The following is a 55,303-nucleotide window of genomic DNA, read 5'->3' as shown; positions in this document are numbered from 1 at the left end:
AGGATAAGAATAGTTGCTGTAAAGAGCGTACCTAAATAGGATGGGGAAAGGACCCTATTTGTATTCAGCATATGTAATAACGATTCAAATGGTGAAAATTCAGTCGGTTAAATGAACAGTACATCAAAGTGGAAGTCGAATTTTAAACAAGAAAACAGCCAGATTAATACCTGACTGTAAAAGAGTTGAAAAATGACAAAATAGGGTTGGGGTATGACGGAAAACCGTCGTACAAAAACAGTATGCCTGTCCAGGAAAAGTTTATACAAAAAAACCGAGGAAAGTCCTCGGTACAAATAGTAATAGGGGTTTACTTTGACATAATACCAGTTTAACCAATCTAGAGAAATATATACGATAATCAAAATTAAATCCAATTGAAATTCAAAATGGGTTAGGTTAAAAATAAGATCGATTCTCCCATTTGGTTGCAAAGGTTAGGAGTGCAATGACAGTTAGGGAAAACCGACTTATAACTATAGTATACACATTTCGACAAAATGTATGCAAAAAAGCCAAGGGAAGTCCCTGGCTACAATTATTATCTATTTTGAAGTTGAAATTGAAAAATGAGCTCATCTAATTCTTCGCTGTACCGTAACGTTTCAGGACTGTTAAGACCGTGTTGCTGGGCGGCAGTAATCATGAGATGTCGAAGGCTGTTAATGAGAGAAAGCAAGTCGCAAAAAGTACCCTCACTGTTATCCATGATAGTCCTCCTAGGTTCTTGATAACCTTCCTAGATAAATTATAGCGTGAAACTAGGTAAAAGAAAACAGTTTTTTGTAAAAGAATGTCATCTTTAAAATAAAAAAAACCGAGGGATCCCCAGCTTGTTAAAACATTATTCGCAATTCTATTTTAACAGAATGGGGGCGTCCTGTAATATGAAGATTGACCATGAAAAAATGACAGCTGAAATTAACTTGATGGAGAATGCCACTTAGTACGTAGTCGATGGGGTACTAAAAAAAGTGGATGATCTGCCGACTGGTTTTGGTTCACAGACTATCGCTTGGCAGCAAGGGAAGCCGGTTGGATTCGACATACATTACATGAAAAGAGACAGATGATTGATCAACAGCAAACACATAAAGGAAGGGATGGCCAATTAGGTATCCCATTCCAATCAAAACTATTCAATTTTAGTGGGGTGACACATCCCCTCGTTTACATTATGGACAACTAAAGTCTGATTTATACATGGATTGTTAATTTACCAATCTTTCTATCACAATTGCTGCTTCATCTACAGTTTCATACTGTTCAACAGATTGAGTTTGAATCGTTGTTACTTCAATTGTAGAAGTGTTTTTTAAGCAACAAACTGATGCTATAGATTGTCCGTCTTTTTCAAAGGTATGAGTGATGTCGATCGTGTTGTAAGAACATAACGTTCCTAACAGATCTTTTAGGCTATCTAAAGACATATTCATCTCTCCTCTCTAGCCAGTGGCTAGCATAGTAGAAATTCGGGAACAGATAAAAATCAGCCGGGATAACAGAGTCTGGATGGAAAAAGCCAGCTTGCCCCCGTTTTAAATATTCGAAATTACCATAGCAAAATGTTCCGGACAGTAATAATATTTCCGATTAATAAAAGTTTATGCAAGAATCAACAGGCGGAAATAGATGCTTTAAAAGACACACTTAAAAAAGTAAAAGTAATCATTTTTGGTGAATCTGATTTTGATGAATACATGTTTGAAGAGCTTGAAAAAGTGTTGAAACCTTAATGAACAGCACGATAAAAAGCAACTATTCGAGGATAAGAATAGTTGCTTCAAAGAGCGAGGCTTCTAAAATAGGAGGGAGAATGAACTCCTATCTGTTCTTAGCATATGCAGTGACGATTCAAGCAGTAAAAATGTAATCAGTTAAATGAACAATCCATCGATATTACAGCACAAAAAGCCGGGTTGCCCCGACTTTAAAAACCGGACACTAACACAGCAAAATGTTCCGGTTAACAACATTATTTCCATTTAATGAAAGTTTATGCAAAAAGGCCGAGGGGAGCCAAGACCCTCGGCCGAGAGGAATGAAACTGTCATATGCAAGAGGGAACTCTCATGCAGTAACATTTTAACCAGTTAAGATAAATATATGCAAAAAAGCCAAGGAAAGTCCCCAGCTCTTTAAATAGTGCTCGCAACTCTATTTTAACAGACTGGGGGCGTCCTGTGATATGAAGATTGACCATGAAAAAAATGACAGCTGAAACAGATCCAATGAATGATAAAACAATATTACAATGGGTGGAAAGGTGGACCGATTCGAGACCAAAGAGAAAAGGAAAGTGTAGCAATGGAACTCTTTTTCGAACATCCGTGGTGGACGAGGCTATGGATAATCCTTATTTTTGATCTTTTGGGAGAAATGAAGATCGGTACGAGCAAAGATGGCTGATCAACAGTAGAAATAAACTTTTGAATCAGGCTCGGGGACATGGTATTCTGTTTCACAAGAGAGGCCAACTTGTGAATGTTTGGTCGCTTTACAATTTATTGTTCATTTAGGAAATATTACTTATCATTAACACATACAATTAAATATTAACTCTTTATAGAAACAGGAGAACATAAGTGGGATTAAAAGTTGATAACGTATTGAGCTATAGGGGTAGGATTATAAGTGTAGTATTTATTGCCGTCATTTATTTGTTCATTAGGGGAATAGCGATAATGTACTTTGGACGAGCACTTTATCCATTTCCAATACCAGTGCTTATTCCATTAGTTATAGCCTGGTATTTTGGAAAGCAGTATGATAAATATGTGCATTTATCTATGAGAGATACTCTCACAGGATTATATAACAGACGCTATGTATTGGATAAGTTCCCTCGAGTAATGACATATGTTAATAGAAGAAAGTTAAATATCGCTATATTGCTGTTAGATGTTAATGAATTTAAAGCAATAAACGATAATTATGGACATGACTACGGAGATCAAGTGCTTGAGCATCTATCAAAAATTTTATGCAAATCTTTTGGACAAAAAGATATTATCGCTAGATGGGGTGGGGATGAATTCCTCATACTTTCCACATTTTCCGATGAAAAATTAGTAATAAATAAAATAAATCAATTTAAAAATGAGATAAAAAGGGAGGACTGGCAGCATAAAAGCGACATATCCGTTTCCATAGGTAAAGCGACATATCCTTTAGATGCTGATAGTTTAAAAGATTTAATGGCTAAAGCTGATTCTAATATGTATGAATTAAAAATGAGTGGTAAACAAATGAATGCAACAAAAAGTGAAGAATCCATGTTGCACTAATTTGAAGATGCGTGCTATTGTTAAGTAAGCTAATTACCAATAATTATGAACACTGAAAGCCCTTTACAATCCTTTTAAGGTTCTGGTGCGAAAATAATTTGATAAAAATAGAACCTATATTACCTACTAACTTGCCCGTTATGATGCTATTCCGAACAACTGATGTATGAATTCAACTTCATTTTGGTCAGACTTCACCCCTTGGTGAACTTGCCTCTTTTTTATCATATGCATCGCTTCAATGCCATTCAATATATAAGTGGCTGTTTCATACGACTTGAATCCCAACATAGAGCGCACACGTTTTTTAATGAAACGGTGATCCTGTTCTACTATATTATTGAGATATCTTACTTGCCTTATTTGTATGCCTTCAGGCATACGTTTCTCTTTTTTTAACTTTTGAATCGCTACAGGATAGGTTGGATTTTTGTCTACTGTTATGACACGGGGTTTAGAAACATGAAAAGACCGCAAAGCTTTCTTGAAGAAGCATTTTGCAGCCTGTTTGTCTCTGGCTTTACCGAGATAAAAATCAATCGTGTTTCCTTTGGAGTCCACTGCACGATACAGGTACATCCATTGCCCTTTTACTTTGATAGACGTTTCGTCGACTCTCCAAGAGTTATTTGTTGGTCTAAGATGATGCCGTACTCTATCATCTAACTCCGGACTATATTGATGAACCCAACGTATAATCATTGTGTGGGCCATTGATAAGCCGCGTTCCTCCATCATCTCCACTATGTTATGAAAGCTCAAATTGTACCGCAGGTACCATCTTACAGTTAACAAAATAATGTCGGGTTGATAATGTTGACATAAGATACAATATCTTCTGCCGTGTAATGAGCCGGCACCACTTTCTCAAGAGCGATTTGCGTTGTTGTCGATGACGTAATTGTGACACTTTCTGCAAACGGATAATAGAAAGTATCCAAGATGAATAGAAAAGTCCCATATAATAAATTCGCAAATTCGCCACGTGTCAATGTTTGCTGCGCTCCAAACTTTGTCGCAGAAATACCCTTGACTACCCTATCATCATATAAAAGACTAACTGCTTCATCATATCGTTCTCCTACGTCCATAAAAGGGTGGCTGGATGCTGCGCTGGAGTAGCTAAACTGGATATTGCTACTGTGGCTGCCGTTGCTGCTGTAAACAAAGAATACTTATTCAATCGATTGTCTCCCGTCTTCAATGTATTGAAGCGATTCTATCATTCCCCAAAACATCCGTAAACAGGTATCTAGGTAGGAAAAACTTTTTAATACTAAGATCCACCCGAACCTTGCATAAAATCCTGTATATAAAACTAGCTCAAACACAGCGCACTGGGGCGTAACACCCCGGACATACTGGCGTAACGCCAGCACTTGCAAAACCCGTCTTTAAGAAGGATCGTTCTTCTTTTGCTGAACAGGAACCGGGATTTTTAACGGTACAAATCCCGGGCTGTACTTACTGTGTACCACCTTTTTAACGTCAATATCCCACACATATAAGGTTGGTTCCGGCTCTTGCATCGGCTGTTTTACTAATTTTAAACGGTGTCTTTTTTTCAATTGGCTCTGTTAAAGTTTACTGTTGATATTTGGTGCTTACGAGAATATTGCGCAACAGTTGACCGAAACTGTTTACTAAATGACTTTAGGGCTTTAGTGATAATTAACTAAAAAGAAAAAGAACCTAAGACGGCTCCTTTTCAATCTACAACTTCAAATGGAGCAGCAAGCCCGCTGATGGTAGCTCGATATTCACCTGGTGCTAGTTCATACTTCAGGTCCTTTACATCAAACCCCATTGATGACAATTCACCTGGAGGATGACCAGTTGCCATCTCAGTGAAAGAATCAGCTTTCATTGGCACTCTGTACCATGTATCTTCTACTTTTTTTCAAGAAACACATGCTCACCTGTCTCGTATTGTGTATTGCTGTCATTTTGGATTTCAACAATGATATTCTCAACTGTTGTTGGGTATTGGGCTTTTTCAGTTTCGATAGTAACATTATTCTCCGAGTTCGGAAGTTCTTGAGCATAATATGTGCGCAAATTACTGTCAAAAGTGACATGTAGTCAAAAATTTCCGGTGAATAAGTAATCATAACTTAATATTTATGGGACTCTTTATCTTTAACTAATGGGGTATTTATTTGTAGGAGGTTACAAAACTGCACAACCTCCGATTCTTGTCACTAGTTCAAAACGACAAAGGTTTGTTAAGTCGATGCGAAGTTACAAAGAAATATTGATAAAATGAAATGTCAACACTAAATCATACAACCTTTTTAAGGGACATTTCTCTAAACTCCACCGGGCTTACGTAGCCTAAGGTTCCGTGGATGCGCAGCTTATTGAACCAGTTGACGTAGTCACTGAATTCAACTGTAAGATGTTCTAAATGATCAAACGTCATCTGGCTCACAAACTCTGTTTTGATGATTTTAAATGTGGCTTCCGCCACGACATTGTCATATGGACAGCCTTTCGTGCTGAGTGACCGGCCAATGTTAAAAGCTGATAATGTTTGATCGATCAGCTGGTTTTTAAACTCGCTGCCACGGTCTGTGTGGCAGAAGCATTTCTCCGCTTTCTACGGACCGTACTGGCACATTATCCATCTGGCCGGATCGTGATGATTTTGGACAAAGCTCGTATGCATCCAGCCGTTTCTTGAAACAAACCGCAGCCGCCTGGAACTGATCTTCCTTCTGTCGTACAGCCCGCAGCTTAACTGATGGAAGGCGTGTGGAAATGGCTGAAGAAACCGTCATCTACACCAGCAACATCCAGAAAATTGTGTTGGCTGTCCGTACGTTTCTATGATATGCCAGTGAGCGTTCGGAAGAAGCTATCGGCCGGCTCTATCTTAGAATGTAAAGTCAAACGATCAACTTATGTAAAAGGAGAATAACCGATGCTTTTTCAAAAGAAGCGAATAAGAATCATTATATGTATGGTCATCCTTTACTCATTAACATACTATGCATGGCTTTTTTATTTTTGGAATGATAAAGAATTAAGATATTTCGGAGGAAGCTTTTTTGCGTTGATGGCCCCTTTAATGTCGTTTATCTTTATGTACGTGAACATTAAAAGAATTAGAAGAGAACAAAAGAAGTATTGGTTTCTATTAATGACGAGCTGTTTGAGCTTTCTTCTCGGGCAATTAATATGGACTTACGATCTCAGGACAGAAGCGATCTACACCTTTCCAGGGTGGGCCGATTTGTTTTGGGCTATCAATGTATTGTTGTATTTATCCGCCTTGCTTTATAAAGTATACACGGACAAACATAAATACCGCATATGGCAGTTATGGTTTGAAGCGTGCATCGTGATCACTGTTTTGTTTACGGTCAGCTGGTTGTACTTGTTTAAAGAAATTTTATTTGATTCCCAGTTTTCTTTGTTCTATATAACAGTTTCTTTCAGCTTCTCCACTATTTATTTATGTACCTTGATGGTGATCATTTTTGTTTATTTATCTTATCAAAAATTTTTTCCTTTCAAAGTATTTACACTACAATTAAGCGCCATGATGCTATACATCATTGCTGATTCTATTTGGCTGTATCTATCTATATTTAATAGACTAGAACCATTTACACTAATAGAACCGTTATGGAGTATAGCTTTATTAATCATCGGATTATCCAGCTTTTTTGAAAAAGGAGCAGCGAATAACTACAGAGAGAACACCATTAAAGAACAGAGCATTTTGAAAATGAGTCGACTGATTATCCCTTATATAAGTGTCATTGTTTTGATTGTCATCGCTTTTTTTCAAAAAAATGAATTACTGACTATATTTATTGGTGTGATCGTCATATTGATCTTTAATATGATCAGACATGCCATTATTCTTCATGAAAATGATACGATATTACGAAACATTAAAAATATAAATGAAACATTGGAAGATAAAGTGAAGGAAAGAACGGCTCAATTATCTTTAAAGAATGAAGAACTCTCTTATTTAAATAGTCATTTGGAAGAAATCGTAGGAAATCGAACGCGCCAATTAGAAAAAACAAAAAAGATGCTCATAGAAAGTGAACAGCGGTATCGTTCTCTTTTTGAAAACCATCCGGATACGATTGTTTTATTTGATGTAGAGGGAAATAGTTTGCAGGTAAACCGTGCTAAAACAAATCGTACAGATGAGTGGGAAGAACGGCTGCTGACTCAATTGAAAAAATCGTACCCAACCCACTATTTTGAAAAAGCGCTTCAAGGGAAGCCTCAAAGTTTTGAAACGACGATTGAAGTAGAGGCACACTCTTCTTTCGACTATACGGTTACGTTTGTACCAGTTTGGGCTGCTGAAGATGTGATTGGTGTTTTTGGCATTTACGAGGAGATCACCGAAAGAAAAAGAACAGAAGAGCTCTTACGAAAATCTGAAAAATTAGAGATTGTCAGCCATCTCGCAGCTAGCATGTCTCATGAAGTAAGGAACCCGTTAACGGCAGCGAGGGGGTTTATGCAGCTGCTACATGAAGATCCATCGTTGGAAAATGGAGGACATTTCCTAGATATCGCTCTAAAAGAGATTGACCGGGCAACAGAAATTATCAATGATTATTTAACGTTTGCTAAACCGGCACCTATAACAGTGGAGAAAGTAAACGTGTTGGAAGAAATCCAGTCTACGATCCAAATCATTACTCCGTTGGCTAACATGAATGCCGTTCACATTAGCTTCACGTTTAACAAACAGGCCAATTATTTCATCTTAGGTGAAAGAAGTAAATTACAACAAGGTTTAATTAACATACTGAAAAATGGAATAGAAGCAATGCCGAATGGTGGGAAACTGCAGCTGAACTTACTCTCAAATGAGTTCAATGTCCAAATTGACATACAGGATACAGGTATAGGAATGACACCACAACAATTAAGCCGTCTTGGCGAGCCTTATTTTTCAACAAAGGGAAATGAAAAAGGAACGGGACTCGGAATGATGGTTTCCTTTAGTCTTATAAAAGGCATGAATGGACAGATCCGAGTAACAAGTGAAGTAAATAAAGGAGCATGCTTCTCCATCCTATTCCCTGTCTATCAGTAACAATTAAATAAGGTAGAAGGGTTCTAGTATAAATAATTGGGGAAGGTATAAAGAAACGAAAAGTTTCCTAAGTGGAATCTGTATGAATCTTTCAATATCATACTATAACTGAACTGTCTATACTTATCTGGGCACAAAAATTAAGGTCAAGTGTTCATGACCCTCTTTTCCTATCTAGAATAAGTATATATGTAGCAATTGAATTTTTTGCACCAGAACCAGATATTTTACGCTCTCAATGGAAACCATTTTGATCAATCTTTATTCAAAATGGTTTCTTTTCATTTGTTGCAAAATAAGGCTTCGTACGATACTTTAAATCAAACTGTATTCCAAACCTACAGAAATTCGCTAAAGAGCCAAAAAGCAAACTGGAGGACGCGGCTAAAAAGAAAAACACAAAATAAATAGAAGCAATCGGTGATTCACCGATTGCTTCTATTTTTAAGCGCCTCTTTACTTCTTACATAAATGAAGCGTCAGCCGGACGGTGTGCTGTGTAGATCGCTTCTCCATCACTTTCACCATCAAAAATAACGGGTACATTAGGTGTGAAAAGGACGACATCTCCTGCTTCTGCTTCATATCTGTTGCCTTGTAGGTCACGCAAAACAAATTTACCTTTTGTAACAACTTTATATTCTACAACTTCATATAAGAATTCAAATGATTCGCCAGGCTGCATAGAAAAGAAGCCGAGTGTAAGTGGATTTGGTGTTTCTGCTACCGGTACGTCAACAATTTGGCTGTTCACTCCTGGTTGGCTAATAATGGTAGATACATCTAGTTTTGGAAACGTTTTTTCTAAATCTGCTGCTTTAAATACTTGAATTCCTGGTGTTTCGCTCAATACTTTAGTCATGTGTGACACTCCTATTTATGTAGTTTTTGATTAAATTGATACTATGCTCATTATATAATCTAATGTTCCAAAAACAAAGTATGCACTTTATTAACATATAGTGTTAAAAATTATACTATGTTTGCACCAGAACCGATATGCGGATACTTATTTACGAATACAAACAATCTTTACGGTCATTGAGAGCGATGAAAGCAGTATTAGTAAATTGAATTTAGAACAAGCAAAAATAGCTGGAAGAGTATCTTTGGCATATATCTCTCTCATAAATTGAGTAGCGTCTGGTGGATTCTTCGTTAAATGAACCGACCGACCTCCTGTGAAATGAAGCAAATCGATTTTGTTGACGCGACATTATTCGACATGATTTAATGTATATAAATTCTTAATGAAAAAGGCAAACTTATCGAAAGGTAAGGACGCAAAACTACGGGTCTAACATTCTTATGGACTATGACAGCCAGGTTGCCAAATAGGGCTTTAACTCCGTATTTGGACCAATAACTGTTTAAGGTGGGTGAAAAATGCGGGGAGAAACAAATGAATTAAAAATGAACGTTGAAAAGTTTTTTTTATTATTGCAAAACTATCCCGATGACTTTGATTCGACATCAGTATTTGTGCGGTTTTTGCGCTCTTTTTTAAGGATAAATGTTCAAGAAAGAGTGTTACCTACTATTGAAGTAATAACATTAATAAAAGAGCAGAAACCCAATATCTTCCGTTCGATAAGAAAACTTTCAGAAGAAGATAACATGTTAGCATTTTTGACTGGTTTATCGATGGATTCTCAAGAAGCAGAAAGCCGACTCCAATCCATTTACGAAGGTAGAAGGGGAGAACAATAAAAATGGGACGCTAATAGTAAAGTTTTGAGCGTGTAGAAAAGAGTGAATATTCCGTGAGTACCCTTTTTTGTCGTACAGATGCCGTATATATTGAGCAAGTAAAAAATAAAAGGATACAGGTGCTATTTTTAAGGCAGTGTATTGTTTTGAAGGAACAGGATTCCCTTTGTTGAAATACATGATTAAGGGAAGAGAAAATGGTGAAGAGGATAGCTAAAGTAGTGATAGAAAAGAATAAAGAGAAGGTTAGTACCTCCTTTTATCGAAGGGTGATTAAAAAAGAATCAAGGGGATGGATGGGTCACTATAGAGTACGATGATAACCTTTTATTTCCTGCAACAATGGACGAAGTAGTACCAGATAGAAGAAAAAATTTTTAGTAAATAAAAAACGGCGGGTTCCCCCGCCATTTCCCTGCCCGTTTTTTGACGGGTTTTTATTTATTTTGAGGAGTGCTTTTTCAGAAACATTGATATACCAGTGTTTTCAGATTAATCTTACCTAAGATTATTCCTCATCCATTATGATATTTATACATCCATAATACACCAGACTTCAAGAATCGTGCGACACGCCCTGTAATGGCGCGATCCGCTACAAACCCAAAGCCTTGCTTTTTGCCGAGTGAACCAAGTACGCCTTTTAGTTTCATTTCTGGCATTTTTTCAGGAAGCGGTTCACCTTTCCAACGTTTCTGTAAAACGTCGACGATTTGCTCAGCTTGTTCCTCAGCCAGCTGTGCGCTTGGTGCATGCGGCAAGCTTGCACAGTCACCTACAACATAAACGTGTTCATTGCCCGGCACATTATGATGGGAAGTCAATATAACACGGTCGGATCGGTCTTTTTCAACATTCATTTCACGTACGACATGGCTAGGTTGAATACCCGCTGTCCAGACGATCGCATCCATCGGGTATACATCTTCATGATTGTAAAGGCGATTCGGCTCCACACGCGTAATATTTGCATCGCTAATGACATCAACACCGTGATCGGTAAACCATTTTTCAATGTAGCGGCTCAGTCTTTGCGGGAAGTCTTTCAAAATGCGCGGTCCACGGTCAAAGAGTTTAATGTCAAGATCTGGGCGGCTTTCACGCAGCTCACTTGCCAGTTCGATACCGGAAAGGCCAGCGCCGACAATGCCGACTTTGGAGCCTGCAGGCATGTTATTGAGTGTTTGGTACGTTTGACGCGATTTATGAATGGTTTGAATGCTGTGTGTATGCTCGGCAGCACCTGGCACGTTATGAAATTTATCTTCACAGCCTAGACCAACAATAAGATCATCGTAGGCAAGTGCACCGTTCGTTTCTAATACAATTTCTTTTTTGTCGACATCAATTGCTGCAATTTCATCATAAATAAGCTTTAATTTTTCGTGTTCTGGAAATGACACACGCACTTCATGATCAGATGCAGTTCCAGCCGCAAGCGCATAATATTCCGTTTTTAAACAGTGGTATGGCACTCTGTCCACGAGTGTAATTGTGACATCGTCGGGCAAATGGTTCGGAAGCAGCCTGAGAAGCACACGCATGTTTCCATAGCCTCCCCCTAGCAAAACTAAATTTCTCATAGGTACGACCCCTTTATTCAATATTATATGTATATAAGCCTGTTCGTTTATTCACACCAAGTATAACCAAAACAGCATTATTATACAACCGGCACAGAGGAAACTTGTGGCTTTTTTCAAAATGAATTTGGTAGTACAATGAAACAGAAGAGGTGAACTTATAGTATGAAACCAATCATCGAATTTTGCGTCAGCAATTTGGCAAACGGATCGCAAAAAGCGTTTGAACAATTAGAGCGTGATTCTAATCTTGATGTGATCGAATACGGCTGTCTCAGCTACTGTACACGATGTTCGGAATCGCCATTCGCACTCGTCAACGGGGAAGTTGTCGGCGGAGAGACGCCGGACGAACTCGTTGCTAATATATATACATTTATAGACGAAACATGGCTGTTTTAAACGTCAAAAAACCGGGGTATATGCGGCACCCCGGTTTTTCTTAGGCTGATTGTCCCTGTGCTTTCATATGCTTGCGAAGCTCGTGCCAACGTTCACGCGCCATTTCAATAACTTGCTTTTCATTCGAATTGCGTTGCCGCTCAATGACTTTTGAGAAAAAGGACACGGCTTTGTCGAATTTGCCGAGCTTGTGATTTAACTCCCCGAGTAAATACAACACTTTGATTTCTGACATTTTCGCAGAAACATCTTCTTTAGAAAATGCTTCTTCATATTCACGAGCAGCAATGGACATAAATCGTTTTTCTTCTTTATTTCGTCCGAGATCGCGGTAAATCCATGCGATTCGAAGTGCAAGCCCTGCAAGCGTCAGATGCTTTTCCTTTTTCAAAACGCCTGAGTATAAAGCGAGTTTAAAGCTTTTAATCGCTTTTGAAGAGGTTCGTTCTCCGCTGTAATCTTGTTCCACCCAATGGTCGGATATAGAGGCACGTAGCACGTCAGCCGTTCCAGGCGCAAAATAAGGCGCAAAGTCTTCGGTAAAGGAATAGCCACAATGATGACAAACAGACACGTTGTAAAAGGAGGGGTTAATTTGGCCATCTTCATAGATCGGTTTTAAATCTGTGTCATGTCCGGCAACTTTAATGGTGCTTTTACGTACTTTCGTCGTATTAAATGTTTGTTGACACAATGGGCATTTTGTTTCTTTATGATAAAACGGGTGGATATTTGTCATTGTTTAAGCCTCCTGACGATTAATACAAGGTCTTTGTGCTTATTTTATTATACATACGAATAAGGTAAAAGGGATTACTTTTCTAAAAAAATCAGCAAACAGTTCAGTTGAGGATTCGGCTGATACACCGTATACTAGAGGAAAAGGAAAGGGGAGATTTCGTTTGTCTGAACAACAAATTGTAACCATTACGGAAGCGGCGGCTTTTCAAATAAAAGATATGATGAAACAAAATGAAGAAGAAGGTGCAAACTTGCGTGTTGCGGTGCATGGCGGCGGGTGCAGCGGTCTTTCATACGGAATGGGCTTTACGCCTGATGTGGAAGAAACGGATCTCGAACTTGACCAGTACGGCATTCACATTGTCGTTGCGAAAGAAAGTGTACCGATTTTAAACGGTACGATCGTTGATTATAAAGAATCGCTCATGGGTGGCGGCTTTACAATTGAAAATCCGAACGCCATCGCATCATGCGGCTGCGGTTCTTCATTCCGTACAGCGACCAACACTGGCACGCCGGAGGAATGTTAACGTTAAGCAATCCGCTAAGTTAATCGGTGGGGCTTACGTATTCAATTTGCGGGGCTTTCGTTGTAAGGCCAGCACCTTGACTATATCGAGCTATTTATTTTTACGCTTCTTGACGTATTTAACGATACGTTGGGAGGCGTTTTTTTTATGTCGGAAGAACGATCAATCAAGCGAAGACGTACGAAGGTGGAAAAGAGAGCGAATCAGTCAACTAACGGCTGAAACGGTAAAGTGGTTACTCGAATTGATAGACGAGAATAAGGTGCATTTTCCGCATGCCCAAAAGGTATTTTTGTCTTGCTACGGTGAAGAAGTGAAAGATTCACAAATGAACAAGCGTTTAAAGTATTACGGAGATATAACCGGAGTAGGCAAGGAGATTCGCTCGACTGCGCATACATGGCGCCATACAGCTGCACGCAATTACATTCTAAATGGCGGCGACCCTTATACATTAATGCGTTTGCTCGGCCATAGTTCGCTACAAATGACCCGCCGTTACGTTCAAATGATTACCGATGATGTGAGAATCAACCACGAACAGTTTTCGCCGGTAAAGAAGTTTCGTACAAGATTACGTTAAAACAAAAAAAGGGCCATTGCAAGCACAATTAGCCCTTTAAAATTACTTACAGATACGGAGGAGCCCGCATTTGATTCGTCTTATATGGCAGATAAAATGCCTGAAAACCTACACCGCGCAATGGCTCCGTTCTTCAATGCGGCTGAATTATACGATATGTATGGCGTGCTGCTGCGTGCAAAAGCGCCTGTCGATCGGTCTATCTGCGTTGAGGACGACGAGGATGCCTATATTAAGGCGTTTAAATCCGCGATCTATTCATATAAGCTCGGTAAAGTCCGCAGTCTTAAAAGTGTGCTGTATGTCGTATGGAAGGCCGTCACACATGGCGTTAAGTTCCGTCAGAGTGGCTTATTGAGTGCGATGTTAGAAGCGATGGAATGACGGAATTACAGAAAAGTGGTGTTCCCATTACGTTTAAATCGATGCCTATAAACGTGTATGTCAGCGGTATTAATACGCCATGTGAACGAGGATCAAGTTGCGCCAAACGCAATGTTGGTGCGGGCTATGAGGCGCTGAGAGCCCTTGTAATGGCTACGAAGACTAAACGTGTCAAGAAGAGCCTGCTGGGCTTCTATAATGGCGTGCTAGATCGTATACTGGATAATCTTTATCTTAAACAGCTGCAAAGTAATTAAACTTTGGAGGTAAGAAAATGAAGTCTATTTTGATTCAGGTACCTTTTAAAAATATAAAGTGCCGTTTAAACCACTCTACAAACAGTGATGTTTATCCGTATTTATGGGAGATAAATATTCCTATTTTGCCTGCCTTTTCTCTTGGATATTTCTCAGTTCAAACTGGTGCTTTGTCAAACGTATCCAATGATGAGGGCAGAATGGAAGGTAACAAAATAATTATTGCAGCAGAATATCAACTAATGAGGCATGTAGATAGTCTGTTAATAGCTTTACATTATCATGGAATAAAGGATTACAGTTTACTCTTCCCTTGGGTAAAAAATAATTCTTTAAGAAAAAGACTGGGTAATTTTTATGAAGAAGCCGAGAAAAACTTTGAACAAGGTGCTTGGCTTTCATTTGCTCTACTATGCGGTGCTGTTTTCGAAGGAATGTTGCATGCCAAATTGAATCCTCCTGAGAACGGAAGGACGTTTGAGGATATGACATCCGATGCATTTGCCAAAGGAATTTTGAATAAGACACAACATGACATAATGAAAAAAGTGAGGAAATCTAGAAATTTGGTTCACCCAAATATGATTAATATTCCTTATGTTACGAGAAGAGACGCGATGGACATAAGAGTAACTTTAGACAAATTAATAAAGAATTTTAGTGGACTAAAGTAAGTTTTAAACGATGCTAATAAAGGATCAAGATTGCGCCAAACGCAACGCTGGTGCGGGTTCAAGACGTGTTTACCTTTTGCGGAATGATACGGTAGCAGTATCAAAATGCGAGAAGGAGCGCGCCGATATGAGTAAGAAAAAGAAGAAGCAAAAAACGGGGAGCAAGAAGACAATATCATACCTAAGACAAATACGGTTATTAATAATACGTATAAGTCTTCGCCGTGCCGACCGTTTTACCGTCGTTTTAAAGAGTTCATTTCGAATACTATCGGCGATAATTAACCGCTCATTAGCCGTCTGTACGGAGTGTATAAGGCGCATTCTAAGCCGTTAACTAAGTACGGATCATTCGAACGGGCAGACGTTGAACGTGCCGGATATGAAGCATTGCGGGCGTCAGTAATGGCGATGAAATCGAAGCGTATAAAGAACCTGGCGGGCTACTACAACGGTACGCTGGACCGTTTAGTCAGCGAGGAAAGCGAGCGTGTTCTTGCGGAAATGTAGGCCGCAAATCGACGCCAAAAACACATGGCTGTATCGGTATTAGTCGGTTTGCTGGCCGCACATTTAACGCGATACCTCTGTACAATATATTGCGCAATACAGACAGGAGCGCCATTTCAGCGATTGAGAACTCCCGGGGGAATCGTTGAAATGGCGCCTGATCGTTTAAATTAGTATTTCATGAATGAAGCACCAACAATGATTAAAAGAATGAACAACACTACAATCAGCACAAAGGTGCCGCCGTAACCACCGCCGCCGCAACAGCCGTAACCGCCTTGGTAACCACCCATATCATTTCAACTCCTTTACAGAGAGGTAGCGAAGCAATTATATAAATCAATATCTCTAATATCTTTTAATTGACCTATAATAATTGGATCTATCTTACAAGATATGAACAGAGAAACGTATTGGATTAAGCATTTGTCCCCACTGATAATCTTTTTTTGTGAAGAGAATAATAAGTTGATTCGTTTCATCGGCACCAAGCCTCTAACGGACAAGCCTCGAAACACTTTGGCGATGCAGTTTAGTTCAGTTTTTACACGCACACGGTTCCAAACGTAGAGTCACCGGGAATTTTTGAACGCCGAAATAATACGTTGTCAGCCTTCCGCTTTCATAATATTTCAGTATGATCCGTTGTGATTTTCATCGGCTGGATGGTCACTGGACAGACGTGCTCCAAAAACTCAGGGGGTGCCGATTACTACAAGTACACTTATATTATTACAAGTATAGTATAAATTTATAAACTAGTTAGATAATGGTAATATTACTTTTTGTTTCGGAGATGAAAAAATATTTTCCATGGAATCAATAGAAAATGAAAGAAAGGAGTAATTTAAATGTCTCTATCTCTATATTTACCACTTGCCCTCGCCGTGTTGTCGTTCGTTTTATACAATGTTTTCCAAAAATCTATAGCTCCTAACGCTGATCCATATCTGTCTCTTATAGTTACATATATGGTCGCCGGGATAACAGCTGCCATTGCTTATTTGGTATCAAAAGGCGGTTCGATAAGTGTTTTTCAGGATTTTCGACAACTAAACTGGGCCACCTTTGCGTTAGGGTTTGCCGTAGTTGGCGTTGAACTCGGCTTCCTGTTTGCTTACCGCAACGGCTGGAATATCGGCGTAGCCAGCCTGCTTGTTAATGTTTCTGTGGCCCTGATATTAATCCCTGTTGGCCTGCTTTTCTTTCGGGAACATATTGCCCCAGCTAATTACATAGGTATTGTTCTTTGTATAGTTGGACTGATTCTGGTCGCAAAAAATTAACAGGTAACCAAATTGGAAAAGAAAAACTGGCTGAGGTGTGGACTATATATGGAAAATAGCATTTACCTCATCTATCATCCATGTGTGTTTGTTTAACAAGAGTATCCTTTTTTTGGATACTTTTTTATTGTCTAAAAAACGAACGATTTATCAACTCCGTCAAAACACCGCAAATCCACGTTTATAAACCCGTACGTTTGTTTATAAAGTCGTTTATAATTCAAAGTTAACTTCTTCATATGTTTAATATACTATTGAGGTGCCAACAACGTTAAAAGAATTAAATAAACGTAATGAGTGATATTAAACAAAATTTCGAATCTATGTTACAGGCATTTGAGTAGACGCAGGATATTTCATCAAGACAGCCAACGCTCGTCGCCAGGACAGTACAAACAATGTACGCCGAGGAAGTGAGCGGCATCAATAACGATCGGACGCTGAGTGAGGTAGGTAAGGAAGCGGCACGTACGGAATTAAAGCAGAAATACGGCCGTGAATTTATAGAAATAGCGAAAAAGCTGCGTGATGATTACGACAAAGCGGTTGTCAAAGCGCAAACACAAGCCGAAGTGGTTCTAAACGCAGAGCCGTCAAAGCCGGACGCAATTACTATCAAGTCGTTTGAACGTGAACTTCAAACGCTGAAAATGAACGTAATGCTCGGCACCAACCCGGAAACATCGATTCAAGCGATCAACGAGTTCGCCGCAAAACAAAAAGAGCCGTACCTGGCGAAACAGATTGCCGGTGAGTTTGCTGACCTTGCAACGAATGTTATCAATGGCTCGGGGAATAGCCCGCAGGTAAAGCAAAAGTTGAGTGGCGTGTACCAAGCTGTTTCGGAAAAGGCGATGATGCCGGAACAACAAAAAGCGCTTGAAATCGCTGGATATGTCAGCGAGGCAGTCGGCCGGCTGTTATTCCGTGATAAATCAATCGAGATTGAAGCGCTTGACCGTATCATCGGACCGGAATTTACGCGCCATGCAAATAAGCCGCATCTGTACGTTGACCCGGAAGCAAAAGCAGAGTAAATAAACATGCGCGATTGAATGGCAGCTGAATGAAAAAAAACAGACGCAAACTGTCGTAGCCTCAACACCGGGCGAATATCTTGTAATGACCGGCATGTCCAGCTCAGACGCAGCATCGGAAGTGGGGCATGTTCAGCCGGAATTCGAAAGTACGGAAGGAGGGCTGAGGCATGAAACAACGGTGGAAAAGCTACGGACTGTGGATCGCAGTGGCGGCGCTTGTCGGTATGGTGCTGCAGGATTTTGGTGTAATGGTCCCATCGGAAAGGTACGATGCTTACGTAGACATCTTGCTAACGATCGCAGTGCTGGCGGGTATCATCAACAACCCTAGAGGATACAAGGGCGAAGAGAAATAACGAGCGGCCTCCGGGCGGCTCTTTTTTTATTTAACTGGGAAGGAATGATAAACGATGAAAATTGATAATAAGGCACTGGCGCGTGCGAATATGCTTGTAAAATTCGGGCTGATTTTAATGAAGACATAATTCACGTTACGTTAAATACGTAAGAACGAAAAAATACATAACTACGATATAGCGGCAAGCATACGGGTAAGTTAGCGCTTGGGGCTTCGTTTACAAAACGACCTTATAGCGCATAATTTACAATTGAAATTCCGAACGCCATCGCATCATGCGGCTGCGGTTCTTCATTCCGTACAGCGAAAGTGGCCGGTACACGAGAGAGCTGTTAATTGAAGAATGCTCTTTAAAAACAGGCAGAAGATACATTCTGCCTGTTTTTTACCTTTAATAGCGTTTTTTTAGTGGAAGCTGAGTAAAGTGAACGGAAGTTGAGTAACGTGGATGAAGAGGGAGTAAAGCAACATGCAAATAGACAAAAACCGGCAGAAGCCGGTTTTCATCACACTTGTTTCAACGCCTCGCTGATTGGCATACTGCCCGCCACTAGTTCAAATACACGGCCTTCTGTTTCAGGTGACAATAGGCATTGGACAATCACTTCTGCGACATCTGCACGGGAGACGGTGCCGGTTCGATCAGGAACTTGGACAGCAGCGGTCACTTTTCCAGTAGGCGGATTATTCGTCAATTCACCAGGCCGGACAATGGTGTAGTTCAATCCACTTTTCATTAAATGAGTGTCAGCAGCTTGTTTCGCTTCCAAATATGGCTGAATAAAGGCAGGGAAGGCGTCAGGCTGATCGGCTCCCATTGAACTGAGCATAATAAACCGTTTAATTCCATGTTTGACAGCGAGATCAACCGCTTTGACAGCTCCATCCAGGTCAACAGCAATCGTTTTGTCATGGCCGGTTGAAGATCCTGAACCGGCTGTGAAAATAACGGCGTTTACATCATTCATAGCATAGCTGAAATCCTGTTCCAAATCAGCGAGTATTGGCTTTGCGTCTAATTTTTCCATATCGCGCATTTGATCTGTTTTTCGCACCATTGCTTTAACATGGTGCTGAATGTTTTCGGCTAAGCTTTTGACGACGAGACGGCCTATGTTGCCGGCCGCACCGATAACGAGTACATTCATAATGGGATCACCCTTTTTAATAAATACTTTACCCGCACCAATGAATTTAAAACAAGGAAGTGCTGTGAAGCGGCTGTACTTTCGCTGACGGATCAATGTAGGATTTGGCATTATTAACGGCGGTCGGTGCTTCTCCAAAACCGGTCGCAATCAATTTGACTTTCCCATCATAGGCGGCGATATCACCTGCTGCATAAACGCCTTCTATATTCGTTTCCATGCGTGTATTGACGGGAATTTGATTTTTGACGATACTTAGACCCCAATTTTTCATCGGGCCAAGAGATGAAACGAATCCATAATTTACAATCAAATCATCAATTTCCAGCGATTCAGTACGGTCGCCTTTCACTTCATCAAGACGAAGCACCGTCCCGTCAAACGAAACGGGTATAAATGGTGTCACAACCCGCACGCTTGAGTTATTCAGCTGTTCGACGCTATGTTCATGTGCACGGAATTTGTCGCGGCGGTGGATAATCGTCACTTCTTTCGCAACAGGTTCAAGCATCATCGCCCAGTCGACCGCTGAATCGCCACCACCCAAAACGGCAACACGACGCCCAGCAAATTTTGTTAAATCCGTCACGAAATAGTGAACATTCGGCAAATGTTTAGTCCCTTCAACCTCAAGAAGACGTGGCTGAAATGCCCCGTTTCCAGCGGTAATAATAACGGCTTTCGTAAAATGTTCCCCTTTATCCGTCATAAGACGTATGCTGCCGTCTGTTTGTTTCTCTAATACTTCAACAGATTCTTCTAGACAAATTTCGACTGGAAACCGGTTCATCTGTTCGACGAGCCGATCAACTAGCTCCTGCGCCCGTACAGTTGGAAAACCGGCCACATCATAAATAAACTTTTCAGGGTAAAGGGCTGAGAGCTGTCCGCCCATGTGCGGCAGACTATCGATAATCTTAACAGATGCCCCGCGCATTCCAGCGTAAAATGCAGCAAACAGTCCAGTAGGACCAGCACCAATAATTGTAATATCTGTCATTGATTTATCCCTCCTTTTTCTCATCATACAAAACTTTTCACCTCCTGTCGCGTCGGAAAATTCTTGATGAAATAGCTTGAAAAAAGGAATGAAAACGTCTATGATTAAAACAGTTATGCAAATATAAACATTTTGTGACAAATGAAAGATGTTTTTACAATCATACGTGAAGAGTATCACATTCTTTGCGCTAATATTTTAAAATAGAGGTGGATAAATAACATGACAGTGAAAAAGCCGAAAATTGTAGTATTAGGCGCCGGTTATGGTGGTCTCGTTACTGTAACACGTCTTCAAAAAGCGTTATCCGTCGACGAAGCAAACATTGTACTCGTAAACAAAAATGATTACCATTATGAAACAACATGGCTTCATGAAGCATCGGCAGGTACATTGCATCACGACCGTGTACGTTACGATGTAGATTCTGTTATTAACCGCAGCAAAGTAGAATTTATCCGTGCAGAAGTACAGGATATTAAACCTGATGAAAAGAAAGTCATTTTAAACACAGGTGAAGTGGAATACGATTACCTCGTTGTAGCACTTGGCGGCGAAGCGGAAACATTTGGAATCGAAGGACTGAAAGAACACGCTTTTACCATCTCGAACGTCAACACGGCGCGTCAGCTGCGGGATCATATTGATTATCAATTCGCTACATATGCACTGGAAGAAGATAAAAAAGACGAGCGCTTAACGATTGTTGTCGGTGGTGCTGGTTTTACAGGCATTGAATTCCTTGGCGAGCTTGCGAACCGCGTTCCTGAGCTTTGCAAAGAATACGACATTGATTATTCAAAAGTTCGCATTTATTGCGTAGAAGCTGCACCGATGGTTCTTCCTGGTTTCGATCCGGAACTTGTGAAATATGCGGTTGCATTGCTTGAGAAAAAAGGCGTTGAGTTCAAAATCGGTACGCCGATTAAAGGCGCAACTCCAGAAGGCATCATTGTTGCCAAAGGTGAAACAGAAACAGAAGAAATTAAAGCCGGTACCGTTGTATGGGCCGCTGGTGTTCGTGGAAGCAGCATTATCGAAAAATCAGGTATCGAAAATATGCGTGCTCGCGTAAAAGTAAATCCTGATCTTCGTGCGCCAAATCAAGAAGACATTTTCGTCATCGGTGATTGCTCACTGATGATTAATGAAGAAATTAACCGTCCATACCCACCAACTGCGCAAATTTCGATGCAGCAAGGTGAAACAGTTGCCCGCAACATTGTGAAATTGCTCAAAGGCGAAGGTGATCTTGAAACATTTACACCAGATATTAAAGGTACTGTATGTTCACTTGGTGATGACGATGCGATCGGCGTTGTATTCGACAAGAAACTGACTGGTACAAAAGCATCATTCATGAAGAAAATGATTGATAACCGTGCGCTCTTCATGATCGGTGGACCATCTCTTGTATTGAAAAAAGGTAAATTTAACGTACTTTAATAAACAGAGGGCTCTGAATTTTAATTCGGGGCCTTTTTTTATTTTTAGAAAGGAAGAGATCACATGAAGAGAGGCAAAGTATGGTTAGCAGCAGCTGGGGCTGTCATTGACAGTCAAGGACGCTGGCTCGTTGTGAAAAAATCATATGGTGGATTAAAAGGGCAGTGGTCATTGCCAGCGGGGTTCGTTGATGCAGGGGAGCGTGCGGACGAAGCGGCTGTGCGTGAAGTGAAAGAAGAGACGAATATTGACGCTACTATATGCGGTGTAGCAGGCATTCGTTCAGGGGTCATTAAAGGCGATGTCAGCGATACGATGATCATTTTTCATATGACACTTAACGAAGAGAAAGAACCGACTGCACATGCGGGAGAGCTGTTTGCTGCGCGCTGGATGACCGTAAAAGAACTGGAAGAAAGTGCGGACACATCGGTTTTGCTTCGAAACATCGTTACTTTATTCGAAACAGCCGGTCTCGGCTGTAAAGAAATTCCCGATCCAGGTCCTCAATTTGGCTATACGTCATACCGGTTTTTCATTTAAAATGGGTATTTTAATGTACAATAATGGAAGTTTTGAATTAATAAAAAAGTAATCATGGAATAAAAAGAGATGAAATTGGATATACTATTTAAGAAGAAGTTTATTTCCGCCTTCGTTCAAAGAAGAAATGGAAATGCTTTTGTAAAGCATCGGCAACGATTCCCCCTCGTTGCCGGTGCTTTTTGTCACAGTTTCGTTGATTGACCTTTTTTGTATTGTTCAGTAAACTAGTAAGGAATGAGTTTAGGGGGAATCGTTTCATGCATATTGCAACCGTACTCGTGTCGTCACTACTCTTTTTTGTACTTTTTTTCGGCATCGGGTTTATTTTAAACATGCTGCTGCGTATGACGTGGGTCATGGCGGTTATTTATCCGCTCGTTACGATCGCGATTGTCGATGGCATTAGCACATTTGACTACATATTTAAGACGAATGAATCATTTGGCATTCTTGGCGAAAGAATCGTTGGACTGCAGCCTGTTGACATTACCATTTTATCAATCGGTTTTCTCGGTGCTGTTACGAGTGGATTTGTCATGCGTCTTTTGCGTGCAAAAGGGTACCAAATGTTTTAAGACGATCCTGCTGGGGTCGTTTTTTTATTTTCCGTTTAAAACGTTGTCCAATTGTTCAAGCCCGACAAGTAGCTGAGGCGACGGGCGGCAAAAGTATTTTTCTTCCATTACATAAATCGGCACACCATCATACCCTGGCCGTTTCTTTACAACATCCGTATTCACTTTGTCTGTCATCACACCAACCCACGCAAGCAACAGGACATCAGGCTTTTTCGACACAACCGTTTCCCAGTCTGTCTGTACACTTGCTTCTTTATGATCTGCAAACACATTTTCAGCTCCGCACAACTCGCTCATTTCTGTCAGCCAGTTAGCGTGTCCAGGTGTAAACACCGGTTTCGGCCACCATTCCCAGTATACGCGCACTAAGCGATTCCAATTACGTGAACGGTACGTGTCAAGCGACTGCTGCCACCGCTGCTTAGCTTCCGATCCATTTACACCGCACGCCTCGCCAATCTGCATGATTGATACACCGATATCATCCAGCGAATTTGGATTCGTCACAATATGAGGAATACCGCGCTGCTTAAGCTCTGCCACATTTTTCTCCATCCCTGGCACGCTAAGTGATGCCAGCACGATATCCGGTTTCAAAGCTTCGAGCTTCTCCATATCAATTGATAAATCCGGCCCGAGCCTCACCCGCTCCAAATCCGAATAATCATCGACTCCGACAATCTGATCTTCAATACTTAAATACTCGCACACTTCCGTATTGCTCGGACAAATAGACACAATCCTCACTCAAAATTCCCCCTTTATTCTCTCCATTGTATAATAATATGGAGGTGATAAACATGTTTACCATTAAAAACGGATCATTCACAGAAACGAAGTCAGATGCACTACTCGTTGGACTATTTGACAAACCTTTGAAATTTGAAGGCGTTTTACAAACGCTTGATGATTCCTTTAAAGGAAACCTTACTGAGCTTGTCAAAAACGGCGATCTTTCTGCCAAAAAAGGACAGGGAGCTGTTGTTCCAACGATGGGTCAAATTCAAACGAAGCGCATCATTTTTGCAGGAATTGGCAAAGAAAAAGAAGCAGATTTTCATACGATTCACGAAGCGGTGACGAATGTGGCTAAGCAGTCAAAGAAATATGGACTCGAATCCATTGCTGTTGCACTTGATTCATTTGTGACAGAAAACGTGACGGCTGTTGAAGCAGCCGAAGCAATTTTTGAAGCATTTTTCATGGCACGGTTTCAGTACACGGGCTACCGGACGCCGGGCAACGAACCGGAGAAAATCTTGAAATCGATTGACGTATGGACAGAAGCAGATGCGGTCGAAGCGATGGCGGCGTGCGTTGTCGGTAAAGCGATGGCAGATGGGACGAATACGGCAAGGCGCCTCACGGCGACACCACCAAATATGATGACGGCTGCCGATCTTGCGGCCCATGCGCAAAAACTTGCCGATCAATATGGGTTTGAGATTGAAATTTTAGAGCGGGCGGACATGGAGAAAATCGGTATGGGGTCATTCCTCGCTGTTGCACAAGGTTCTGTTGCTCCGCCGAAAATGATTACACTTAAGTATAAGCCGAACGAGGAATGGGAAGATGTGCTTACCTTTGTCGGCAAAGGCGTCACGTTTGATACAGGCGGATATTCGATTAAATCGAAAGACGGCATTGTCGGCATGAAAACAGATATGGCGGGTGCAGCAGCTGTTCTTGGCGCAATGGAAATCCTCGGCGAACTGCGGCCAGATCAGCCAGTGATGGCCGTGATTCCGGCAACAGACAATGTCATTAGCGGCCATGCATTTAAGCCGGATGATGTGATCACGTCGCTGTCAGGCAAAACAATTGAAGTGAAAAACACGGATGCAGAAGGACGGCTCGTGCTGGCAGATGCGATCACATATGCGAAACAGCAGCGCGCGGGCCGAATTGTCGATGTCGCCACATTGACCGGCGGTGTGATTATCGCGCTCGGCAAAGACAAGACGGGCGCATTGACAAACAATGAACCGTTTTTTGAACAGGTGCTCGAAGCATCACACGAAGCGGGCGAATTTATTTGGCAGCTGCCGCTCACCGAATTTGATAAAAAACGAATCCGGCGCAGTGACGTTGCCGATTTAAACAATTCGCCGGGACGTGAAGGACACGCGATTATGGGCGGCGGCTTTATCGGTGAATTTGCTGAGAATATCCCGTGGGTTCATCTTGATATTGCCGGAAGTGCAGAAATGTCGCCAGGTGTCATGACACGAACACTGGCAATCCTTGCATTATCGTAAAAAGCATTGACAAGTGAGCGGGCGCTTTGCTATTGTGTAATACGGCTTTTTAGTCTATTAGCACAGTAAAGGAAAAGAGGTACATGTTGATGAATGCAGTAGTTATTGCCGTTCTCATTATGCTCGTTCTCAGCCTGCTCCGCGTCAATGTTGTTTTTTCACTCATTACGGGCGCATTTTTAGGCGGATTGATCGGCGGGCTTGGAATGGATGGCACAATCGCCGCTTTTTCAGACGGTGTGGGCGGCGGCGCGAACGTAGCGCTCAGTTATGCGATGCTCGGTGGGTTTGCGGTCGCGGTTTCAAGTACCGGATTGCCGGAAGCACTCGTTGATTTCATTTTAAAGTATATTGGCAAAAAAGAAGAGACACGGTCGCAAAAACTGCCGAAAGCACTTATTCTCATTGTCATTTTGTTAATGGCTTGTTTTTCTCAAAATGTTGTGCCGGTGCACATTGCGTTTATTCCGCTTTTGATTCCGCCATTGTTAAAAATTATGGATGAACTTCGAATTGACCGGCGATTGACTGCTTGTGTTTTAACGTTTGGTCTTATTACACCGTATATGCTTTTACCGGTCGGATTCGGACAAATATTCCAAGGGATTATTGCAACGAATATGACCGCAAGCGGACTTGAAGTAACACTGGATCAAGTGCCGAAAGCGATGTTATTACCCGCTGTGGGCATGCTGGTCGGATTATTGATCGCGGTGTTTTTCTCGTATCGAAAGCCACGTGATTATGAAGATTCACATTTACCGGTTCTAGTTGAATCAGAAGCACGTGCCGGTTACACAAAACATGGTTTAATTATCGCAGGTATGGCTATTGTTGCTGCGCTCGCCGCGCAACTATGGACTGAATCAATGGTATTTGGTGCACTTGCCGGGATCATTGTGCTGTACGTATTCCGTGCTGTACGCTGGAGTGAAGCGGATCAGCTGCACACGAATGGCATGCGCATGATGGCGTTTATTGGATTTGTCATGATTGCCGCATCTGGTTTTGCGAGCGTCATGGGGGCGACAGGGGACGTTGAGACACTTGTTGAAAATGCAGCGGCGGCAATTGGCGGCAATCGTCCGCTCGGTGCCTTGTTAATGCTCCTAGTAGGCTTACTCGTCACGCTTGGGATCGGTTCTTCGTTTTCAACAGTTCCGATTATCGCAACGATTTTTGTACCGCTTGCGCTCGAACTCGGCTTTAGCCCGATGGCAACTATTACGCTCGTCGGAACAGCCGGTGCGCTCGGGGATGCCGGGTCACCTGCGTCCGACAGCACGCTCGGACCGACGTCCGGTTTAAATGCGGACGGACAGCATGATCATATTTGGGATACCGTTGTTCCGACATTTATACATTACAATATTCCGGTCATTATTTTTGGCTGGATCGCAGCGATGGTGCTGTAATTGAAGTGCCCGCTTCCTAAAAAGAACGGGCGCTTTTTTAATTTTTAGGAGGAATGAACATGAAGTTTCAAAGAGAAGGAACATTGATCGCAGCGCTCGGTATGGAGATTGTTGAGATAATCGAAGGACGAGTGGTGATGACCATGCCGGTAGATGAACGGACGCGTCAGCCGTTTGGCTATTTACATGGTGGCGCATCGGTTGCACTTGCTGAAACGGCGGCAAGTTTAGGTGCAGCGGCACTGATCGACCCTGAAATGGAATTAAGTTTTGGACTAGAAATAAACGCGAATCATATTAAATCAAAGCGTGACGGGATTGTAACAGCGACGGCTGAAATCGAGCATCGAGGCCGGACGACGATGGTGTGGACTATTAAAATTACAGATGAAGAGGGCGCACTGATCTCCTTATCACGCTGTACAATGGCGGTTGTGGAAAAAAGATAGTGTTTACTTGATAGTCAGCAGGGAAAGGTTTGATGAAGGAGGGACTTCTAATGCCATGGAGCAAAAAGGAGTATCCTGATTCGATGAAAAATTTACCAGAAGATGTACGAGACAAAGCGATTGAGATTGCCAATGCACTTCTTGAAGTAAGAAAAAGCTGCCAGGAAAAATCACTTTTCAGGCAGCCTTTTTCTTATTATTTCTTATCTTTTAAATCATCCCGGACACTTTTATCCCACATTTTTACCCCGGAATTGTAGGCAGCGCGGCTAATTAAGTGGCCGGCAACCGGAGCGGTAATGAAGAAAAAGGCGATCCCGAGCAAGAGACGGGAGCTGAAAAAGCCGTCTTCAACAAGAAAATAAAGAAATGTTGCCAGAAGAATACACATAACACCAAGTGTGGCGCTCTTAGAGGCCGCATGGTTGCGTGTATAGACATCAGGGAAACGGATGACACCAAATGCCGCAATGAGACTGAAAAACGCGCCTACGAGCAAAAGAAACGCGATGAACACGTCACTGATCACGGTCATATTCGATAATCTCTCCTTTCTCCAAAAACTTCGCATACGCCACCGTTCCGATAAAGGCCAAAATACCAATGAGCAAAATGACATCTAAAAAGTTGCTTGTATCTAGTATCATAGAAAGAACAGCAGTAATCGATACGAGGATGACACCCAACGCATCCAGCGCTACGATGCGATCGGGCGTCGTCGGTCCTTTAACGAGCCGGTAAATAAATCCAAGCATAGCGATGGCCAGCAGGACAAGCGTTATTTTCAACACGATACCTATCATCCTCGGCTCACCTCCATAATGGCTTTTTCAAATGAATTTTTAATGCTATCAATGGCTTCTGACACTTCGCCGATATCAATCGCATGAATATACAGTGTCTTATTGTCATCCGATACATCAATGACGAGCGTACCGGGAGTCAATGTAATTAAGTTGGACAGCAAAGTTACTTCCCAGTCCGATTTCAATTCCGTCTCCATAGCAAAAATACCTGGACGCATCGTGAGTTTTGGACTGAGTACGAGCTTTAATACGTCAATATTCGCTTTAATCAATTCGATTAAAAACAAGAAAAACAAATACGTAACTGCCCAGACGCGGTGTATGTAAAATCGGTGTATGAAAAATCGGCGCATACAGAACATGACGAGCAGCCCTAGTAAATAGCCAATAATGAACGTTCGTGCACTAAATGAAACTTGCAAAAACATCCAGAGAAACGCTAAAAATACATTTAATAAAATTTGAAATGCCATACCATCTACTCCTTTAACACGGCGTCGATGTAGATTTCCGGATGGATGAGCGTATCAACAGCCTGCATCACATAAGGATATACCGCTTCTGTTCCAACGCCATACAAAACAGACAGCAAGACGAGTACTGCAGCTGGAATGAACAATGAACCTGTCTGCTTTTTCACATCAAGCAAAGGCGTTTCAGGTGTTTTCCAGAAAGCCTCCATAAATAGATTTACAACGGAATATAGGACGGCTAAACTCGACAGCAAGACGACAATTGAACCGACATATTCTCCTTCTGAAAAGCCAGAGCGAACGATTAACAATTTACCGGTGAATCCGGATAACGGGGGAATACCGGCTAGTGCAAACGAAGTGAGTAAAAAGGTCCAGCCAAGTGCTGGATACTGACGGATCAGCCCACCCATTTTCGTTAAATTGGACGTGCCGGCGATGTAAATAATGATTCCGCCGAGCAGGAAGAGTGCTGCTTTAACGATCATATCATGAATGAGATAAAACAACGTTCCAGCAATGGATTCTTCGGTCATCGTGGCAATTCCGAACAACAGCACGCCGACCGCAATAATAATGTTATAAATTAAAATTTGTTTCACATCACGATATGCGAGAGCGCCGATGACACCGGCCACAATCGTTAAGAGCGCAAGAAGTGACATTAAGTCATGCGTAAACGGCTGATCGTGATAAAAGAATAGCGTATAGGTCCGCAAAATCGCGTAAATTCCGACTTTTGTAAGAAGAGATCCAAACAAAGCAAGAATGGGCGCAGGTGGTGCAGCGTAAGAACCAGGCAGCCAGAAATAGAGCGGGAAAATAGCCCCTTTTAAGCCGAAAACGATTAAAAACAAAACAGCGAGTACCGTAATGATCGGCTCCGTACTAATCTCAGAAATTCGTGCTGAAATGTGTGCCATATTCAGTGAACCGGTGACGGAATATAAAAATCCGACGGCAATAACGAAAATGGCAGATGAAATGACATTCACAAGAATGTATTTAATTGATTCACGCAGCTGTATTTTCGTGCCGCCAATGACGATTAACACATAGGACGACATGAGCATAATTTCAAAGAATACGAACAAGTTAAAAATATCACCTGTCGTAAATGAACCATTCACACCGAGCAGCAAAAACTGGACGATCGGATAGTAGTAAAATCGTTCACGCCCGTTTCCAATTGAACGGAATGAATAGAGAACGACACATAAGGTAATGATCGATGCCGTTAAGACGAGTAAAATGCTCAGCATGTCCGATACGAGTGTAATACCGAACGGTGCCGGCCAACTGCCCATATCGACGGTTTGAATGCCGTCAGATTTTACTTTCGCCATTAGGATCAGCGCAGACACGACAGTCGAAGCAGAAGCAATAACGGACACGACTCGCTGAGCAAGGACACTTTTAGAGATAAACAGCAAGACAATCGCAGCAATAAGAGGAATGAGAATCGGCAAAACAGGTAAATTAATCATCTGCTTCTGTTCCTTTCAATTGATCCATATTGTCTGTGCCAAGCTCTTGATAGGCGCGATAGGCAATAACAAGGAACAGAGCTGTGACGCCAAAACTGATGACGATTGCGGTTAAAATAAGCGCCTGCGGAACTGGATCTGTGTACGATGCGGCATGTTCACCTAGAACAGGTGCTGCGCCTGTTTTCAGTCCGCCCATCGTCAGCAGCATTAAATGTGTGCCGTGGCTGAGGAGTCCAGTGCCAACAATAATTCGGAGCAAGCTTTTCGAAAGCATTAAATAGACAGCCGCTGCAAACAGCAGACCGGCGACAATACACATTAAAATTTCCATTATTCACTCTCTCCAATCGTTTGAATAATGGTCATGGTTACACCAATGACAACAAGGTACACACCAAGGTCAAACAGCATTGCGGTGTGCAGCGATGTGACTCCGAAAATTGGAAGCCAAACATCATCGTATACATGAGTGAAAAACGGAACATTAAAAATGAATGATCCAGCGGCTGTACCGGCTGAAAACAATAAGCCGAGACCAATCAGCCATTTATAATCGGAAAGAAATCCTTTTTTGACCGTTTTCATATCAAATGCGAGCATTAATAAAACAATCGCGCCTGAAGTGAGCAGCCCGCCGACAAATCCACCGCCCGGGTAATAGTGCCCGGCGAAGAAAAGATGAACAGCAAAAAAGATAATCATGAAGAAAACAACTTTGGCGACGGTTTGAAAGATGATATCATTCGTTTTCATGTTGCTCGCCGCCTTTCTCCATACGCAGTTTAATCAATCCGTAAATACCAAGTGCTGCAACAGATAGCACTGAAATTTCAAATAATGTGTCAAAGCCGCGGAAGTCGACGAGAATCACATTGACCATATTTTCGCCGCCCGCTTTTGTGTACGTGTTTTTAACGTAATATTCATTGATCGATGGAAATAGTTTTGTGCTGTGCGCTGAAATTCCGATCAATGCCACGATGAGGCCGACACCAGCAGCGATGACCGCATTGCCAATCTGGAAGCGTCTTTTTTCTTCATGACGTGACAATTTTGGCAAATGGTAAAAGCAAAGTAAGAATAACGCTGTCGAAACCGTTTCGATGACGAGTTGTGTCAACGCAAGATCCGGCGCCCGGAAAATAATGAAGAAAAGCGATACGCTATACCCGACTGCACCGAGCGAAATAATTGATGTAAGACGTGATTTGGCCATTAAAATGGTAGCGGTTGCGATCAACAGGACAATAAGCAGTCCGACTTCATAAACACCGATAGGTGCTATATTTGATGCATCAAATCGAAATGCATCTTTCGCCCAGATCGTAAAGCCGAGAATGGTAATAAAAAAGGCGAAAATATAAACGAGATAGCTGCGGATAAACCCAGTCATATATGATTTTGTCAGTGAGTGTGACCCTCGCTCAGCTATATACAAACTGGCGTTATACATTTTATTGAGTGTGACTTTTCCCGGGAAATACTCGTAAATTCCGATCCATTTCGACAAAAATTTGTATAGGATAATCGCAATAACGACAATTCCGATTGTCATCATCAATTCTGTCGTCATTCCGTGCCAGAATGAAATATGTACATCGAGCTGGCTGCCAATTGGAATAATAGATGGCACGATGGCGGCGGCGGCTGGTTGGATTAAGCTGTACGATAGCAAATTCGGAAATAAACCGAATACGATCACAAGCGCCGCGAGCACGAGCGGTGAAATTAGCATCCCAAACGGCGCTTCATGCGGCTTTTTCTCCAGTTTTTCCGGCTGAAATTTCCCAGCGAATACTTTAAAGACGATGATCATGCTGTAAATGAACGTGAATACACTACCGACCCATGCTAGAACAGGGAATAGAAGTCCCCACGTTTCAAGATTGAATATATTCAGTTCGGTTAACTGAACCATCGATAAAAGAAACATTTCTTTACTTAAAAACCCGTTAAATGGCGGCAGACCAGCCATTGAAAAGGCACCGATCACAGATAAAGTGAATGTGATCGGCATCAAGCTCATTAATCCGCCAAGGCGCCGAATATCGCGCGTCCCTGTTTCATGGTCAATAATACCGGTTACCATAAACAGACTGCCTTTGAACGTCGCATGATTAATTAAATGGAACACGGCCGCAATAACGGCTGCTGTGTACAAGTTATCATCCAGGGAGTCAAAGTGAAGCGCTGCTGAACCGGCACCGAGCAGCGACATAATTAAGCCGAGCTGACTGACTGTTGAAAACGCGAGAATCCCTTTTAAATCCGTTTGTTTAATGGCATTGAAGGACGCCCATACCATCGTGAATAACCCAACTGCGCCGACAATCCAGAACCAGTAGCCAGAAAAAGCAAAAATAGGACTGAACCGGGCAACAAGGTAAATCCCTGCTTTCACCATCGTCGCTGAGTGCAAGTACGCACTGACAGGAGTAGGCGCTTCCATTGCATCAGGCAGCCAGATGTAAAAAGGAAACTGTGCCGACTTCGTAAACGCACCGAGCAAAATGAGGATCATCGCCAGTAAAAAGAGCGGATGATTGTTTAGTTCTGGTGCCTGAGCAGCGAGCTCACGAATACTGAATGTATCGCCCATAATCGATAGAATGAGAAAACCACCGAGCATCATCAATCCACCGAATACCGTAATAAGCATTGATTTCAATGCGCCATAACGGGAGCGGTCGCGGTCAAACCAGTACGCAATTAAGAGGAAGGATGAAATAGATGTCAATTCCCAGAACATGTACAGCGTAATTACGTTGTCCGATAAAACGACGCCGAGCATCGCCCCCATAAACATAAGCAAATACACATAAAAATGCTGTAGACTTTCTCTTGTTTTGGACAAATAGTAAATAGAGTACAGCACAACGAGTGCCCCGATTCCAGTAATGAGAAGAACAAATAGTAAACTGAGGCCATCTACATACGCCGTGAAATCAATACCGAGCGATGGGATCCAGGCAGCTGTTTGCATAATGGAGTCATTATTCATCGTTACAGGAAGATATTGAAGAAATGAAACAAACAGAACGACCGGCAAGATCAAAACGAACCAGCCTGTATGTATAGCTGCTGCTTTTTTTCGCACGAAAGGAACGAATGAGGCCATAATAAAAGGAGCGAGTATGGCCCAGTGAAGCAAAGACAATGAAATCCCTCCTAAAGTATAGTATATGTTTAAAAGTATAGCGTAAAAAAAATGATTGTGCATCGCATAATTTAGGATATGTGTGAAAACGCAATCATTATAATAAATATGAAGGAGATCGGTGATTTCAATTAAATAAAAAAATTTAAATATAGTGAAACTATGCAAAATTTGCTAGAGTTTGTGCCTATTATCCAAAAAATATCGAAAATTGCTTGTCATAGCAACCATCCTCTTGCATAATGAACAGTGACTGACTGTGACAGGGGAGAATCAATTTAATGAAAAATACGTATTTAACCGGCTATATGCCGCTTCTTGCTATTTTACTTTTTAGCTTGTCGCTCGCTATGTATGGACAAGCTCTCGTTGTTGAAGTGCTTCAAAAAGCGAACTTATATAGCGGAATGCTCGATTTCTTTACAAAAACGGAAATGAATCTTGTGGTGATCGGCGGCCTTATGCTTGTATTCACAATGCTTTTCTCCACGCTTAAGCTGCTGGCGAATACAGCGAATGAACTCGCCCTTTTATTTTTTTCAAAAGATACAGAAGGCGAATTGTTGAAAAAAGCACGGTTTGGTGCTGTTATTTTTTTCATCGGTGGGCTTGTCTCTCTAATTAGCTTTTCGTCTGCTGCTGGTATTCTTATTATTTTTCTCGTAACGGCAATGGCTTACACCGTTTATTTCGTTTACAAATTAAGCGCCCACATTACGACACCGCAAATGATCGGTATTATCGTTTTTGAAGCACTGTTCTGGATTTTCTTCGGCTTGTTGCTTGCTTTAATTATCATGAAACTATACAACGGCATTTTAGCGTCTCTGCCATTGTGAAAAAGAACGGTCTCTGGAAAATTCCAGAGACTTTTTTTATGATTGTGATGAAGTGCAGGTACGTGTAAACAAACGTGTCCCGCCTGGCCATTTAGCCGGGCGGGACACGTTTGAAATTAGGCAAATAATGCGGCAATCGATGCTTTATCCGGTTTAATAATCCCTTTTTCCGTCACGATACCTGTGATCAAGTCAGCAGGTGCAACGTCAAACGCAGGATTGAACACATTCACGCCGTCTGGTGCGATATTTACTCCGTTCACATGCGTAATCTCACTCGGGTCGCGTTCTTCAATCGGAATCGCGTCGCCGTTTGGCGTATCAAGATCAAAGGTTGACAGTGGAGCCGCGATGTAAAATGGAATGCCGAATGACTTTGCTAGAACCGCCAGACCGAATGTGCCGATTTTGTTGGCAGAGTCACCGTTAGCTGCAATCCGGTCTGCACCGGTAATGACGGCTGAAATCTGTTTCATTTTCATCGTGTGTGCGGCCATGCTATCCGTAATGAGTGTTACGTCGATATCTGCCTGCATTAATTCCCACGTTGTCAGACGAGCACCTTGAAATACAGGACGCGTTTCACATGCGAAAACAGACAGATCGATGCCACGCTCTTTCGCTAAAAAGAAGGGAGCAAGCGCTGTGCCGTATTTTGCCGTCGCAATTGAACCCGCATTGCAAATTGTCATGACCCGGTCGCCGTTTTGAAACAATGTAAGCGCATGTTCGCCGATCGAGCGGCACACTTCTGCATCTTCTTTTTGAATCGTCAGCGCTTCCGCCAATACGTTTTCACGCAATGACTGAGCGGTATTTGATCGTACGACCACTTCATTCATCCGATTCAGCGCCCAAAATAAGTTGACGGCCGTCGGACGTGACTGCGACAAATAGCCGCTGTCCATAAATACTTGCTCTTTCAGTTCATGAACATCCTCTGTCTTACATGTGAGTGCTGATAAGGCAACACCGAACGCTGCTGCAATGCCAATCGCCGGAGCACCTCGTACAGCAAGCGATTTAATCGCTTCAAATACAGATTCTACTGTTCCAAGCGTCAAGTATTCCGTTACATGCGGCAATTTGCGCTGATCTAACAGCCGAATCGTATGATTTTCCCAACTAACAGATTGTGGGATAGTCATTAAAGCCCCTCCTTAAACGCCGCGACGAGCTGATCCGCAGACGTATAACGGGCCCGTTCTTTTACAAAATGCGCACCCATCGACAAGGATTGGCGTTTTGCTTCTAAACGCGTCGCCTCATCTTCTATGCTATCGAGATCTTTCACATGGGCAAGACCAATCGTCCGACGTATCATTTCAAGCCCCATAAAACCGGTCGCTTGCTCAAAAATATCAGCCAAAAGCCATTCCAGATAGCCATCTGTTTGGGCAAAAGCTTCTGTATTGTTTTCATTCCACAAACGTGTAAACTCACCGGTAAACACATCCCACACCGTCACAACATGCGCATATACTTGCGCGCGGCGTGACTCTTCGCGAGAAAAGGCATTCATAAATAAGTTTGCTGTAAAATGGGCAATATCAAACCCGAACGGTCCGTAAAACGCAAACTCTGGATCAATCACTTTCGTTTCCGTCTTGCTTGCAAAAATACTGCCTGTATGAAGGTCACCATGCAAAAGCGCATCACCGGACGTTAAAAATAATCGTTTTAACTGTGCGGCATGGAGCTTCAAATTTGAATCTTGCCATAGTTTTTCTACATCCGGCCGAAGCCCTTCTTCAAAATCATTTGTGTCGGCATCAAAAAACGGATCTGTAAACACAAGTCCTTCAGTAATATCACACAGCTCGGGATTGCAAAACGTATTTTGTAACTTTTTCTTTTCCTGCGGCCCGAGCGCAAAGTCGGATGTGCCGTAAAGCGTGCGGGCGATGAATTCACCAGTATGCTGCGCGATGAGCGGATAATCTTCACCATTAATAAGGCCTGTACGGGCAATTTCTAAATAGGATAAATCTTCCATAATTGTAATGGCCAAATTCTTATCAGAATAGTAGATTTTAGGGGTGTAATCAGGCGCGAATTGACCTTGCAAACGGAGTGCCCGATTTTCGATATCAGCTCGTTCAAGTGTAAGCGGCCAGCTTTCGCCAACAACTTTTGCATATGGAAGTGCCTGTTTGACGATGACGCTTTTTTCTGTTCCTTTTATATGGAACACGTAATTTAAATTCCCGTCGCCAATTTCTTGACAAGAAAGGGTTTCAGATTCAGCAAATAAGCCAAGTTTTTTCACAAGGGAAACAGCTGATTCGGTCGTTAATGCTTCATATAAAGACATGTTTATCCCTCCGAATATATTTACAATTCGACAAATAGCATATATATTAATGACTGAAATTGCAAGAACAATTTAAGTAGGTGTATAAATGACTCAATTTGATCAATCGACATTGTTAAATACGCTGCCGAAACAGTTTTTTGCGGCGTTGACGAAAAAAGCAGCACAGTATGTGAACGCAGGACACGACGTCATTAATCTCGGACAGGGAAACCCGGATCAGCCGACCCCTCAGCATATTGTAGACTCGCTGAAAACCGCGGCGGATCGCTCTGATTTTCATAAGTATCCCCCGTTTCAAGGACAGCTGTTTTTAAAAGAAGCAGCTGCCGAATTTTACAAGCGAGAATATGACGTAGACCTCGATCCAGAAAAGGAAGTCGCTATTTTGTTTGGCGGAAAAGCCGGACTCGTCGAATTGCCGATATGTTTATTGAACCCAGGTGATTACATGCTCGTGCCGGACCCCGGCTATCCGGATTACTGGTCAGGGGCAGCGCTGGCCGGAGCGAAGATGGATTACATGCCGCTTACAGCCGAAAATGGCTTTTTGCCAGATTACAGTGTGATGGACAGTGAACAGCTGGAGCGGGCAAAGCTTTTGCTACTAAACTATCCGAACAACCCGACCGGTGCCCAGGCAAATCCGGCCTTTTTTGATGAGACAGTTCATCTTGCTAGGCAGCATAACATATGTGTTGTGCACGATTTCGCTTATGGCGGTGTTGGATTTGATGGTGTTAAGCCACCGAGCTTTTTACAAGCAGAGGGGGCAAAAGACATCGGTGTAGAAGTGTATACATTATCGAAAACATACAACATGGCTGGATGGCGTGTTGGCTTTGTCGCAGGAAATAAAAGTGTCATTTCAGCGATTAATTTATTGCAGGATCACATGTATGTGAGCTTGTTCAGTGCGATTCAAAAAGCAGCGGCGGATGCATTAACCGGTCCGCAAGACTGTGTCCGTGGACTTACAGACATGTACGAACGCCGCCGCAACGTGTTCATTCAGGCGTGCAAGAAAATTGGCTGGGATGTCACTGCACCAGCGGGTTCCTTTTTCGTCTGGCTTCCAGTGCCAGCACCCTATACATCAGTTGAATTTGCCGATGTACTTTTGGAAAAAGCACATGTCGTCACGGCACCAGGAATTGGATTTGGCACATATGGGGAAGGCTACGTGCGTGTGGGGTTATTGACGGATGAGAATAGACTGTTAGAAGCTGTTGAACGAATCGGAAAGCAGGAGCTCTTTGTTGACAAAATGAGAAAAAAATGACATAATCCTAGTAAACTAGTTGGTATTCAGAATGGAGAACGAGTGATGAGTGAAGTGATCGCAACGTACCGGCTGTTTGATAAAGGCGGCCAATTTGAAAAAAAAGCAGAAGGTATCGCACTCGGATTGACAATCGGTTCATGGACTGACTTGCCGCATCTTGAGCAGGAGCAGTTAAAGAAGCATAAAGGGCGAGTCATATCGATTAAAGAAACGGGACGTGAAACGACAGAAGGACGGGAAGCAGATGTTACAATTGCGTATCCTGCGGCAAACTTCAGCACCGATTTGCCGGCTATTTTGGTAACGGTATTTGGTAAATTATCATTAGATGGTGTCATCCGGTTAATGGATCTTGATTTTTCAAGTGATTTGGCAAGATGGTTTCCGGGCCCGAAGTTTGGTGTACAAGGTATTCGTGAATTAACAGGTGCCTATGACCGTCCGCTCGTTATGAGCATATTTAAAGGCGTCATTGGCCGTGATCTGTCGTATATGGAAAGACAGCTAAAAGCGCAGCTTAATGGCGGCATTGACATTATTAAAGACGATGAAATTTTATTTGAAAATAAGCTGACGCCATTTGAAGAGCGATTGAAGCTTGGCAAACAGGTTATCGTGGAAAGCGGTAAAAAAGCGTTGTATGCGGTGAATTTAACTGGACGCACGTGTGACCTAAAAGAAAAAGCACGCCGCGGCATTGAACTCGGTGCAACCGCCTATTTATTTAACGTATTCGCATATGGGCTGGATGTGTTACAGGAACTCGCAGAAGACCGCGATATTCCGGTGCCGATTATGGCGCATCCGGCTATATCCGGCGCATTTACATCTTCACCGCATCACGGTATATCGACAGAATTGATGCTCGGCAAGCTCGTCCGTATGGCAGGCGCTGATTTTACATTGTTCCCGTCGCCATATGGATCGGTGGCACTGGAGCGGACCGCAGCTTTGAAAACAGCGGAAATGGCGCTTGAAGACAGCATTTATAAACAGACGTTTCCGGTGCCATCTGCTGGTATTCATCCGGGGCTTGTGCCCGTACTGTATGAGGATTTCGGAATGAATTCAATCATTAATGCAGGCGGCGGCGTTCACGGCCATCCGAATGGTGCAGCAGGCGGCGGACGTGCATTCCGTCAAGCGGTAGATGCGGTCGTATCTGGCCGAACGATTGAAGAAGCAGCAAAGCAACACGAAGACTTACGTGTCGCACTTGAATTGTGGGGAACAGGTAAGTGATGGAGAATACTGTACTCATTTGTGATTTTGACGGCACGGTTACGAAAAATGATAACATTATCGCCATCATGAAACAGTTTGCACCAGCCGGTTGGGAAGAGTTAAAAGATGGTGTACTCACGCAGCAGATTTCGATTAAAGAAGGCGTCGGGAAAATGTTTGCGCTCCTTCCATCATCGCAAAAAGAAGAAATCATTGACTTCATTTTACATGATGCGAAAATTCGTGAAGGCTTTGCGGATTTTGTGGCGTATGCGAAAGAGGCTGGAATTCCGCTTTATATCGTAAGTGGGGGGATGGACTTTTTTGTGAAGCCGATATTAAATGGCCTTGTCCCAGATGACTATATCTATTGCAATGCGGCTGATTTTTCGGGTGAATACATTCATATTGACTGGCCTCATTCGTGCGATGAGCATTGTCATAACGAGTGCGGATGCTGCAAGCCTTCGATCGTTCGTGATATTGCAAAAGGGAAAGATATTATCGTGATTGGCGATTCGATTACGGACCTGGAAGCAGCTAAACTTGCCGACTTTGTGATTGCACGTGATTTATTGCTCGAAAAAAGCCGTGCACTTGGTTTGACCCACAAGCCGTTTGATACATTTTATGAAGTCATTGATCATGTGAAAGAGGTAGTCAAATGAATACAATGCAATTACGTTGGAATGATCTAGCGGATGTGAAGCGGGAGCTTGCGGTGCGTGACTGGTTCCCGGGGACGAGCGGCAATTTATCGATTAAAGTGGATGATGCGTCGTTCCTTGTCACGGCAAGCGGAAAAGATAAGCGAAAAGAAACGAAGGAAGACTTTTTGCTTGTAGACTCACAAGGTGCAGCGATTGAAGGCTTTGCCGGCAAGCCATCCGCTGAAACGCTTTTGCATGTAGAAGTGTACGGTAAAACGGACGCCGGGTGCAGCCTGCATGTGCATACGATTGACAACAATGTGATTTCGGAATTGTATGGTGACAAGGGCGAAGTGACGTTTACCGGACAGGAAATTATTAAAGCGTTCGGCATATGGGAAGAGCATGCGTCGGTGACTGTGCCGATTATTCCAAACTATGCGAACATTCCGAAGCTTGCTGAAGAGTTTGGCAAGTACGTGTCAGCTGACGCCGGTGCCGTATTAATTCGCAACCATGGCATTACCGTTTGGGGCCGCGATGCGTTTGAAGCGAAAAAGTTTTTAGAAGCGTATGAATTTTTATTTTCATGGCATATTAAATTACTTATCCTGAAAGGAAGATGAACAAATGGCATCTATTTATTTTCAAGAAACTGGTGAACGTGTAACGGATCGAAATGCAGTCAGTGCTTTTTTGACAGGACAGGAAGTTATTTATGAAAACTGGGATATTACGAAGCTTCCCGAAAATTTGCGTGAAAATTATTCGTTGACAGATGAAGAGAAGCAACAAGTACTTGATGTATTCAAGCCAGAACTTGACGATATTTCTGAACGCCGCGGCTATCAGGCGCGTGATATCATTTCTTTATCAGATAGTACACCGAACCTCGATGAATTGTTGAAAAAATTTGAAAATATTCACATTCATACAGATGATGAAGTACGCTTTATTGTGAGCGGACATGGCATTTTCGCGATCCAAGCGAAAGATGGCCAATTTTTCAATGTAGAGCTTGAGCCGGGCGATTTAATTTCAGTTCCGGTCAACACACGTCATTACTTCACATTAATGGAAGACCGTAAAGTAGTGGCCGTCCGTGTCTTCGTTACTCAAGAAGGCTGGGTGCCGATTTACGACGACGAGCAGAAAAAAGCATAAATATAAACGGGAAGAACCGGAACAGCTGACAAAGTGTTCCGGTTTTTTTTGAAAAAAATACCCCGCAGCCAGATTTCGGTGCGGGGGTGATTCTAGCAATCTATTACCTCATGATACGTTTCCAGATGAGCTGCTGAGGGCCATAGGATTCCATGTAGTGGATGTTATCGTATTGATTGTCATATTTGTCCTTCCCAACCCATACACCAGCTGTATAGCCTTCAGTCAGTCCGACGAACCAGAGATCGTGGTAATTATTCGTCGTCCCTGTTTTCCCGCCAATATAAGTGGTCGCAAAGTTTGCTTTTTTACCGGTCCCATTTTTTACAACGTTTGTAAGCATGTCGCGCATTTTATATGCTGTAGCGGATGACCAGACACGAACAGGTTCGACTTTCCAAGCGTAAAGCGTGTTTCCTTCAAAATCGGTTACACGTTTAATCGCATGCGGCTTCGTAAATGTACCATCGATAAATGAGGTGTAGGCACCAGCCATTTCAAGAGATGTTACACCAGGATCGATTCCACCGAGTGAGGCGGCGCGCACGTGATCGTCTTCATCGACACGGTTAAAGTCAAATTTATCAAGATAAGAAAATGAACGCTCGATGCCTGTCCGCATGTACGCACGGACAGCGGATGTATTGTGTGATTTCGTTAATGCTTCTTTAATCGTGACCATTCCGTATTCTCTACCACTGTAGTTGTTTGGACACCAATCTCCAACACAGTATTTATCAGCGGAAATAAGATCATTCACACCAGCGCCAAACGTTTCCATGTAAGGTGCGTAATCAAGCAGTGGCTTAATCGTTGATCCGGGCTGACGGTACCCTTGGTGTGCCCGGTTAAATTGCGTCACATCAAAGTCTCTCCCGCCCGACAATGCGACAATGTCACGTGACTGATTTCCGACGACAGCAGCAGATCCTTGCACGGATGAACCAGCGAGTACGTTGTTCACCGCACTGACCGTTTTTTCTTGCATAGAAGGATCAAGCGCCGTATGAATAATAACACCAGAGGCCAGCACTTCTGCTACACGTGCGTTCAACTTTTCTTGAATCGCTTTGCGCGCATCGCCATCTGCATTAATAAGCTGCTGATCAAATCCTTCTGTTTCAGAGATTAAATCACTGAATTCATCTCTAACATATGTGGAGTAGTCGGGATATTTATCGAGACGATTGCGTACATTCAGCGTGATTTTTTCGTTTTTAATCTGTTCCGCCTCATCTGCTGTAATAAATTCTTCCCGCGCCATAATGTCAATGAGGCGTTCTTGGCGCGTTTTCGTATTATCAAAGCGCTCCAATGGATCATAGAGTGACGGATTGTTTGGAATCGCTGCTATAAACGCCATTTGTGCTTTTGACAGCTTGTCCACCGGCTTTTGGAAATAATACTGCGCCGCGGCTTCCACGCCGTACACGTTATGGTTGAAGTAAATAACATTTAAATATAAATTCAAAATGTCATCTTTTTTGAGCTTTTTCTCAATTTGATACGAGTAAAGTACTTCTGATATTTTCCGTGCCAGTGTCCGGTCCTGCGTTAAATAAATGTTGCGGGCAACTTGCTGAGTAATCGTACTTGCACCTTGCTCGATCTCATCTGACTGGGAATTGACTAAAAACGCCCGCATGACAGCAGCCGCATCGATACCGGAATGTTCATAAAAATGTTTGTCTTCCGATTGTAAAAATAATTCCTTTAAAAAGGCAGGAACTTTTTCACCGTCAACGACAATTCGATTTGGTTGATGGAGCTCGACATACGTGTTGCCATTTGTATCTTTTATCTTGCTTGCCTGTGGCAAATCAACTTCTTTAATAATAATTTTTTCTTCTACATAATCATCAAAAATTTGCACTTTACCTGCTTCGGCATCGGCGTAATAAAACGTCATAACGGATGCAGGGATAAGCAAAATAATGAGGACATATCCAAAAACCGTTCTCATTCACTAACCGCCTTTTTCTGAGGTTTGACTTTTCTTTCTTATGTATAATCATAAAGGAAAAAAAGATGGAAATAAAGGACTGTTTTTCACATGAATGAGCTATTCGAACGAAACTTTGTACATAAGTTCGTACTCTTTTTTCACCGATTGGAGTGCTTGTAAGCTGCGGACCGTAAATGCATCATCCTTGGCGATAAGCCGGTTTTCAAGTTTAACGACAGCAGCCAGAAGCGAATCGGTATAATTCGCCGCTTCACCATCGAACGGGTGAACGGCCGATTCGGCGATATTAGCCTGTTCGCCTAGGGCAAGTGCTTTCCGCTCGTGAAAAAACGGGACTTCTGCAACGTTTGGATTGTGCAAGTCTCCTTGGACAGGGTGACGCAATACTGATGATACTTTGACCGTGTAAACACCGGGACGAAAACCTGTAATCGTTCCTGTATATTTGCCTGATTTATAATGCGCTGTTACCGGATCACCAATATTCAATAAAATCTCCTCCTTAAAGATTCATTGTATCAATTTTCCTCATTTAATGGAAATGACACAATCATGATGTTGGATTTATGATGTTCTCTTGCTATAATATACGGGTACGATAGAATGGAGGCATGCAGTGTGCTGACTAATTTGATGCTTGGTTTCGGCAACTTTTTATACTTTCCTGAAGATAAATCTGAGTATATTCCAGCCACAATTTCAATGAGTGTATTCGTTTTAATGGCTGTCGCCGCTTTTTACTTTATTAAACGGGTGTCGAAAAAGGAAGAACAAAAAACAAAACAATTTGAAGAGCAGATTAGTAAGATGAATAAACAAAATAAAGGATAAATGAAAGAAGACATTCCGCGATATGCGGGAGAGGTTCGCGAACTCCCTCTATAAAAAACTAAGAAAAAAACCGGCATGTGACGGTTTTTTTCTGTTGTCTTCGCGAGCTTTTTCTTCTTTTTTATATGAATAGAAAGAAGGAAAATAAAGATGCTAAAAGATGAAAAAGCCGTTGTTGTATTTAGCGGCGGCCAGGATAGTACAACGTGTCTGTTCTGGGCAAAACAAACATTTAAAGAAGTGATTGCGGTGACGTTTGATTATGGACAACGTCACGATGCAGAAATTGACGTGGCGAAAGAAATCGCGGCTCATCTTGACGTACCGCATCACATATTAAATATGGGGCTATTAAATCAGCTGGCACCGAACGCGTTGACGCGCACGGATATTGCCATTGAAGAAAGAGAAGGAGAGCCGCCGTCCACATTTGTTGAAGGGCGCAACTTGCTGTTTTTATCGTTTGCAGCTATTCTTGGCAAACAGTACGACGCCCGCCATATTGTGACGGGCGTCTGCGAAACAGATTTCAGCGGCTACCCGGACTGTCGCGATTCGTTTGTCAAATCACTTAATGTGACGCTTAATTTATCAATGGATCATGAGTTTGTTATTCATACACCGCTTATGTGGCTCAATAAGAAAGAAACATGGGCACTGGCCGATCAGCTCGGTGCATTTGAGTACGTACGTGAAAACACACTAACGTGCTATAACGGTGTAAAAGGTTCAGGATGCGGCGAATGCCCTGCCTGCAAACTGCGTCAAAATGGACTCGACCAATACCTTGAGCAAAAAGGGGGAGACGTGTGATGATGCAGCAAATTTATCCGGCTCCGGCGCACGATTTCCGTTATGAGTTAAATAAAGACTTTCAATTTGCTGCGGCGCATTACGTACCGCATGACGAAGCGGGAGCATGCCGGAAGTTACATGGCCACACGTATTTTGCCAACGTGACGGTCGCCGGTGATGAGTTAAACGAATCAGGCTTTCTGACCAACTTTCAACTGATTAAGTCGCTTATACATAAGCGCTTTGACCACACCGTACTAAATGACGATATGTTATTTTCTGAAGACATATCGGAGCGCTTCCCAACAACAGAAGTCGTCGCACGCGTCATTTGGGAAGTTATTCAAAAAGAACTCAATGAAACACCAAATAAACCGAAATGCTTGCAAGTCTATTTGCGCGAAACACCGACAAGTTACGTTGTTTATCGTCCGAAACAAGAGGATTTCTCATGATTCCTGTACTTGAAATTTTTGGTCCGACTGTACAGGGCGAGGGGGCTGTGATTGGCCGGAAAACGATGTTTGTACGGACAGCGGGCTGTGATTACCGTTGTTCCTGGTGCGATTCAGCTTTTACGTGGGATGGCAGTGCGAAAGACGATATCCGTAAAATGACACCTGAAGACATTTATGAAGAACTGCTGGCAATCGGCGGCGACACGTTTGATCACGTGACGATTTCCGGCGGCAACCCGGCACTTTTGCCTCACATTGCCGCCCTGCTCGATTTGTTTAAAGAAAAAGAGATTGTTTCAGCACTGGAAACGCAAGGCTCCAAATTCCAATCGTGGTTTCGTGACATCGACGAGCTGACTATCTCACCGAAGCCGCCAAGTTCTGGAATGGACACGGATTTTGATAAGCTAGGTGATATTATTGAACGAACAGCAGGGCAACAGGTCAGTTTAAAAGTCGTTGTCTTTAACGAAGAAGACTTAGCCTTTGCAAAAAAAGTTCATCAGTTTTTTCCGGGCGTACCTTTTTACATTCAAGTCGGAAATGATCGTCTCGAGGAAGTAGACGATGAAAAATTGCTCGTCTACTTGGCGGGACGCTATGAATGGCTCATTAACCTTGTGATGCCAGACCCCGAATTTAAACGGGTCCGTGTTCTTCCTCAGCTTCATACGTTTGTATGGGGAAACAAAAAAGGCGTATAATGAACGGCCAGATAATATAAATACCCCGCTGCATGTGCAGACGGGGTATTTGTGAAGAACTCGCTCAATTATATCGCAGATTAACGGACAGTAAGACCCCCGCTTTAAGAATTAGAAAAAGGATAATTTAAGAAAAAAATTCCAGTAAAGGCCCGATGGGTTCGGACCGGCAGGAAGCCGGTCACTCAGGTATTGCTGCAGGACACGTCGCTTTTTACCTAGGTTCCTTTTTATTTAGTGGAGAGATAGCGGAATGCAGACTAAGATCGGCACGTCCTGTGACAACGTCTGCATGACCCACATCCTGTGGGCCTAAAACCCCCACTGATGGAAGATTCACTTTATTGAGTCTACTGCTTTTTTCATTCGTTCTACACCGTCCTGCACGAGCGACCGCGGGCAAGCAACATTTATGCGCATAAAGCCTTCGCCGCCAGGTCCGTATTTCGCGCCATTTCCAAGCGCAATACCAGCGTCTAAAAATAAGGTGAGCAGTTCTTTGTCTGAAAGGCCAAGTTTCCGGCAGTCGATCCAAACGAGGTAGCTGCCTTCCGGCTCCATGACTGTAAGTTCGGGGATTTCCGCTTCCACATACTCCTTCACAAGGCGGTTATTTCTTTGAATGTAGTCAATCGCTTCGTCAAGCCACTCGTGCCCGTAACGATACGCCGCCTCCATTGCTGCAATCCCAAGTCGATTCAGTGTAAATGCCCCCTGACGCGCAAATACTTTTTGAATTTTCACCCTTACTACATTATTTGGAATGATGAGAGCAGACGCTTGCAGCCCTGCTAAGTTAAATGTTTTGGACGGCGCGATTAATGTGACCGTAAACGCTGAATAGTCTTCAGATAATGAACTGATCGGTACATGTTTATGAGGTTCCCGGGTTAAGTCGGAATGGATTTCATCGGATACAATATATACACCGTGCTTTTGACAAATGTCTGCAAGCCGCGTTAATTCCTCTTTCGTCCAAACACGGCCTCCGGGATTATGGGGTGAACATAGGACAAACATTTTCGCTTTTTCTGAAATGATTTTTTCTTCAATATCGGCAAAGTTCATTTCATAACGATTATCTTGAAGGAGGAGCTCACTATGAACGAGTTTTCGATCATTTTTTTCAACCATGTCGAAAAACGGGTTGTAAACAGGAGGCTGCACGATGACCGCGTCGCCTGGCTTTGTTAATGCTTCAATAGCAGCACCAATTGATGGGACGACGCCGTGATTAAACAGCAGCCATTCTTTTTGAATGACCCAGTTATGGCGAACACTCATCCAAGCAACGATGGATTCACGCGCGGAGTCTGGCACGAGCGTATAGCCATAAATACCATGAGCCGCTTCTTTTTGTACCGCTTCTATGACAGCATCCGGTGCTTTAAAGTCCATATCAGCCACCCACATTGGCAGCACATCTTCTTTTCCAAACACCGCTTTCAATTCATCCCACTTCACGGCATTCGTTCCGCGACGCTCGATGACTTCATCAAATCTTGACATCAAATCCACTCTCCTTGACAATAAAGTTACTCCCATTATGTTAATGGAAAACGAAAGGTGATACAAATGAACGAAACTGCACAACTTAATTTTGCGCTAGCTGACGTCCTGAATGGCTTCGATCCATTCGATGCCGGACCAGGCTTTTATGATACGGAAATTGCGGACTCTATTTATGCGGTTCACCGTTTGGACGAAATCAACAAACTCGCTGCAGCGATCCGATCCATTTATGAACATTCTTTTGATGCGCCGATGCCGGGTGGAAATCCAACGGTACTTGCGGAAAAGTTGCTTATGATTAAAAATAACTCTTCATGTTATTTGTGAAAATTCACAAAAATAACCGAAAATTTTATCAAAATGCACAAATGAGCAATGAATTTGTTATAATGAAACATGTAGTTTTTTACATACTTGAGGAGGCTCATCATTATGAAGCTGAATGAAAAAGAAGTGGAAATCCTTGAAATTCTGCAAAAAGACGCACGTTTTGAAGCCGCCGACATTGCGAAAATGATCGGACTTGCGGAAGCGGCAGTAGTGGAGATGATCCGCCGTCTTGAAGAAGAAAAAGTCATTGTTCATTACGCGACGCTTGTAGATTGGGCAAAAATGGACAATTATACTGGCGTAACCGCAATGATTGATGTGAAAGTAACACCGAAGCGCGGCGTGGGCTTTAATGAAGTGGCAGAAAGAATTTACCGTTTTAAAGAAGTCAGCTCGGTTTATTTAATGTCGGGTGTATACGATTTATCGGTGACTGTTGAAGGAAAATCGATGAATGAAATTGCCCGTTTTGTTTCTGAGAAATTATCGACACTTGATTCTGTCGTATCGACAACTACTCATTTCCAATTAAAAAAATATAAGCATGACGGCATGATTTACACATCAAATAAGCAAGATCATCGAATTGTGGTGTCTCCGTGATGACGATGACGAAAAGTTACATTGCTAAATCAGTCGAAAGTATGCGCCCATCTGGCATTCGTAAGTTTTTCGATTTGGCTGCGACGATGGAAGGTGTTGTGTCGCTCGGCGTTGGCGAACCGGATTTTGTCACATCATGGTCGATTCGTGAAGCAGCTATATCTTCATTGGAAAGCGGATTTACCTCCTATACAGCGAATGCGGGATTAATTGAATTGCGCCGTGAAATTTCGCATTATATGAGCAGCCGTTTTCATGTAAACTATTCGCCGCAGGATGAAATCATTATCACAAACGGTGCCAGTCAAGCGCTCGATATCGCGATTCGTGCGATCACTGACCCAGGCGATGAAATTATTGTTGTAGAACCGTGTTTTGTTTCGTACGCACCGCTAGTGGAACTTGCTGGCGGGAAAGCAGTCACCATTGGTACGACCGGTGAAACAGGATTTAAATTGCAGCCGGAACAGCTTGAAGCGGTCATTACACCGAAAACGAAAGCGATTCTTCTTTGCTATCCGAATAATCCAACGGGAACACAGCTCGATACAGCCGATTTACAGCTTATAGCCGACATTGTAAAAAAGTATGATTTGCTTGTGATTGCGGATGAAATTTATGCAGAACTTGCCTACGATAAAGATCATACATCGATTGCGACACTTGATGGCATGCGTGAACGGACGATTTTAATTAATGGTTTTTCAAAAGCATTTGCTATGACGGGCTGGCGTCTCGGTTTTACATGTGCACCTGAAGATATTTCCAGCGCAATGCTGAAAATTCATCAGTATGCGATGATGTGTGCATCGACACCGGCACAATATGCTGCGGTTGAAGCATTGCAGCATGGCATGGCGGATGTTGAAAGTATGAAAAAGGATTACCGGCGGCGGCGCAATTATCTCGTCCAATCATTGAATGAAATTGGCCTTGACTGTCATTTGCCGGGCGGGGCATTTTACGTCTTCCCATCGATTCAGTCAACTGGCCTTACATCCGAGCAATTTGCGGAACAATTGCTGCTTGAAGAAAAGGTAGCTGTTGTACCGGGTTCTGTTTTTGGTGAAGGTGGGGAAGGGTACATTCGCTGTTCGTATGCTTCTTCTATGTCTCAATTGCAGGAAGCGATCAAACGAATCGGCCTTTTTATCGAAAAAAGAAACATGAATGAAGTTGCCTTAGAAAAATGATAGAAAAATAAAAAAGGAAGAGCGGAATTTTTAGCTCTTCCTTTTTTATGTATCAAATACATTGCTGTACTGCTTTTTTGCGAGGAAAATGAGTCATTAATATCAAGTCATATGAAAGTGTGGTATAATATCGCGACGCATAAAACAAGAAAACAAGAAAACAATTAAAACTGGAGAGATTTGATGGAACAAAAATTTGAACCAGGACAGATTGTCACTGGGAAAATCACCGGTATCCAGCCATATGGTGCGTTTGTCGCACTTGAACATGGCCGTCAAGGACTTGTTCACATATCGGAAATTACCCACGGGTTTGTGCGGGACATTAACGATTATTTAACAATCGGTGAAGACGTAGCGGTCAAAGTGCTGTCGGTTAACGAAGACGAAAGTAAAATCAGTTTATCGATTCGCGCAACAGAAGAAGGCGGTCGGCGTCAGCGTCGGGGCATCTGTATTGATGACGATGGGGACGGCTTTCATCCGTTGAAAGACAAGCTGCAGGAGTGGATTGAACAGTCTGTCAGAGAAGAACGGAAAAAAGGCTGATTGTAAGGCTTGCGAATGGACTGTTTGCCGGCGTACAATGAAGGCGGAAGCACAGATGATCAAGTAATGATAAAAATGATGATAAAAGAGGTGAATGTAAATGGCTGAAAATCTAAACTTATTCACATCGACCCAGAATGTCATTAAAGAAGCATTAACAAAATTAGGTTATACAGAAGAAATGTACGAGCTTCTTAAAGAACCACTCCGTATGTTAACGGTACGTATTCCGGTTAAGATGGATGATGGATCAGTCAAAATTTTTACAGGCTACCGTGCACAGCATAACGATGCACCTGGACCGACAAAAGGCGGCGTCCGTTTCCATCCTGAAGTGAATGAAGAAGAAGTGAAAGCGTTATCTATGTGGATGACGTTAAAAGCGGGTATCGTTAATCTACCTTATGGCGGCGGAAAAGGCGGTGTTGTGTGTGATCCACGGCAGCTGTCTATGCGTGAAGTCGAAAATATCAGCCGTGGCTACGTGCGGGCGATTAGCCAAATTGTTGGCCCGACAAAAGATATTCCAGCGCCGGATGTATATACAAATTCGCAGATTATGGCATGGATGATGGATGAATACAGCCGCATCCGTGAATTTGACTCGCCAGGCTTTATAACAGGTAAGCCAATCGCACTTGGCGGATCGCATGGACGTGAAAAAGCGACTGCACAAGGCGTGACCATCTGCATTCATGAAGCGGCGAAAAAACGGGGCATCGATATTCAAGGTGCTCGTGTCGTCGTGCAAGGCTTTGGCAACGCCGGCAGTTACTTAGCAAAATTTATGCATGATGCAGGCGCGAAAGTAGTCGGAATTTCCGATGCATACGGGGGCCTTCACGATCCAGATGGACTAGATATCGATTACTTACTGGACCGCCGCGACAGTTTCGGTACAATTACGACATTGTTTGACAATACGATTACGAACCAGCAGCTGCTTGAGCTTGATTGTGACATACTTGTACCAGCAGCGATTTCCAATCAAATTACCGAGGGAAATGCGTATAACATTCAAGCATCGATCATCGTCGAAGCAGCAAACGGTCCGACATCACTTGAAGCAACGAGAATTTTAACGGAACGCGGAGTTTTGCTCGTGCCGGACGTACTCGCAAGTGCTGGCGGCGTGACCGTTTCTTATTTTGAGTGGGTGCAAAACAACCAAGGTTATTACTGGACGGAAGAAGAAGTGAACGAAAAACTGCATGAAAACTTAATTCAAGCATTCAATAACATTTACGAAGTATCACAGACGCGCGGTGTCGACATGCGCCTTGCCGCTTATATGGTCGGTGTTCGCCGTGCAGCGGAAGCTTCGAAATTTAGAGGATGGGTATAAACCGGCTGAATTCCAGCCGGTTTTTTTGAATCAAGTTCAATGATTTGAAAAAGACATGATTAGTACGCACAATAAAAAAAGAAAAGGAGTGAAAATAAAATGAATGAATTTGTATACTGGAATCCGGTAAAGTGGATTTTTGGCAAAGACACAGTAAATCAATTGAGAAGCAACGTTGCTTTTTACGGTGAAAATATACTACTCGTATATGGCGGTGGGAGTATGAAAAAAAGCGGTTTGTACGACATTGTTTTAAAAGAATTGCAAGGCTTTAACATAACGGAACTGTCGGGAGTAGAACCGAATCCACGCCTAACAACGGTCAAACGCGGAGCAGAACTATGCCGAGAAAATAATGTCGAATTTATTTTGGCAGTGGGCGGTGGCAGCGTCATTGACTGTGCAAAAGCGGTGGCAGCGGCAGCGAAATTCGATGGAGAGCCGTGGGATTTGGTGACAAGAAAAGCACCTGTTGAAGATGCTATCCCATTTGGTACGATTTTAACATTGGCAGCAACCGCATCTGAAATGAATTCAGGATCGGTTATTACAAACTGGGAGACGAATGAAAAGCTCGGATGGGGAAGTCCTCATGTATTCCCGAAATTTTCAATATGTGATCCGTTCTGGACGACGACAGTTCCGCGCGATCAGACTACATATGGCATTGTCGACATGATGACGCATATGCTTGAGCAATACTTCCATAATGCGGATCAAACGGATGTGCAGGACCGAATGATCGAAGGAACGCTTAAAACAATTGTCGAAATAGGTCCGAAATTGATGAATGATCTACAAAATGAAAAATTGCGCGAAACAATCATGTTTGCAGGTACAATCGGTTTAAACGGTATGCTGCAAATGGGATACCAGGGCGACTGGGCGACACACAATATTGAACATGCCGTGTCCGCTATATACGATATTCCACATGGGGGTGGCCTGGCGATTTTATTCCCGAATTGGATGGAGCATACGATTGACGTGAAGCCAGAGCGTTTTAAACAGCTGGCTGTCCGTGTATTTGAGATTGATCCAGAAGGAAAAACGGACAAAGAAGCAGGAATGGAAGGCATTGAAGCGCTACATGATTTTTGGACATCAATTGAAGCACCTGTCCGCCTATCAGATTATGATATTGATGACAGCCGCATAGATGAAATGGTGGAAAAAACACTTTTTAACGGCCCGTTCGGTCATTTTACGAATTTAGATCGTGATGATGTGACAGCTATTTTACGTGCATCTCTTTAACTGGGCAAAAATAAGCCCGATTTTTGCCGGTTTTTTTTCTTGCGAAACTGTGTGCAGTCGTATACAGTAAAGTGGAAAATACAGTTAGACGGAGGTTTTTTGAGGATGACGCACATTCAATTTGATTATTCAAATGCTCTTTCGTTTTTCGGCGAACATGAAGTCGCATATTTACGCGATGCCGTAAAAGTAGCGCACCATTCCCTTCATGAAAAAACAGGACAGGGACAGGATTACCTAGGCTGGATTGATTTGCCTGAAGACTATGACAAAGAAGAATTTGGCCGTATTCAAAAAGCGGCGGAAAAAATCCGCAAAGATTCTGACGTGCTCGTTGTCATTGGAATCGGCGGTTCCTACCTTGGCGCCCGTGCGGCAATCGATATGCTCAACCATAGTTTTTATAACGTCGTATCATCTGAAAAACGTAACGGTCCACAAGTGGTTTTTGCCGGCAATAACATCAGCTCTACATATATGAGTGATTTGATCGACTTGCTTGATGGGAAAAATTGGTCCATTAATGTGATTTCAAAATCAGGTACAACGACAGAACCAGCGTTAGCTTTCCGCCTGTATCGTGATTTACTTGAAAAGCAATACGGAAAAGAAGAAGCGAAAAACCGTATTTATGCAACGACAGACCAGGCAAGAGGCGCATTGAAAACGGTTGCAGATGAAGAAGGTTATGAAACATTTGTCATTCCAGATGACGTTGGCGGCCGCTATTCCGTCTTAACTGCTGTTGGTTTACTTCCGATTGCAGCAACAGGAGTGGACATTGAAGCAATGATGCAAGGTGCTCGTGATGCACGTGCAGCATACAGCTCGTCTGAACTTGAAGAAAACGGAGCATATCAATATGCAGCAGTTCGAAATATCCTTTATAGCAAAGGGAAAACAATTGAAATGCTCATTAACTATGAACCAGGTCTTCAATATTTCTCTGAATGGTGGAAGCAGTTATTCGGCGAAAGTGAAGGGAAAGATGGGAAAGGTATTTTCCCAGGATCCGCTAACTTCTCAACAGACCTTCATTCGCTTGGTCAATACGTGCAGGAAGGACGCCGTGACTTATTCGAAACAGTCATCCGCGTTGAAAATTCACGTAAGTCATTGGTTGTTGAAAAAGCAGAAAATGATCTGGATGGCTTAAACTACTTAGCTGGTCAAAAGGTTGACTATGTGAACAACAAAGCATTTGAAGGAGCGCTTTTTGCCCACACAGATGGAGGCGTGCCGAACTTGACTGTGTCTATTCCAGCGATGGATGCATACACATTCGGTTACCTAGTCTACTTCTTTGAAAAAGCATGCGCCCTCAGCGGTTATCTACTTGGTGTCAATCCATTCGATCAGCCGGGTGTAGAAGAGTATAAAGTGAATATGTTTGCTCTTCTTGGTAAACCAGGCTATGAAGAAAGAAAAGTAGAATTAGAAAAGAGACTCCGTGGGGAATAATCCCCCGGAGTTTTTTTATAAAAAGAGTTGCAAGTCTTGGTGAAAGCATTATAATATAATCTAGACATAAAAACGGGGCATTAGCTCAGCTGGGAGAGCGCTTGCATGGCATGCAAGAGGTCAGCGGTTCGATCCCGCTATGCTCCATATAAACAGCCTGTTTGTGCAGTGGATGAAAAACCTCCTTTCCGGATAACGGGAAAGGAGGTTTTTCATGGCCCTTCAATGTCGACATGCTGTATGTCTGGGATTTCAGAAATGGTACAGTATATTTCAGTCGTCCGCCTTTTAAAATGAACACGGGCTGTGAGTTCGATCAAATGAGCATGATTTGTTTCATCGTATCGAATATGGATATGTTTCACGTCAATATCTTCACGTTCAATGGCTTTTAGAATATCTTGTACGTTATGGTGGCTCGCTGTCATTATCTTGATATATAATAACTTTTCTTTCAAACGTCCAGGCCCGAAGAAACGAATGATGCCAGGTAAAATTTGAACAGCCAATAGTAGCATAATCACACCGGCAATGGCAGCGGAATAAAAACCCGCACCGACGACAATACCTATACCTGCTGCGCCCCAGATCATTGCAGCTGTCGTCAAACCAGAAATGCTGTCATTCGCTCGGTGTAAAATAACGCCTGCGCCGAGAAAGCCGATGCCTGATACAATTTGGGCGGCTAGCCGGAGCGGATCCATTGTAATATTGACATCGCTGCTGCCAGGATAGCGGTAGACGGATTCAACAGAGACAATCGTGAGCAGACAGCTGATAATTGAGATGACAAGGCTTGTTTTTAATCCGACTGGTTTTTGCTTTAATTCACGTTCTAGCCCGATAATGGCTCCAAGCGCGGAAGAGAGTCCAAGCTTTACAAGCAGATGAGCATCTATAATCCATTCCATGAACAGGTACCTTCTTTCTATAAGAATTTATTCTATTTAAACATAAAAGGTGGTTATTGGGTGGAAAGCGGGTGGTCTTCATATCTTTTTTGAAAAAATAAAAACTTTTTCAAAAAAAGACTTGCGTAATGTTGAAAGAACATGTTATATTATTTCTTGTCCGCTAGAGATGCGGCGATAAAAACTTTTGACAGCAGGTAAACGTCGTGTTAAATTAGTGAAACGGCGTTACTAAGATTGAACATTGAAAACTGAACAAAATCAATAAAAACGTCAACGTTTTAGTTTTAAATCTTATCTGGCAGATGCCTGTCATCTGCAGATAAACAAATGAGCAAGTCAAACACTTTTTGGAGAGTTTGATCCTGGCTCAGGACGAACGCTGGCGGCGTGCCTAATACATGCAAGTCGAGCGGATCTAAAGGAGCTTGCTCCTTTAGATTAGCGGCGGACGGGTGAGTAACACGTGGGCAACCTGCCCTGCAGATTGGGATAACTCCGGGAAACCGGGGCTAATACCGAATAATATCGAAGATTTCATGATCTTCTTTTGAAAGATGGTTTCGGCTGTCACTGTAGGATGGGCCCGCGGCGCATTAGCTAGTTGGTGAGGTAACGGCTCACCAAGGCAACGATGCGTAGCCGACCTGAGAGGGTGATCGGCCACACTGGGACTGAGACACGGCCCAGACTCCTACGGGAGGCAGCAGTAGGGAATCTTCCG

The 55,303-nt window shown here is 42.7% G+C and carries 62 protein-coding genes, 1 tRNA gene, 4 pseudogenes, 2 riboswitches and 1 other annotated feature; of the genes and pseudogenes, 40 read left to right on the top strand and 27 right to left on the bottom strand.

The window, feature by feature from the left end; translation table 11 throughout:
• Positions 1 to 541 precede the first annotated feature (541 nt).
• Together A3M5_RS24835 and A3M5_RS0113470 are read right to left on the bottom strand one after the other, a co-directional pair.
• On the bottom strand, positions 542 to 709 hold the full coding sequence (locus A3M5_RS24835; protein WP_018394295.1) for an aspartyl-phosphate phosphatase Spo0E family protein: 168 nt from the start codon (positions 707 to 709) through the stop codon (positions 542 to 544).
• Positions 710 to 1,211: 502 nt separating this feature from the next.
• On the bottom strand, positions 1,212 to 1,430 hold the full coding sequence (locus tag A3M5_RS0113470) for a hypothetical protein (protein ID WP_018394294.1): 219 nt from the start codon (positions 1,428 to 1,430) through the stop codon (positions 1,212 to 1,214).
• A 1,155-nt stretch (positions 1,431 to 2,585) separates the two neighbouring features.
• Here A3M5_RS0113470 and A3M5_RS23815 point away from each other — a divergent pair.
• On the top strand, positions 2,586 to 3,287 hold the full coding sequence (locus tag A3M5_RS23815) for a GGDEF domain-containing protein (protein ID WP_018394291.1): 702 nt from the start codon (positions 2,586 to 2,588) through the stop codon (positions 3,285 to 3,287).
• Between the two features lie 138 nt (positions 3,288 to 3,425).
• Here the strand turns inward: A3M5_RS23815 and A3M5_RS0113450 are convergent, their stop codons facing one another.
• From A3M5_RS0113450 to A3M5_RS25445, 5 genes and pseudogenes are all read right to left on the bottom strand, one after another.
• Entirely contained in the window at positions 3,426 to 4,115 is a 690-nt protein-coding gene (locus A3M5_RS0113450) for an IS6 family transposase (protein ID WP_026221723.1), read from the bottom strand.
• On the bottom strand, positions 4,076 to 4,378 hold the full coding sequence (locus A3M5_RS25830) for an S-layer homology domain-containing protein (protein ID WP_018394289.1): 303 nt from the start codon (positions 4,376 to 4,378) through the stop codon (positions 4,076 to 4,078). The genes A3M5_RS0113450 and A3M5_RS25830 overlap by 40 nt, the downstream gene beginning before the upstream one ends.
• 617 nt (positions 4,379 to 4,995) lie before the next feature.
• Positions 4,996 to 5,345: pseudogene (locus A3M5_RS26660) on the bottom strand (immunoglobulin-like domain-containing protein).
• Positions 5,346 to 5,568: 223 nt separating this feature from the next.
• Positions 5,569 to 5,865 (bottom strand): annotated as a pseudogene (locus tag A3M5_RS26190) (transposase); the annotation flags it as partial.
• Positions 5,840 to 6,067, bottom strand: a complete 228-nt coding sequence (locus tag A3M5_RS25445) for a hypothetical protein (RefSeq protein WP_155894715.1) — start codon at positions 6,065 to 6,067, stop codon at positions 5,840 to 5,842. The pseudogene A3M5_RS26190 and the gene A3M5_RS25445, both read right to left, overlap by 26 nt.
• A 143-nt stretch (positions 6,068 to 6,210) precedes the next feature.
• Between A3M5_RS25445 and A3M5_RS23810 the strand changes: the two genes are divergently transcribed.
• Together A3M5_RS23810 and A3M5_RS26860 are read left to right on the top strand one after the other, a co-directional pair.
• Positions 6,211 to 8,364, top strand: a complete 2,154-nt coding sequence (locus A3M5_RS23810) for an ATP-binding protein (protein ID WP_018394287.1) — start codon at positions 6,211 to 6,213, stop codon at positions 8,362 to 8,364.
• Positions 8,365 to 8,693: 329 nt separating this feature from the next.
• Positions 8,694 to 8,771 (top strand): hypothetical protein, encoded by a 78-nt coding sequence (locus tag A3M5_RS26860; protein WP_502685419.1) that lies wholly within the window; start codon positions 8,694 to 8,696, stop codon positions 8,769 to 8,771.
• Between the two features lie 56 nt (positions 8,772 to 8,827).
• Here the strand turns inward: A3M5_RS26860 and A3M5_RS0113425 are convergent, their stop codons facing one another.
• Positions 8,828 to 9,226, bottom strand: a complete 399-nt coding sequence (locus A3M5_RS0113425; RefSeq protein WP_018394286.1) for a cupin domain-containing protein — start codon at positions 9,224 to 9,226, stop codon at positions 8,828 to 8,830.
• 386 nt (positions 9,227 to 9,612) lie between these two features.
• Positions 9,613 to 9,699: riboswitch (cyclic di-GMP riboswitch) on the top strand.
• Positions 9,700 to 9,750: 51 nt separating this feature from the next.
• On the opposite strand from A3M5_RS0113425, the gene A3M5_RS0113420 reads away from it, so the two are divergent.
• Positions 9,751 to 10,074 carry a hypothetical protein gene (locus A3M5_RS0113420; RefSeq protein ID WP_018394285.1) on the top strand — a complete coding sequence of 108 codons (324 nt, stop codon included), beginning with the start codon at positions 9,751 to 9,753 and terminating at the stop codon, positions 10,072 to 10,074.
• A 515-nt stretch (positions 10,075 to 10,589) separates the two neighbouring features.
• Here A3M5_RS0113420 and A3M5_RS0113415 read toward each other — a convergent pair.
• Positions 10,590 to 11,657 (bottom strand): NAD(P)/FAD-dependent oxidoreductase, encoded by a 1,068-nt coding sequence (locus A3M5_RS0113415; RefSeq protein ID WP_018394284.1) that lies wholly within the window; start codon positions 11,655 to 11,657, stop codon positions 10,590 to 10,592.
• 165 nt (positions 11,658 to 11,822) lie between these two features.
• Between A3M5_RS0113415 and A3M5_RS0113410 the strand changes: the two genes are divergently transcribed.
• Positions 11,823 to 12,059: a YuzB family protein gene (locus tag A3M5_RS0113410; protein ID WP_018394283.1), complete on the top strand. Its 237-nt coding sequence runs from the start codon at positions 11,823 to 11,825 to the stop codon at positions 12,057 to 12,059.
• 40 nt (positions 12,060 to 12,099) lie between these two features.
• Here the strand turns inward: A3M5_RS0113410 and A3M5_RS0113405 are convergent, their stop codons facing one another.
• Positions 12,100 to 12,798, bottom strand: coding sequence for a DUF2225 domain-containing protein (locus tag A3M5_RS0113405; RefSeq protein ID WP_018394282.1), 699 nt, complete (start codon positions 12,796 to 12,798; stop codon positions 12,100 to 12,102).
• A gap of 220 nt (positions 12,799 to 13,018) precedes the next feature.
• Between A3M5_RS0113405 and A3M5_RS0113400 the strand changes: the two genes are divergently transcribed.
• The 6 genes from A3M5_RS0113400 to A3M5_RS26185 all read left to right on the top strand — a co-directional run bounded on the left by A3M5_RS0113400 (position 13,019) and on the right by A3M5_RS26185 (position 15,738).
• Positions 13,019 to 13,330 (top strand): HesB/IscA family protein, encoded by a 312-nt coding sequence (locus tag A3M5_RS0113400; RefSeq protein ID WP_051080872.1) that lies wholly within the window; start codon positions 13,019 to 13,021, stop codon positions 13,328 to 13,330.
• Complete coding sequence (locus tag A3M5_RS24820; RefSeq protein WP_196803567.1) at positions 13,245 to 13,913, top strand: tyrosine-type recombinase/integrase; 669 nt, start codon at positions 13,245 to 13,247, stop codon at positions 13,911 to 13,913. The genes A3M5_RS0113400 and A3M5_RS24820 overlap by 86 nt, the downstream gene beginning before the upstream one ends.
• Before the next feature lie 96 nt (positions 13,914 to 14,009).
• Positions 14,010 to 14,297: a hypothetical protein gene (locus A3M5_RS0113390; protein ID WP_155894713.1), complete on the top strand. Its 288-nt coding sequence runs from the start codon at positions 14,010 to 14,012 to the stop codon at positions 14,295 to 14,297.
• Positions 14,294 to 14,554, top strand: coding sequence for a hypothetical protein (locus A3M5_RS0113385; protein WP_018394278.1), 261 nt, complete (start codon positions 14,294 to 14,296; stop codon positions 14,552 to 14,554). Before A3M5_RS0113390 ends, A3M5_RS0113385 begins: the two co-directional genes overlap by 4 nt.
• Positions 14,555 to 14,571: 17 nt before the next feature.
• Entirely contained in the window at positions 14,572 to 15,228 is a 657-nt protein-coding gene (locus tag A3M5_RS0113380) for a hypothetical protein (protein WP_018394277.1), read from the top strand.
• 309 nt (positions 15,229 to 15,537) lie between these two features.
• Entirely contained in the window at positions 15,538 to 15,738 is a 201-nt protein-coding gene (locus A3M5_RS26185) for a hypothetical protein (RefSeq protein ID WP_018394276.1), read from the top strand.
• Positions 15,739 to 15,908: 170 nt separating this feature from the next.
• On the opposite strand, the gene A3M5_RS24085 is transcribed toward A3M5_RS26185, so the two are convergent.
• Positions 15,909 to 16,031 carry a YjcZ family sporulation protein gene (locus A3M5_RS24085; RefSeq protein ID WP_018394275.1) on the bottom strand — a complete coding sequence of 41 codons (123 nt, stop codon included), beginning with the start codon at positions 16,029 to 16,031 and terminating at the stop codon, positions 15,909 to 15,911.
• 558 nt (positions 16,032 to 16,589) lie between these two features.
• Between A3M5_RS24085 and A3M5_RS0113365 the strand changes: the two genes are divergently transcribed.
• The 4 genes and pseudogenes from A3M5_RS0113365 to A3M5_RS24810 all read left to right on the top strand — a co-directional run.
• Entirely contained in the window at positions 16,590 to 17,024 is a 435-nt protein-coding gene (locus A3M5_RS0113365; RefSeq protein WP_018394274.1) for an EamA family transporter, read from the top strand.
• Between the two features lie 398 nt (positions 17,025 to 17,422).
• Positions 17,423 to 18,061: a hypothetical protein gene (locus A3M5_RS0113360; RefSeq protein WP_018394273.1), complete on the top strand. Its 639-nt coding sequence runs from the start codon at positions 17,423 to 17,425 to the stop codon at positions 18,059 to 18,061.
• 170 nt (positions 18,062 to 18,231) lie between these two features.
• A complete protein-coding gene (locus A3M5_RS0113355; RefSeq protein WP_018394272.1) occupies positions 18,232 to 18,420 on the top strand; it encodes a hypothetical protein in 189 nt (62 codons plus the stop codon).
• A gap of 245 nt (positions 18,421 to 18,665) precedes the next feature.
• A pseudogene (locus A3M5_RS24810) lies at positions 18,666 to 18,758 on the top strand (iron-sulfur cluster assembly accessory protein); the annotation flags it as partial.
• Between the two features lie 170 nt (positions 18,759 to 18,928).
• On the opposite strand, the gene A3M5_RS0113350 reads toward A3M5_RS24810, so the two are convergent.
• Both A3M5_RS0113350 and A3M5_RS0113345 read right to left on the bottom strand, forming a co-directional pair.
• The gene (locus tag A3M5_RS0113350; RefSeq protein ID WP_018394271.1) at positions 18,929 to 19,570 is read right to left on the bottom strand and encodes an SDR family oxidoreductase; all 642 of its coding nucleotides are present in this window, start codon (positions 19,568 to 19,570) and stop codon (positions 18,929 to 18,931) included.
• Between the two features lie 46 nt (positions 19,571 to 19,616).
• The gene (locus A3M5_RS0113345; RefSeq protein ID WP_026221722.1) at positions 19,617 to 20,594 is read right to left on the bottom strand and encodes an NAD(P)/FAD-dependent oxidoreductase; all 978 of its coding nucleotides are present in this window, start codon (positions 20,592 to 20,594) and stop codon (positions 19,617 to 19,619) included.
• A 204-nt stretch (positions 20,595 to 20,798) separates the two neighbouring features.
• Between A3M5_RS0113345 and A3M5_RS0113340 the strand changes: the two genes are divergently transcribed.
• From A3M5_RS0113340 to A3M5_RS0113330, 3 genes are all read left to right on the top strand, one after another.
• Positions 20,799 to 22,016: an NAD(P)/FAD-dependent oxidoreductase gene (locus A3M5_RS0113340; protein WP_026221721.1), complete on the top strand. Its 1,218-nt coding sequence runs from the start codon at positions 20,799 to 20,801 to the stop codon at positions 22,014 to 22,016.
• A 63-nt stretch (positions 22,017 to 22,079) separates the two neighbouring features.
• On the top strand, positions 22,080 to 22,559 hold the full coding sequence (locus tag A3M5_RS0113335) for an NUDIX domain-containing protein (RefSeq protein ID WP_018394268.1): 480 nt from the start codon (positions 22,080 to 22,082) through the stop codon (positions 22,557 to 22,559).
• Between the two features lie 260 nt (positions 22,560 to 22,819).
• Positions 22,820 to 23,137 carry a YuiB family protein gene (locus tag A3M5_RS0113330; RefSeq protein WP_018394267.1) on the top strand — a complete coding sequence of 106 codons (318 nt, stop codon included), beginning with the start codon at positions 22,820 to 22,822 and terminating at the stop codon, positions 23,135 to 23,137.
• Between the two features lie 24 nt (positions 23,138 to 23,161).
• On the opposite strand, the gene A3M5_RS0113325 is transcribed toward A3M5_RS0113330, so the two are convergent.
• Positions 23,162 to 23,887, bottom strand: coding sequence for a cobalamin-binding protein (locus A3M5_RS0113325; RefSeq protein ID WP_018394266.1), 726 nt, complete (start codon positions 23,885 to 23,887; stop codon positions 23,162 to 23,164).
• Between the two features lie 53 nt (positions 23,888 to 23,940).
• Between A3M5_RS0113325 and A3M5_RS0113320 the strand changes: the two genes are divergently transcribed.
• The 4 genes and pseudogenes from A3M5_RS0113320 to A3M5_RS26855 form a co-directional block, all read left to right on the top strand.
• Complete coding sequence (locus A3M5_RS0113320) at positions 23,941 to 25,398, top strand: leucyl aminopeptidase (RefSeq protein WP_018394265.1); 1,458 nt, start codon at positions 23,941 to 23,943, stop codon at positions 25,396 to 25,398.
• 89 nt (positions 25,399 to 25,487) lie between these two features.
• On the top strand, positions 25,488 to 26,813 hold the full coding sequence (locus A3M5_RS0113315) for a Na+/H+ antiporter family protein (RefSeq protein WP_018394264.1): 1,326 nt from the start codon (positions 25,488 to 25,490) through the stop codon (positions 26,811 to 26,813).
• A 59-nt stretch (positions 26,814 to 26,872) separates the two neighbouring features.
• Positions 26,873 to 27,262: a hotdog fold thioesterase gene (locus tag A3M5_RS0113310; protein WP_018394263.1), complete on the top strand. Its 390-nt coding sequence runs from the start codon at positions 26,873 to 26,875 to the stop codon at positions 27,260 to 27,262.
• Between the two features lie 50 nt (positions 27,263 to 27,312).
• A pseudogene (locus A3M5_RS26855) lies at positions 27,313 to 27,408 on the top strand (DUF2188 domain-containing protein); the annotation flags it as partial.
• A 50-nt stretch (positions 27,409 to 27,458) separates the two neighbouring features.
• Here the strand turns inward: A3M5_RS26855 and mnhG are convergent.
• From mnhG to A3M5_RS0113275, 7 genes are read right to left on the bottom strand one after another with little or no spacing between them, the layout of a single operon-like run.
• Positions 27,459 to 27,797, bottom strand: coding sequence for a monovalent cation/H(+) antiporter subunit G (mnhG, locus tag A3M5_RS0113305; RefSeq protein WP_018394262.1), 339 nt, complete (start codon positions 27,795 to 27,797; stop codon positions 27,459 to 27,461).
• Complete coding sequence (locus tag A3M5_RS0113300) at positions 27,781 to 28,065, bottom strand: Na(+)/H(+) antiporter subunit F1 (protein ID WP_018394261.1); 285 nt, start codon at positions 28,063 to 28,065, stop codon at positions 27,781 to 27,783. Before A3M5_RS0113300 ends, mnhG begins: the two co-directional genes overlap by 17 nt.
• Positions 28,062 to 28,541: a Na+/H+ antiporter subunit E gene (locus A3M5_RS0113295; protein ID WP_018394260.1), complete on the bottom strand. Its 480-nt coding sequence runs from the start codon at positions 28,539 to 28,541 to the stop codon at positions 28,062 to 28,064. The genes A3M5_RS0113300 and A3M5_RS0113295 overlap by 4 nt, the downstream gene beginning before the upstream one ends.
• A gap of 5 nt (positions 28,542 to 28,546) precedes the next feature.
• Complete coding sequence (locus tag A3M5_RS0113290; RefSeq protein ID WP_018394259.1) at positions 28,547 to 30,028, bottom strand: Na+/H+ antiporter subunit D; 1,482 nt, start codon at positions 30,026 to 30,028, stop codon at positions 28,547 to 28,549.
• Positions 30,021 to 30,362: a Na(+)/H(+) antiporter subunit C gene (locus A3M5_RS0113285; protein WP_018394258.1), complete on the bottom strand. Its 342-nt coding sequence runs from the start codon at positions 30,360 to 30,362 to the stop codon at positions 30,021 to 30,023. Before A3M5_RS0113285 ends, A3M5_RS0113290 begins: the two co-directional genes overlap by 8 nt.
• Positions 30,362 to 30,784, bottom strand: a complete 423-nt coding sequence (locus A3M5_RS0113280) for a Na(+)/H(+) antiporter subunit B (RefSeq protein WP_018394257.1) — start codon at positions 30,782 to 30,784, stop codon at positions 30,362 to 30,364. The genes A3M5_RS0113285 and A3M5_RS0113280 overlap by 1 nt, the downstream gene beginning before the upstream one ends.
• Positions 30,771 to 33,188 (bottom strand): Na+/H+ antiporter subunit A, encoded by a 2,418-nt coding sequence (locus tag A3M5_RS0113275; protein WP_018394256.1) that lies wholly within the window; start codon positions 33,186 to 33,188, stop codon positions 30,771 to 30,773. Before A3M5_RS0113275 ends, A3M5_RS0113280 begins: the two co-directional genes overlap by 14 nt.
• Positions 33,189 to 33,469: 281 nt before the next feature.
• Here A3M5_RS0113275 and A3M5_RS0113270 point away from each other — a divergent pair, with 281 nt between their 5' ends.
• Positions 33,470 to 34,027 (top strand): DUF5366 family protein, encoded by a 558-nt coding sequence (locus A3M5_RS0113270; RefSeq protein ID WP_018394255.1) that lies wholly within the window; start codon positions 33,470 to 33,472, stop codon positions 34,025 to 34,027.
• A gap of 116 nt (positions 34,028 to 34,143) precedes the next feature.
• Here the strand turns inward: A3M5_RS0113270 and mtnA are convergent, their stop codons facing one another.
• Both mtnA and mtnK read right to left on the bottom strand, forming a co-directional pair.
• Positions 34,144 to 35,175, bottom strand: a complete 1,032-nt coding sequence (gene mtnA, locus A3M5_RS0113265; RefSeq protein ID WP_018394254.1) for an S-methyl-5-thioribose-1-phosphate isomerase — start codon at positions 35,173 to 35,175, stop codon at positions 34,144 to 34,146.
• Positions 35,175 to 36,341, bottom strand: a complete 1,167-nt coding sequence (gene mtnK, locus A3M5_RS0113260) for an S-methyl-5-thioribose kinase (protein WP_018394253.1) — start codon at positions 36,339 to 36,341, stop codon at positions 35,175 to 35,177. Before mtnK ends, mtnA begins: the two co-directional genes overlap by 1 nt.
• 88 nt (positions 36,342 to 36,429) lie before the next feature.
• On the opposite strand from mtnK, the gene A3M5_RS0113255 reads away from it, so the two are divergent.
• Genes A3M5_RS0113255 through mtnD form a run of 5 tightly spaced genes read left to right on the top strand, consistent with a single transcriptional unit; the run spans position 36,430 to position 40,664 of the window.
• Positions 36,430 to 37,623, top strand: a complete 1,194-nt coding sequence (locus A3M5_RS0113255; protein WP_018394252.1) for a pyridoxal phosphate-dependent aminotransferase — start codon at positions 36,430 to 36,432, stop codon at positions 37,621 to 37,623.
• A gap of 45 nt (positions 37,624 to 37,668) precedes the next feature.
• Positions 37,669 to 38,868 carry a 2,3-diketo-5-methylthiopentyl-1-phosphate enolase gene (locus A3M5_RS0113250; protein ID WP_018394251.1) on the top strand — a complete coding sequence of 400 codons (1,200 nt, stop codon included), beginning with the start codon at positions 37,669 to 37,671 and terminating at the stop codon, positions 38,866 to 38,868.
• Entirely contained in the window at positions 38,868 to 39,518 is a 651-nt protein-coding gene (locus tag A3M5_RS0113245) for a 2-hydroxy-3-keto-5-methylthiopentenyl-1-phosphate phosphatase (RefSeq protein ID WP_018394250.1), read from the top strand. Before A3M5_RS0113250 ends, A3M5_RS0113245 begins: the two co-directional genes overlap by 1 nt.
• A complete protein-coding gene (locus A3M5_RS0113240; RefSeq protein ID WP_018394249.1) occupies positions 39,515 to 40,126 on the top strand; it encodes a methylthioribulose 1-phosphate dehydratase in 612 nt (203 codons plus the stop codon). The genes A3M5_RS0113245 and A3M5_RS0113240 overlap by 4 nt, the downstream gene beginning before the upstream one ends.
• Before the next feature lie 4 nt (positions 40,127 to 40,130).
• Entirely contained in the window at positions 40,131 to 40,664 is a 534-nt protein-coding gene (gene mtnD / locus A3M5_RS0113235) for an acireductone dioxygenase (protein ID WP_018394248.1), read from the top strand.
• Between the two features lie 103 nt (positions 40,665 to 40,767).
• On the opposite strand, the gene A3M5_RS0113230 is transcribed toward mtnD, so the two are convergent.
• Together A3M5_RS0113230 and kapB are read right to left on the bottom strand one after the other, a co-directional pair.
• On the bottom strand, positions 40,768 to 42,627 hold the full coding sequence (locus tag A3M5_RS0113230; RefSeq protein WP_018394247.1) for a transglycosylase domain-containing protein: 1,860 nt from the start codon (positions 42,625 to 42,627) through the stop codon (positions 40,768 to 40,770).
• A 99-nt stretch (positions 42,628 to 42,726) separates the two neighbouring features.
• Positions 42,727 to 43,119: a kinase-associated lipoprotein KapB gene (gene kapB, locus A3M5_RS0113225; protein WP_018394246.1), complete on the bottom strand. Its 393-nt coding sequence runs from the start codon at positions 43,117 to 43,119 to the stop codon at positions 42,727 to 42,729.
• 129 nt (positions 43,120 to 43,248) lie between these two features.
• On the opposite strand from kapB, the gene A3M5_RS0113220 reads away from it, so the two are divergent.
• The 4 genes from A3M5_RS0113220 (at position 43,249) to queE (ending at position 45,418) form a co-directional block, all read left to right on the top strand.
• A complete protein-coding gene (locus A3M5_RS0113220) occupies positions 43,249 to 43,461 on the top strand; it encodes a hypothetical protein (RefSeq protein WP_018394245.1) in 213 nt (70 codons plus the stop codon).
• A 24-nt stretch (positions 43,462 to 43,485) separates the two neighbouring features.
• Positions 43,486 to 43,529: riboswitch (PreQ1 riboswitch) on the top strand.
• 82 nt (positions 43,530 to 43,611) lie between these two features.
• Positions 43,612 to 44,274: a 7-cyano-7-deazaguanine synthase QueC gene (gene queC, locus A3M5_RS0113215; RefSeq protein WP_018394244.1), complete on the top strand. Its 663-nt coding sequence runs from the start codon at positions 43,612 to 43,614 to the stop codon at positions 44,272 to 44,274.
• A complete protein-coding gene (locus A3M5_RS0113210) occupies positions 44,274 to 44,711 on the top strand; it encodes a 6-pyruvoyl trahydropterin synthase family protein (protein WP_018394243.1) in 438 nt (145 codons plus the stop codon). Before queC ends, A3M5_RS0113210 begins: the two co-directional genes overlap by 1 nt.
• Entirely contained in the window at positions 44,708 to 45,418 is a 711-nt protein-coding gene (queE, locus tag A3M5_RS0113205; protein WP_018394242.1) for a 7-carboxy-7-deazaguanine synthase QueE, read from the top strand. Before A3M5_RS0113210 ends, queE begins: the two co-directional genes overlap by 4 nt.
• A gap of 336 nt (positions 45,419 to 45,754) precedes the next feature.
• On the opposite strand, the gene A3M5_RS0113200 is transcribed toward queE, so the two are convergent.
• A complete protein-coding gene (locus tag A3M5_RS0113200) occupies positions 45,755 to 46,927 on the bottom strand; it encodes a MalY/PatB family protein (protein ID WP_018394241.1) in 1,173 nt (390 codons plus the stop codon).
• A 66-nt stretch (positions 46,928 to 46,993) separates the two neighbouring features.
• Here A3M5_RS0113200 and A3M5_RS0113195 point away from each other — a divergent pair, with 66 nt between their 5' ends.
• The 8 genes from A3M5_RS0113195 to A3M5_RS0113150 all read left to right on the top strand — a co-directional run bounded on the left by A3M5_RS0113195 (position 46,994) and on the right by A3M5_RS0113150 (position 53,815).
• On the top strand, positions 46,994 to 47,257 hold the full coding sequence (locus A3M5_RS0113195; RefSeq protein WP_018394240.1) for a DUF1871 family protein: 264 nt from the start codon (positions 46,994 to 46,996) through the stop codon (positions 47,255 to 47,257).
• A 105-nt stretch (positions 47,258 to 47,362) separates the two neighbouring features.
• Positions 47,363 to 47,863 (top strand): Lrp/AsnC family transcriptional regulator, encoded by a 501-nt coding sequence (locus A3M5_RS0113185; protein ID WP_018394238.1) that lies wholly within the window; start codon positions 47,363 to 47,365, stop codon positions 47,861 to 47,863.
• On the top strand, positions 47,863 to 49,056 hold the full coding sequence (locus A3M5_RS0113180) for an aminotransferase (protein ID WP_018394237.1): 1,194 nt from the start codon (positions 47,863 to 47,865) through the stop codon (positions 49,054 to 49,056). Before A3M5_RS0113185 ends, A3M5_RS0113180 begins: the two co-directional genes overlap by 1 nt.
• Positions 49,057 to 49,239: 183 nt before the next feature.
• The gene (gene yugI / locus A3M5_RS0113175; protein WP_018394236.1) at positions 49,240 to 49,605 is read left to right on the top strand and encodes a S1 domain-containing post-transcriptional regulator GSP13; all 366 of its coding nucleotides are present in this window, start codon (positions 49,240 to 49,242) and stop codon (positions 49,603 to 49,605) included.
• 100 nt (positions 49,606 to 49,705) lie between these two features.
• A complete protein-coding gene (locus tag A3M5_RS0113165; protein ID WP_018394234.1) occupies positions 49,706 to 50,950 on the top strand; it encodes a Glu/Leu/Phe/Val family dehydrogenase in 1,245 nt (414 codons plus the stop codon).
• A 99-nt stretch (positions 50,951 to 51,049) separates the two neighbouring features.
• Positions 51,050 to 52,207, top strand: a complete 1,158-nt coding sequence (locus A3M5_RS0113160; RefSeq protein ID WP_018394233.1) for an iron-containing alcohol dehydrogenase — start codon at positions 51,050 to 51,052, stop codon at positions 52,205 to 52,207.
• 105 nt (positions 52,208 to 52,312) lie between these two features.
• Positions 52,313 to 53,668 carry a glucose-6-phosphate isomerase gene (locus tag A3M5_RS0113155; protein WP_018394232.1) on the top strand — a complete coding sequence of 452 codons (1,356 nt, stop codon included), beginning with the start codon at positions 52,313 to 52,315 and terminating at the stop codon, positions 53,666 to 53,668.
• 74 nt (positions 53,669 to 53,742) lie between these two features.
• Positions 53,743 to 53,815, top strand: a tRNA-Ala gene (locus A3M5_RS0113150).
• 65 nt (positions 53,816 to 53,880) lie between these two features.
• Here A3M5_RS0113150 and A3M5_RS0113145 read toward each other — a convergent pair.
• A complete protein-coding gene (locus tag A3M5_RS0113145) occupies positions 53,881 to 54,579 on the bottom strand; it encodes an MgtC/SapB family protein (RefSeq protein WP_018394231.1) in 699 nt (232 codons plus the stop codon).
• Positions 54,580 to 54,972: 393 nt separating this feature from the next.
• Positions 54,973 to 55,293, top strand: a sequence feature (16S ribosomal RNA rRNA prediction is too short).
• Positions 55,294 to 55,303 lie beyond the last annotated feature (10 nt).

The sequence above is a fragment of the Bacillus sp. 37MA genome (assembly GCF_000372765.1).
Classification (GTDB): Bacteria; Bacillota; Bacilli; order Bacillales; family Domibacillaceae; genus Domibacillus; species Domibacillus aminovorans.
The sequence above is the reverse complement of the archived record's forward strand: the minus strand, read 5'-3'. Positions and strand labels throughout refer to the sequence as shown.

Bases quoted from the DNA above. Each gene is read 5' to 3' on its own strand.
- A3M5_RS0113350 (WP_018394271.1), bottom strand. From the start codon at position 19,570: ATGAATGTACTCGTTATCGGTGCGGCCGGCAACATAGGCCGTCTCGTC.
- yugI (WP_018394236.1), top strand. From the start codon at position 49,240: ATGGAACAAAAATTTGAACCAGGACAGATTGTCACTGGGAAAATCACC.
- A3M5_RS0113185 (WP_018394238.1), top strand. From the start codon at position 47,363: ATGAAGCTGAATGAAAAAGAAGTGGAAATCCTTGAAATTCTGCAAAAA.
- A3M5_RS0113295 (WP_018394260.1), bottom strand. From the start codon at position 28,541: ATGGCATTTCAAATTTTATTAAATGTATTTTTAGCGTTTCTCTGGATG.
- A3M5_RS0113365 (WP_018394274.1), top strand. From the start codon at position 16,590: ATGTCTCTATCTCTATATTTACCACTTGCCCTCGCCGTGTTGTCGTTC.
- A3M5_RS0113360 (WP_018394273.1), top strand. From the start codon at position 17,423: ATGTACGCCGAGGAAGTGAGCGGCATCAATAACGATCGGACGCTGAGT.
- A3M5_RS23810 (WP_018394287.1), top strand. From the start codon at position 6,211: ATGCTTTTTCAAAAGAAGCGAATAAGAATCATTATATGTATGGTCATC.
- A3M5_RS0113195 (WP_018394240.1), top strand. From the start codon at position 46,994: ATGAACGAAACTGCACAACTTAATTTTGCGCTAGCTGACGTCCTGAAT.
- A3M5_RS0113400 (WP_051080872.1), top strand. From the start codon at position 13,019: ATGATGAAACAAAATGAAGAAGAAGGTGCAAACTTGCGTGTTGCGGTG.
- mtnK (WP_018394253.1), bottom strand. From the start codon at position 36,341: ATGTCTTTATATGAAGCATTAACGACCGAATCAGCTGTTTCCCTTGTG.
- A3M5_RS0113310 (WP_018394263.1), top strand. From the start codon at position 26,873: ATGAAGTTTCAAAGAGAAGGAACATTGATCGCAGCGCTCGGTATGGAG.
- A3M5_RS0113320 (WP_018394265.1), top strand. From the start codon at position 23,941: ATGTTTACCATTAAAAACGGATCATTCACAGAAACGAAGTCAGATGCA.
- A3M5_RS0113145 (WP_018394231.1), bottom strand. From the start codon at position 54,579: ATGGAATGGATTATAGATGCTCATCTGCTTGTAAAGCTTGGACTCTCT.
- A3M5_RS0113155 (WP_018394232.1), top strand. From the start codon at position 52,313: ATGACGCACATTCAATTTGATTATTCAAATGCTCTTTCGTTTTTCGGC.
- A3M5_RS0113210 (WP_018394243.1), top strand. From the start codon at position 44,274: ATGATGCAGCAAATTTATCCGGCTCCGGCGCACGATTTCCGTTATGAG.
- A3M5_RS0113315 (WP_018394264.1), top strand. From the start codon at position 25,488: ATGAATGCAGTAGTTATTGCCGTTCTCATTATGCTCGTTCTCAGCCTG.
- A3M5_RS25830 (WP_018394289.1), bottom strand. From the start codon at position 4,378: ATGGACGTAGGAGAACGATATGATGAAGCAGTTAGTCTTTTATATGAT.
- A3M5_RS0113180 (WP_018394237.1), top strand. From the start codon at position 47,863: ATGACGATGACGAAAAGTTACATTGCTAAATCAGTCGAAAGTATGCGC.
- mtnD (WP_018394248.1), top strand. From the start codon at position 40,131: ATGGCATCTATTTATTTTCAAGAAACTGGTGAACGTGTAACGGATCGA.
- A3M5_RS0113165 (WP_018394234.1), top strand. From the start codon at position 49,706: ATGGCTGAAAATCTAAACTTATTCACATCGACCCAGAATGTCATTAAA.
- queC (WP_018394244.1), top strand. From the start codon at position 43,612: ATGCTAAAAGATGAAAAAGCCGTTGTTGTATTTAGCGGCGGCCAGGAT.
- A3M5_RS0113200 (WP_018394241.1), bottom strand. From the start codon at position 46,927: ATGTCAAGATTTGATGAAGTCATCGAGCGTCGCGGAACGAATGCCGTG.
- A3M5_RS0113335 (WP_018394268.1), top strand. From the start codon at position 22,080: ATGAAGAGAGGCAAAGTATGGTTAGCAGCAGCTGGGGCTGTCATTGAC.
- A3M5_RS0113290 (WP_018394259.1), bottom strand. From the start codon at position 30,028: ATGATTAATTTACCTGTTTTGCCGATTCTCATTCCTCTTATTGCTGCG.
- A3M5_RS0113425 (WP_018394286.1), bottom strand. From the start codon at position 9,226: ATGACTAAAGTATTGAGCGAAACACCAGGAATTCAAGTATTTAAAGCA.
- A3M5_RS0113270 (WP_018394255.1), top strand. From the start codon at position 33,470: ATGAAAAATACGTATTTAACCGGCTATATGCCGCTTCTTGCTATTTTA.
- A3M5_RS0113380 (WP_018394277.1), top strand. From the start codon at position 14,572: ATGAAGTCTATTTTGATTCAGGTACCTTTTAAAAATATAAAGTGCCGT.
- queE (WP_018394242.1), top strand. From the start codon at position 44,708: ATGATTCCTGTACTTGAAATTTTTGGTCCGACTGTACAGGGCGAGGGG.
- A3M5_RS0113160 (WP_018394233.1), top strand. From the start codon at position 51,050: ATGAATGAATTTGTATACTGGAATCCGGTAAAGTGGATTTTTGGCAAA.
- A3M5_RS0113330 (WP_018394267.1), top strand. From the start codon at position 22,820: ATGCATATTGCAACCGTACTCGTGTCGTCACTACTCTTTTTTGTACTT.
- A3M5_RS0113240 (WP_018394249.1), top strand. From the start codon at position 39,515: ATGAATACAATGCAATTACGTTGGAATGATCTAGCGGATGTGAAGCGG.
- A3M5_RS0113420 (WP_018394285.1), top strand. From the start codon at position 9,751: ATGCGGGGAGAAACAAATGAATTAAAAATGAACGTTGAAAAGTTTTTT.
- A3M5_RS0113415 (WP_018394284.1), bottom strand. From the start codon at position 11,657: ATGAGAAATTTAGTTTTGCTAGGGGGAGGCTATGGAAACATGCGTGTG.
- A3M5_RS0113390 (WP_155894713.1), top strand. From the start codon at position 14,010: ATGCCTGAAAACCTACACCGCGCAATGGCTCCGTTCTTCAATGCGGCT.
- A3M5_RS0113385 (WP_018394278.1), top strand. From the start codon at position 14,294: ATGACGGAATTACAGAAAAGTGGTGTTCCCATTACGTTTAAATCGATG.
- A3M5_RS0113280 (WP_018394257.1), bottom strand. From the start codon at position 30,784: ATGAAAACGAATGATATCATCTTTCAAACCGTCGCCAAAGTTGTTTTC.
- A3M5_RS0113250 (WP_018394251.1), top strand. From the start codon at position 37,669: ATGAGTGAAGTGATCGCAACGTACCGGCTGTTTGATAAAGGCGGCCAA.
- A3M5_RS0113230 (WP_018394247.1), bottom strand. From the start codon at position 42,627: ATGAGAACGGTTTTTGGATATGTCCTCATTATTTTGCTTATCCCTGCA.
- A3M5_RS0113410 (WP_018394283.1), top strand. From the start codon at position 11,823: ATGAAACCAATCATCGAATTTTGCGTCAGCAATTTGGCAAACGGATCG.
- A3M5_RS0113345 (WP_026221722.1), bottom strand. From the start codon at position 20,594: ATGAGAAAAAGGAGGGATAAATCAATGACAGATATTACAATTATTGGT.
- A3M5_RS0113300 (WP_018394261.1), bottom strand. From the start codon at position 28,065: ATGATAGGTATCGTGTTGAAAATAACGCTTGTCCTGCTGGCCATCGCT.
- mtnA (WP_018394254.1), bottom strand. From the start codon at position 35,175: ATGACTATCCCACAATCTGTTAGTTGGGAAAATCATACGATTCGGCTG.
- A3M5_RS0113245 (WP_018394250.1), top strand. From the start codon at position 38,868: ATGGAGAATACTGTACTCATTTGTGATTTTGACGGCACGGTTACGAAA.
- A3M5_RS25445 (WP_155894715.1), bottom strand. From the start codon at position 6,067: ATGACGGTTTCTTCAGCCATTTCCACACGCCTTCCATCAGTTAAGCTG.
- A3M5_RS0113470 (WP_018394294.1), bottom strand. From the start codon at position 1,430: ATGTCTTTAGATAGCCTAAAAGATCTGTTAGGAACGTTATGTTCTTAC.
- A3M5_RS0113255 (WP_018394252.1), top strand. From the start codon at position 36,430: ATGACTCAATTTGATCAATCGACATTGTTAAATACGCTGCCGAAACAG.
- A3M5_RS0113405 (WP_018394282.1), bottom strand. From the start codon at position 12,798: ATGACAAATATCCACCCGTTTTATCATAAAGAAACAAAATGCCCATTG.
- A3M5_RS24085 (WP_018394275.1), bottom strand. From the start codon at position 16,031: ATGGGTGGTTACCAAGGCGGTTACGGCTGTTGCGGCGGCGGTGGTTAC.
- A3M5_RS24835 (WP_018394295.1), bottom strand. From the start codon at position 709: ATGGATAACAGTGAGGGTACTTTTTGCGACTTGCTTTCTCTCATTAAC.
- mnhG (WP_018394262.1), bottom strand. From the start codon at position 27,797: ATGACCGTGATCAGTGACGTGTTCATCGCGTTTCTTTTGCTCGTAGGC.
- A3M5_RS0113355 (WP_018394272.1), top strand. From the start codon at position 18,232: ATGAAACAACGGTGGAAAAGCTACGGACTGTGGATCGCAGTGGCGGCG.
- A3M5_RS0113285 (WP_018394258.1), bottom strand. From the start codon at position 30,362: ATGGAAATTTTAATGTGTATTGTCGCCGGTCTGCTGTTTGCAGCGGCT.